The sequence below is a fragment of the Collinsella sp. CLA-JM-H32B genome (genome assembly GCF_040098065.1).
Taxonomy (GTDB): Bacteria; Actinomycetota; Coriobacteriia; order Coriobacteriales; family Coriobacteriaceae; genus Collinsella.
Genome location: NZ_JBBNNA010000013.1, coordinates 1 through 57,671, shown reverse-complemented (window position 1 = coordinate 57,671; position 57,671 = coordinate 1). Strand labels below are relative to the sequence as shown.

Below are 57,671 nucleotides of genomic sequence, written 5' to 3'. Positions count from 1 at the left end.
GTGAGTTTGCTGCTACTGAAATTCTAAAACTCAATCCCGATCGCGTCCTTGTTCTGGTCGGTTTTGGCAACAACGGTGGAGACGGCTGGGTCGCGGCTGATATCTTGAGTCATAAGGGCGTTGACGTGGATATCGTGTCTCCGGTTGAGCCGGATGAGATTCCCGCCGCTCTGGCTCGCCATGTTGCCCGCCGTACCGCCGGTCGTGACGTACATGTGTGCGTCGGTCCCTCACGAGATGAGCTTGAGGTTTTGATCGATAAGGCCGACGTTGTTGTTGACGCTATTTTTGGTACCGGTTTCCACGGTGACCTGCGTGCGCCGTTTTCCATCTGGATTCCGACGGTTAACGACTGCGCCGACCATGTGGTGTCCATCGATGTTCCTTCGGGTCTGAATGCCGAAACCGGTGTTGTCGACGACGACTGCATCCGTGCCGAGCGTACCGTCACGATGATCACGCCCAAGATTGGCCTCTACAGCGCTGATGGCCCCGAGTACGCCGGTGATCTGGTGTGCGGTAGCCTCTATGATCGCCTTGATGAGGTCATCGATGATGTCGATCATGCCGCCGAGATTGTCGAGCCCGGTGACCTGGTGGATTTCTTTGCTCCGCTGCCCACGAATATCGATAAGTATTCTCGCGGTTCCGTCCTTATTGTTGCCGGCTCGGCGCAGTATCCTGGCGCTGCCATCATGGCCGCCAAGTCTGCTGCCCGCGCGGGTGCCGGCTATGTGGCTGTCGCGACGCCCGATGCGTGCGCCAATCTTATTCGTATGGCACTTCCCTCGATTCCGGTTTTTGCTATTCCGTCCGATTCCCGCGGCTCTTTTGGTGCCGCTGCTCGTATGACCGTGTGCGAGATTGCAAAGAAGTACAGCTGCGTACTGTGCGGTCCCGGCATGACGACGTCTGCCGGTGCCATGCAGGTGGTTTCGGGCTTGTTAGAGCTTGATGTGCCGTTGATCCTCGATGCCGATGCGCTCAACTGCCTTTCTAAGATTGCTATCGACGGTATCGATAGCAACCCTGAGATGTACCGCCGTGAGCAGCCGCTCGTCATGACGCCGCACTATCGTGAGCTTTCGCGCTTGGTTGCCGGTGACGAGGTTAACGATCTGGGGACTGCAATTGCGGCCGCGCAGAAGGTTGTCTGGGCTGCTGGCTCCGACAATCTCGTAGTTATTGCCAAGGGGCCGACGACGGCTATCTGTGGCGTTGAGCGCGTGCTTTTGCCGCTCTCGGGTCCGGCGTCGTTGGCGACTGCCGGTTCGGGCGATGTTCTTGCGGGCATTTTGGCTGGCACACTGGCTACCATGCGTGATGAGATGGATCGCTGGGAGCTGCTGTATTCGTATGCCGTTGCGCTTCACAGCTACGCGGGTTTTGCCGCGGCGACGGAGTATGGTGAGAAGAGTGTTATTGCAACCGACCTGATCGACTTGATCGGTCCTGCCATGGAATTGGCGGCAAAGGATGCACTCGATGATCTGGGAATCATGGACGAAGGGTCGGATGACTAATCATGAATAAAGCCGATTTGACGCGCTGGTCCTGGGTTGAGATTGACCGAGGGGCGCTTCGCCGCAACACGAGGGCTTACAAGAATCTGCTCGATTCACGTCAGCGACTGTGCTGCGTGGTCAAGGCCGATGCCTATGGCCATGGTGCCGTCGAGTGCGCCAAAATCATGTATTCGGCCGGTGCCGACATGTTTGCCGTGGCGACGGTTAGTGAAGGCGTTGAGCTTCGACAGGGCGGGATCACAAAACCCATCCTGATCCTAAGCGAGCCGCCTATCGAGGCTATCCCCACACTGCTTGAGTTTGACATTATGCCTTCGGTCTATACGTCCGATTTCGCCCTTGCCTATGGCGAGTGCGCTGTCGCGGCAGGCAAGGTTGGCAAGTACCATCTAGCCATCGAGACGGGTATGAACCGCATCGGTGTTCACTACACGCAGGTGCTCGACTTTGTTCGTGGCATTAGCTTCCATCGCGGTATCCAGTGTGATGGCGTATTTACGCACTTCGCCACGGCCGATGAACCTTCGGGTTGGGACTACAAACTGCAGTGCCAACGCTTTACCGAAGCCGTTCAAGCCATTAAGGACGCGGGTTTTGAGTGCGGCATCGTGCACTGTGCCAACACGCCGTCCTCGATGCTCGATCCCTCGATGCGTTTTGATATGATTCGCGCCGGCGTTGGCTTGTACGGCATGCAGCCATGCGAGCTGAGCGGCCGCGTGATGAAGCTCGATCCTGTTATGAGCGTCCATGCGCGCGTGACGCGTGTGGCGCATCCTGCGATGGGTGAGGGCGTGGGCTACGGTTTTACCTACCGCGTACCGCGCACACGCGTTCAGATTTGCACGCTGCCGATCGGTTATGCCGATGGTCTTTCGCGTACGCTCTCCAATCGTATGGACGTGCTGTATCGCGGTGAACGCATTCGTCAGGTGGGTAACATCTGCATGGACCAGTTTATGGTCGCCATCCAGTCCAATCCGGCGTATGAGATTCCCGAGGCCGAGCATGGCGACGAGATGATCATCGTCGGCCGCGATGGTGATGCCGAGATTACCATGGACGAGATGGCTCGCCTGCGCGGCACGATTAACTACGAGGTTGCTTGCGGCTTTGGCATGCGTCTCGACAAGGTCTACGTGTAGGAGCCACTATGGGTGTCATGCACATCCCCGGACATAGTCACCAGGCGCCGCGCGAGGTTGCGCTCGAGGAGATTGAGGCTGTTTTAGGCGACTGTCATCTCTGCCAGCTCTATCAGTCGCGCCATAACATCGTGTTTGGCGTGGGAAACCCCCACGCCCGCGTAATGTTTATCGGCGAGGCGCCGGGGCGTAACGAGGATCTGCAAGGCGAACCGTTTGTGGGGGCGGCGGGCGAGGATCTCAACGGCATCCTGTCGCTGGCTGGCCTCAAGCGCGAAGACGTCTACATTGCCAACGTGCTTAAGTGTCGCCCACCGGGAAATCGCAATCCTCGGCCCGAGGAAGTGCTGGCCTGTTCACCGTTTTTGCGTGAGCAGATTCGAAGCATTTGGCCCGATATCATCGTGACGCTCGGTAACCCCGCGACGCACTTTGTGCTTAAGACCGAGATTGGCATCACCAAGCTGCGCGGCAGGTTCCATCAGATGGGGCATTTTGTGGTGATGCCCACGTTCCATCCGGCGGCGGCGCTGCGTAATCCGGCGTGGCAGGAGCTGCTGGAGGAAGACTTTAAGATGCTGGGCGACTATCTGGAGCGGCATCCCGCGCCAGAGGGTGCCTCGGAATAATAAGGAGCATATATGTCCCTGGAGCGCCTGGGGGTAGGTATTTATAAAACGGCTTGCTCTGCAGATACGGAGTATTTTGGCGAGTTGGTTGCGCCGTGCCTGGAAGATGGTGATGTGCTGATCTTGACCGGCGGCCTCGGGGTGGGCAAAACCCACTTTACCAAGGGCGTTTCGCGTGGTCTGGGCGACGGCCATATGGTCACGAGCCCCACATTCGCACTCATGGCTGTTCATGACCAGGGGCGTATTCCGCTGTTCCACTTTGACCTGTACCGTCTGGAGCATGCTTACGAGCTCGAGGATACGGGCATTTTCGATGTACTGGGCTATGAGGGTGCCTGTCTGTTGGAGTGGGGCGAACAGTTCCAGGACGAACTGACAGACGAGTATCTTTCGGTAACGCTTAAGCGTGATGAGAACGATAGCGACGTGCGAATGATAACGCTCGAGGCGCACGGCGAGCGCGCAGCGGAGCTTTCCGATTTGATTGATAAGGCTGTACAAGATGAGCTTGCATAACGATTACGCGCTGGTGGTGGCGCTCGATACTTCGACTGATATGCTTGCCTGCGCGGCAAGCTGGATTGATGGACGGACGGGCGAGGCGAAGCTGGTGAGCGGTGACCATATGTGCCGTCGCCATGCCAATGTGGAGCTCGTGAATACCGTCGATAGCGTGCTTGCTCAGGCTGGCATGGACCGTGCCGACGTGGGCAGTTACGTTGTCGGCCGCGGTCCGGGTTCGTTTACCGGCGTGCGTATCGGCATTTCCACCGCCAAGGGCTTGGCGTGCGGTGCCAACGTGCCGCTGTTGGGCGTGTCGACGCTCGATGCCTGCGCATGGACCGCGTGGAAGGCCGGCGTGCGTGGCAAGCTCGGCATTCTGGCCGATGCCATGCGCGGCGAGGTGTATCCGGCTTTGTATGTGCTGAGCGATGAGGGCCTCGAGCGTCAGTTTGAGCGCGAGCACGTGGTCAAGGCTGCCGTGGCGCTTGATGAGTGGCGCCAAGCCGCGGACTGGGACCAGGTTCAGCTGACTGGCGACGGTCTCGTGCGCTATGGCAAGCTGCTGGGCGAGGATGAGGCCGCTCGCTGCGTAGAGCGCGGCTTGTGGTGGCCTTCGGGCGAGGGCCTCCTCCTTGCGCATGCCGCGGGTGACGGCGATCCGGCCCGCGTCCTACCGATCTATACGCGCCTTTCTGATGCCGAGGAAAACGAGCGCAAACGCCTCGGTCTAGCCGAGAGCGCGCAGAGCGAAATTACGGGCGTCGCCGATGAGCTCGCCGGTCGCCATCTGCAATTTCGCCCCATGGGTGCGGCGGACGCCGAGGGCGCGAGTGCGCTGGAGGCCGCCTGCTTTGAAGACGCCGGGCACGAGGCGTGGACGCCGGGCATGTTCCTGTCCGAGCTGGGCGAGGATGTTGCGGCGCCGCGCAGCTGGTGGGTGGCGCACGACGACGGTCAGCTGCTGGGGCTTGCCGGTGGCATGGTCGTAGACGGTGACGTGCAGATTCTGGATGTTGCCGTCGACCCGAAGCATCGCCGCGAGGGTATTGCTCGCAAGCTGCTGTCGCACGTGAGCTACGATGCCCAGATGCTCGGCTGCACGACCGCCTCGCTCGAGGTTGAGGATGGCAACGAGGGCGCTATTGCGCTCTATGCTTCCCTGGGCTTTACCGAGGCGGGCCGCCGCCGTGGTTACTACGGTGTTGGCAAAGACGCCATCGTCATGACGGCGCCGCTGCCCTTGGTGCTCCCGGTTGACAACGCTTCGCCCGAGCCGACGGCGGCTGAGCAGCGCGTATGGCCGCTACCTGCACCCGAGCGCACCGTTGAGGAGCGCGCCGAAATTGAGCGCCGTCGCCTGGTGCTTGCCATCGAGAGTTCGTGCGATGAGACGGCTGTGGCGATTATCGATGCGGACGGTAATATGCTGGCCAATCAGGTTTCGACGCAGATTGATTTTCATGCCCGTTTTGGCGGCGTAGTGCCCGAGATCGCTTCGCGCAAGCACGTTGAGGTTATCGTGAGCGTCGTGGACGCGGCGCTCGAGGATGCCGCAGCATCGCTTGGTCTTGAGGGCGGGGCCATCGCGCCGAGCGAACTCGCCGCTGTTGGCGTGACACAGGGTCCGGGCCTGGTGGGTGCTCTGGTGGTGGGCGTCGCCTTCGCCAAGGGCTTTGCCTATGCCGCCGGTAAACCTCTCGTGTGCGTTAACCATCTGGAGGGCCACCTGTTTGCCAACCTGCTGGCGCAGCCCGATCTCAAGCCGCCGTTTATCTTCACGCTCGTCTCGGGCGGTCATACCATGCTTGTTCACGTCAAGGCATGGGGCGACTACGAGGTGCTCGGCGAGACGCTCGACGACGCTGTGGGCGAGGCCTTCGACAAGGTGGCCAAGGCGCTGGGTCTGGGCTATCCCGGTGGCCCCATCATTTCCAAACTGGCCGAGACGGGCAATCCCCGCGCGATTGACTTCCCCCGTGCGCTCAATAGTAGGGGAGACTATCGGTTCTCGCTTTCGGGCCTTAAGACGGCCGTGACGCTTTACATTGAGCAGGAGACCAAAGCCGGGCGTACGATTCATCTGCCCGACCTGGCGGCTTCGTTTGAGGCCGCGGTCTTTGACGTACAGTACAAGAAGGCCAAGAACGCGCTGCATGCCACCGGATGCAAGGAATACTGCATCGGCGGCGGCGTCTCGGCTAATCCGCATCTGCGCGAGATGATGATCAAGAAGCTCGGGCGCCAGGGCATCCGCGTGACGGTGCCGCCTCTCTCGGCATGCACCGACAACGCCGCCATGATCGCGGAGGTCGCCCGCCGTAAATTCGATCGAGGAGAAATCTCGCCGTTCGACGTCGACGCCGATCCGAACATGACGCTGTAGTCGCAAAGGCGCGGTCCCCGGCCGGAGGGGCCGGATATAAGGTTTCCTGCTCTACAGTCCTGCGCAAGACGAAGGCCACATTAAGTGGCCTTCTTTGCGTGCGGAACTCGCGATAAACCTTATATCCGGCCCCTCCGGTCGGGGACCTTTCTGTATCGATATAGCTTCTGAGCTGGTTTGGCGTCGACAACGTCCGGCAAGGTTAACAAACCAGCGTCGAATTTCCGGCGTTCTTTAGCAGAAAGAAAAGATGGCATGCGGAGCTTTGCTCCGCATTTGGGATGGGGGCCCCGAGAGCGGCGGGAGCCGGGCGGCGCATATGAACTTTATCGCGAGTTCCGCACGCAAAGGAAAGCACTTAATGTGCTTTCCGTCTTGCGCAGGACTGTAGAGCAGGAAAGTTCATATGCGCCGCCCGGCTCCCGCCGCTCTCGGGGGCATCTCTCAAGCAAAAACTGTCGTTGGGTAAAGTCCGAGGTCAGTGGCGTTTTATACCGAGAAATTCAAAAAAGTTGAAAATTCATTACATATTTGCGTTGACTTTAGGTAACTAAAGTTTCATACTCCTTTTCAACCACTGGGGGATGTGAACACGCACGGATCGTTCACATCATGATTGAAGAGGATTTCTCAGACATGTTCACGCATCAGCTAGACATTATCAGCGTAGTAATTATCTGATGCGGGTTAGCACATACAGCTAGCCCGTACGATAACGGGCGGCTGATGAAGATGAGGGCCGTCGAGCGCAACCGACGGCCCTCATTTTTTATGTCTGAGTAGTTCTTTTTAGAGGAGGAAATGTAATGAACGGAGTTTTGCTCATGGTTGTGGCCGCGGCGGTGCTCGCCTGCGGCTATCTGGGCTATGGCCGATGGCTGGCCAACAAGTGGGGCGTTGACAAAGAGGCCCTCACGCCGGCCAAGCGCATGAAGGACGGCAAGAGCTTCTCGCCTGTCTCCGCCTTCACCGCGTTCTCGCACCAGTTCAGCTCGATCTGCGGTGCCGGTCCTGTCACGGGTACGATCGTCGCCATGGCCTTTGGCTGGCTGCCCGTCGTGCTCTGGGTCCTCGTCGGCGGCATCTTCTTTGGCGCCGTCCACGACTTTGGTGCCCTGTACGCCTCGATGAAGAACAACGGCAAGTCGCTCGCTCAGCTCATCGAGAAGTACATCGGCAAGACCGGCCGTCGCCTGTTCCTGCTGTTCTGCTGGCTGTTCTGCATCATCGTCATCGCCGCCTTCACCGACATGGTCTGCAAGACGTTCATGTTTACCCCGGCCGTTGACGCTTCTGGCGCTGCTACCGGTGCCGTCGACTTCACCAAGTCCTATGCCGCCGGCTGCGCTGGTACCATCTCCATCCTGTTCACTTTCGTCGCTATCGCCTTTGGTTGGGCCCAGAAGAAGTTCAACCTCACCGGCGCTGCCGAGTTCGTCACCGGCGTGGTCCTCATGGTTCTCATGTTCGCCGTCGGTATGCAGTTCCCGGTCTACCTGGATAAGTTCCAGTGGTTCGCCGTCGTCATGGTCTACCTGGTCTTCGCTGGCGCTATGCCCATCCAGATGCTCAAGACCCCGCGTGACTACCTCACTTCCATCATGATGATCGTCATGATCGCCTGCGCTGTCCTCGGCATCGTCGTCCTGGGTGTTCACGGCCAGGCTACGATGACCGCTCCGGTCTTCACTGGCTTCTCTGGTGCCTCCGGCATGATGTTCCCGGTCCTGTTCGTTTCCGTTGCTTGCGGCGCTCTCTCCGGTTTCCACAGCCTCGTTTCTTCCGGTACTTCCTCTAAGCAGGTCGAGAAGGAGCAGGACGCCGTCAAGGTCGGTTACGGCGCTATGGTCGTCGAGTCCTTCGTTGGCATCCTTGCCATCATCGTTGCCGGCATCATGTTCTCCGATATGAACACCGCCGGTACCGGCGCCCTCAACGCCGGTGTCGCTTCCACCCCGTTCCAGATCTTTGCCGCTGGCATCTCCCGCGGTATGCAGGCCTTCGGTGTTGACGGCACGCTTGCTACCGTCTTCATGACCATGAACGTCTCCGCACTGGCCCTGACCTCGCTCGACGCCGTCGCCCGCATCGCCCGCACCTCGTTCTCTGAGTTCTTTGCCCAGACCAACGACGCTCTGGCCGTCGACTCCAAGGCCGGCTACATGAAGGTCCTCGGCAACCCCTGGTTCGCCACGGTCGTCACCCTGCTTCCCGGTCTCGCCCTCGCCTTTGGCGGTTATACCAACATCTGGCCGCTCTTTGGTGCTTCCAACCAGCTGCTCGGCGGTATGACCATGATCACCCTCGCCGTGTTCTGCAAGTGCACCGGCCGCAAGGGTTGGATGCTCTACGTGCCCGTCGTCTTCCTGCTCTGCTGCACCTTCACCTCGCTGGTCCAGAGCGCCATGGGCTGCATGACCGCTGTCCAGCAGTTTGGCTTCTTCGGTACTATCCCGGCTACCGCCACCACGGCTGCCGTCTCCGTCGCCGCTACCAAGGGCCTGCAGCTCGTCTTTGCCGTCCTGCTGATGGTCCTGGGCCTCATCGTTGCCGTCAACTGCCTCAAGGAGTTCTTCGGCAAGGAGGCCGGTTCCATGCCCGACGAGGAGCCCGAGTGGTCCGAGATGGGCAAGGCTGAGTATGGTCGCGCCGCTGCCGCCGAGGCTCCTGCCGACGCCGAGGCCGCCAAGGCTTAGCCGATCGGACGGATTGAATCCTCCATCTCTATGACTCGGAAAGACCGGGTCCGCAACGATGCGGACTCGGTCTTTTTTTCTTGCGAGAACGGGTGATGCAAGGGCGTCCTCGCAGATGTTTTGCGTGTATAGGCTCACGCGTTGTACCATATAGACGTATATGTGTGCATATGAAAGGGGCCCCGTGGCCAAGACGGTATATTCCGATAACCAACAAAATGTCGATGCTCTGGCTGAGCGTCTGAGCGGACAAACGTCGCTTTCTGCCGAGCGGGCAAAGCTGGTTGCCTACGACCTGCTCTGCCGCAAGACGCTCAAGATCAAGTCGAGCGCGCTGGCGCAAATCTTCCGCTCCGTGGATAAGGAGTGCGATACCAAGGCGATGCGCGACGAGCTTATCGCGGCAAAGATTGTGACCAAGATCGAGGGCAGCGGCATTAATGGTCGCCCGGCGTTCTATACCATCAATGCCGAGATTCATGATGCCCAGGAGCAGCCTGTCGAGGATTCCGTTGAGGTGCCTGCTGCGGAAGAAGTTGCCCCGCGCGAGCATATCGATACCGATGAGCTGCTCGATGAAAACGTCGTTCGCGCTTTTACCGCCAAGGCGGGTCGCGGCGGCTTTGGCGGGGGCGGCAAGCGCGATGCGCAACGCCGCGCTCAGCAGGAGCGCTTCCGTCGCGCCGTTGCTCAAAAGGATGGGCTTGATACCGAGGCTGTTGAGACTGAGGTTGCTGCCGAGTCGCAGAAGCCCGCGAAGGAGCAAAAGCCCGTGGAGGCCCAAGAGCCCAAGCGTCGCCGCGGTGCTCACTTTAAGGCTGCGCAGCAGGACGTTGTGCGCGATGCCGAAGAGGCTGCCGAGGTTGCGGACGATTCCGAGAAGCCGGCCAAGAAGGCCTCAGACTCGTGTCGTCCCGGTCGCGGCTTCGCAGGTCGCGCGTACCCTGTAAAGCGTCAGGAGAAGGTCAATCAGGTTCCGGAGGCGCGGGCCGAGAAGGCCGTGAAGCCAGCCGAGTCGGGAGTCCGTGAACAGAAGCCTGTTGATGAGCAGACTGCGTCCGATACGGAGACTCAGGGCCAGCAACCTGCGGTTGAACAGACGGGGGAGGGTACTTCGAGCAAGCCTCGCCGCCGCCGTCATCGTGGCGGTCGCGGCTCTAACGCTCAGGATGCCGCCGAGAATGTAGCGCCGCGCGACGAAGATGCGAAGGTAGATGCTCCAATGGAGCAGCCCAAGCGTCAGCCGGCGAAGGATGGCAAGCCCGAACGTTCGCAGAAGCAGACGTCTACTTCGAAACGTGAGCGCAGTGTCCAAGGCGATTCTAAGCGCAAGTCTCAGAAGAAGCCCGATTCTGCTGCAGCAGATACGGCTGCCCAGCAGACTGAGTCGACTACCCATGGCGAGGTTTCGGCGTTTGCCCTGGCCCGCGTTCTGGGCAGGCAGCTGCTCAAGGTCGTCCCCACGCCCACGGCGCTCTCCAAAATTAAGGAACAGCAGACCCAGATCGTTAAGGTCGAGGGCAAGGACGGCAAGAAAGCTCCACAGCGCGCCCAGCACAACGAGATGTCCAATCGCAAGATTGCCGAGGAAATCGCGATTATCCAGGCTTGGATCGAGCAAAACCGCGGTGCCGATACTCCGGTTGCCTCACGCCGCCAGCGTGCCTACCAGATCTTCAATGACGAAAAAGCTTTTGACGGCAAGCATGGTGAGCGCCTGATCAGGCGCATGACCGAAAAGGGCATCAGCATGCAGGCGATCAAGGTCGCCCCCAACCGTCCGGTGCACTTTACGGGCTTCTTTGCGCTGGGCGCCGACAAGCCGTTCATTATGGTCGAGAACCTGGATACCTATGACGAGATCGTCAAGCTCCTGCGCGGACGTAAACATGCCAAGCTCTTTGGTACCAAGGTGGGCGGCGTAATCTTTGGCGGCGGCTGCAAGGCGAGCGTCTCGCACGCACTGGATGATTACCTGGCCGAGATCGGCTATCGCTTTACCTATATCTACTACGTGGGCGACATCGATCGCGAGGGTGCGCGCATCGTCGAGCAGGCTCGCAACGCCAACGTCGTTGAGATTCGCCTGCATGCCGGAATGTATCGCGCCATGCTTGCCGAGCATAAGCGCCGCGTGAGGGCGGGCGGCGCGTGCGAGCCCGCGGCTGCCAACCAGGGCGTGCCGCAGAACCTGGCGGCGACGATTAAGGATTTGCCCATGGTTACGCGCGTGCAGTTCCGCAACGTGCTGCGTGAGGGCGGACGAATTCCGCAGGAGATTCTGATGACCGCCGACTATCGGGATGGCGACTCGGGAAGCTTCGACCGCATGCTGAATAATTAGGGACGCGTGGCCCCGGCGGGCCGGGCATTAAGTTTGCTGCTCTACAGTCCTGCGCAAGACGAAGGCCACATTAAGTGGCCTTCTTTGCGTGCGGAACTCGCGACAAACTTAATGCCCGGCCCGCCGGGGCCACACGGCACTTGGTTGTCGCAAGCGGCTCGCTTTTCGGAACTGGGCTGATATTTTCTAGATGTAAGGCGCTCTTGGTCCTTTTGGGCTTGGGGCGCCTTCGCGTTTCCTCAGCTCCGCACCCTTGCGGGTTCGAATCCCTCCGCTTGGCGGCGTTGGCTCGATTTTCTTAACGCGAGGCGCTCTCGGCTGATATGGGACGGAGGGATTCCGCGTCCGCCTTTTCGGCGGCCGCGTGCCGCTGCGTCGCTTCGCTCCTTGTGTGCTGCGCTGGAAAACGCTTCGCGTTTCCTCAGCTCCGCACCCTGGCGGGTTCGAATCCCTTCGCTTGCCCACAAGAAAGCGCCCCGGGCTGATGAAAGCCCGGGGCGCTCAGTTACTTTGGCTGGGACGGAGGGATTCGAACCCCCAACAGCCGGCACCAAAAACCGGAGTTCTACCGTTGAACTACGTCCCAGTATGGGTGTTGCCAAAAGCAACTCGTCTAGTTTACCTAATCTGCGAGGGCATCGCAAACGCCATCGAGCAGGCGTACCGCGAGCGTCTGGGCGTCGCTGGCAGTGAAGGTGCCGTTGTAGCGCGTCATGCCGGTGAGCTCAATGCGGATGCGTGCCGGCTTTTGCTGTGCGGCGACATTGGCGGTGCGGATGCGCTGGGCTAGGTTGTGGCACTCGGCGAGGGCAATCGTGGCGCGCGGTGAGGCGTCGGCGGGCAGCTCGTCGCTTGCGATCTCGAGCACCAGATCCACGTCGGTCGGAACTTCGGAGTCGCAAAGCATCATGCCGCTGTTGTCGGTCGTCGCCGTGGCGATGTTCCACATGCGCGATGCTACGCTGCGCGCGATAGGGTCCTCACCAATGACGGCAATCTGGAAACGCTCGAGTACGTTGGCCGCGCGGGCAAAGCCGATGCGCGATTCGGCCTCGGTCACCGAAGGCTTACCCTCCCACACGTGGTGCAGGCGGTTGATATAGGCGTAGGTATCCTGGAAAGCCATACCGTCGGCAAACAGACCGACGTTTTCCTGGAACTGCTGAAGGGCCGCCTCGGTGTGAGGGCCAAAGTAGCCATCGTCCTCGCCGCAGGCAAAACCCAAAACGTTGAGCGCCTTCTGCAGGGCCTGCACGTCGGCGCCATGGAAATTGGGCATACGCAGGTAGAGGGTGCGATCGCCCAGCTTATACGAGGCGTCGACCAGGGCGCTCCAGCAGGGGATATCGACGGCACAGCCAGCGGCAAGGCCGCTATCGAGCCTAAAGGTGCCAACAGCCTGTTCAGTGGTGGTGCCAAAACGCTTGTCGGCAACCTCGGTGTCATCGATTGTATAGCCGAGCTGCAGAAGGCGGGACTGGACGTCCTCGACGGCTGCTCCCTGCATGCCCGTTGTAATAGGTTCCATGAACGAACCCCTTTCGGCGTACCATTCGTACTATTTTGAGCGCGTGTCGGATAGACAGCGCAAGACAATGCATAAACATGCACTCAACAGTGTAGCAAGTTGTACCCAAATACGCTGCTGACAGGTTTTATAACCCCCGCTAGTTAAGGCGCTCCACAAAGAAATCTGCCATGGAGAGGAACAGCTCGCGTGCATGCGGGTCGAGCGAAACGTCCTCGATGGCGGCCTTAGCTTTGGCGGTCAGGTCCAGTGCGTAGGCGTGGGCGTAATCGATAGAGCCAGTCTCCTGGAAGATTTCCACGGCGCGCGCGAGCTGCGCGGGGTCCTCGGTGCCCGAGGAGAGGATCGCTTCAATCTCGTCGTGATAGCGCTCATCAGACAGGGCGTGCACGGCAACCAGGGTGCGCTTACCCTCGGTGATGTCGGTGCGGAAGTCCTTGTTGGCGGCCTCCTTGGTACCGATTAAGTTGAGTAGATCATCTTGGATCTGGAAGGCAAGGCCGGTGTGCAGGCCAAAGGCGCGCAGCGCCTCAATTTGCTCCTCGCTGCCGCCGCCGATGATGGCTCCGGTGGCAAGCGGCGTGGCTCCGCTGTAGTACGCGGTCTTGTGCGTCGCCATGTCCAGGTAATCGTCGACCGAGATGTCGAAGCGCCCGTCGCGTACCCAACCCAGGTCGAGCGCCTGGCCCTCGATGGTACGAACGATCATCTCGGTGAGCTCGTGGAGCACGCGGAGTTTTACGTTGGACTCCAGCGTGGGGTCGTCGAGAACCGTCTTGGTGACCATGGTGAGCGCCAGGTCGCCGCAGTTGATGGCAAGCCCCGTGCCCTCGGTGAGGTGCATGCAAGGCTTGCCGCGACGCAGCTGGCCGTTGTCGGCAATGTCGTCGTGGATGAGCGCGCCCGACTGGAAATGCTCGATAGCTGCCGCGGCGCTGCGGGCGCTCTCAAAGCTACCGCCCACTGCGGTTGCGGCGAGCATGCAGATAAGCGGACGGTGGCGCTTGCCGGCGTTGGCCGTAAAAGCCGAGAGCGGCGCGTACAGGTAGCGCTCGATATCGGCAGAGGTCGCCTGTCCGTCAAAGAACGTGGCCAGATAGTCGTTAATCTGGTCAAAGTGCTGGGCTAAAAAGCTGGTAAACGGACTGGACACGGGTTCTCGCATTCTTTCTTAGGTTGCATCGTTGCATTATGCAGACAACATATTGCCACATTAGGGCGTCGAGCGCGGCGGTTGAAGAAGATTGAGTCTTGCGGTTGCAAACGCGGCAAGGGGCTCGGCTAGATAAGCCCAAAGTGTTCGAGCGCGGTGACGACGCCGTCGTGATCGATAGAATCGGTTACGTAGTCCGCCTTCTCCTTAAGGAAGTCTGGTGCGTTGCCCATGGCGATGCCAACATCGACTGCCTCCATGAGGGCGATGTCGTTGCTCGCGTCGCCAATGCCGTACACGGTGCCGTGATCTGGCCCCAGGGCGTCAAGCACGGCACTGATTCCGGCTCGTTTGGTGCACTCACGCGGCGAGATTTCTGTGACCTCGAGCTCGAGCTCGTTGAGACAGAGCAGAGGTCCAAGCTCTTCATCTTGGGCGATGCGGTTGGCAAGTGGTGTGGACATAAGAATTTTATAGGCGTTGTAGTGCTCAAGTTGCGTGACGGCGTCGCCCACGGTGCGTGCGTATCCGTACGTCTCGGGGGCATCTGCACTCATGCGCACCACGCGATCGATGCCCTCAAAGCGAATGACCTCACCCGATTGCTCGAGATAGGGGGCAAGGCGCTGTAGCAGACCAGGGTTTATGGCTGCATTTCGCACAATGCGCCCCTCGAGTTCGGCGTAACCGCCCGCGAGACACACGACGCCCGTCCACGGCAGCTCGAGCAGCTTAGGATGGATGCAGCTCAGGGTGCGTCCCGTGCAGATAAAGGCCATGTTGCCGTTGGCGACAAACTCGCGGATTGCCTGCGAAACCGCCTCGTTGGGATAGGGGGAGAGGTCCCGCTCGTCTTCGGGAAGGTCTTGGGCGAGCCTGGGGTCTTGCCACGCGAGCGTGCCGTCAACGTCGAAGAAGCAGATATCGCCGTGCTTGTGGGTTGGGCTGGCGGCAGGGGAGGCCGAGGTGGTGGGCACAAATCCCGGCTCGAGGCCCATGATCTGGTCAAAATGCTCTTTGACGCGGGGAACGGAGATGCCGATGATCACCTGGGCGGTCTTGCCCGTAATGATGAGGCCCTTGGCGCCCACCGCGACAAACGACGCGTTATCTGCAACGATGGAAGGGTCCACGACTTCGACGCGCAGCCGCGTAGCGCAGTTGGTTGCGCCCACAATGTTGGAGACGCCGCCCAGAAGCATCACAACCTGCTCGGCGAGCAGATGGTCTTGTGATGCCTGGCCGCCGGAAGCGCTGTTTTCGGATGAGCACTCTTCGTCAACGTCGTCTCCCGTCAAGCGCGAGAGCGCCGTGTTGCTGGCGATGTGGTCCTCGCGTCCTGGGGTTTTAAGGTCAAAGGTCAGAATAAGACCTCGAAAACTCAGAAAGAAGATGACGCTAAAGATGAGTCCGATTTCGAGCGCCAAAAGATAGGAGCCGGCATGCGTTCGCATGAGCGGGATAAAGTTGAAAGCGGCCATTTCCATAAAGCCACCCGAGAAGATGCCGACGACGCCAAAGAAGTTCATAGCCATGGCGAGGCAAGACGAGAGGACGGCGTAGAGCAAAAAGAGCCCGGGGTGGGTGAACATAAAGAGAAACTCGAGCGGTTCGGTGACGCCGCAGACCACTGAGGCAACAATGGCGGGAACCAGGATGACCTTGAGACCGGCGCGGCGCTCGGGCTTTGCGGTGGAGTAGAACGCAGCCGCGATGGCAGGAAGGCCAAAGAGCTTGACCCAGCCGGTGGCGGTGAAACCGGCCCACGGCGCAAGCTCATTGAGGGGGCGCGTGCTGTGGGAGAGGATGGGGAGCAAATTGGTCCACGTGGCGTAGATGCCGTCGTTAATGACCAGGTTGTCGTAGTAGATCGGCATGTAGAGCAGGTGGTGCAGCCCCATGGGCTCGAGTGCTCGTTCTAAAAAGACAAAGATGCCTACGCCGAAGGGGCCGACGCCCGCAAGCGCGTGGCGCAGCGTCTCAGTCACTGCGTATACGGAAGGCACGATGGCGGCCGAGACGATAGCAAGGGCGAGCACGGCAAAGAAGCTGATGAGGTAGACCAGCGAGGATCCCGAGAAGGTGCCGAGCCAATCGGGAACCTTGGCATCGTAGAAGTGGTCATGAATGGCGACGACGGTTGCCGACACCACAAGCGGGCCGATAATGCCGGTGTCGAGCGTCTTGATGCCGTCGATGACGGTGATGCCGCTAGCGGGGGTTAAAGATGATGGGTACTTAAGTCCAAGGTTGTCTCCGCTCAGCTTAATGATCTCGCTTAAAAAGAAGCAGTAGGCAAAATAGGCGACGAGTGCCTCGAGGCAGCAACGCGCCGGCTGCTTTTGGGCAAGGCCGATGGGCAGCGCGATGGCAAACAGGAGCGGAAGACGTTTAAAGACTGTCCACGATCCACGCTGGACGATACTCCAGAAAATGTACCAGGGGGTTCCATATGTGGCCATATCGCCGACAATGTCTACGGTCGTGGCGAGGGATGAGATGCCGACCATAAGGCCCGATATGGAAAAGAGCATGGCGGGCGCGAACATGGCTCCGCCAAAACGTTGGATTTTCTGCAGCATAATATGCCTTCCGGATGCAACATGCTGTGCGAGCAAGAACGTTTAAACAATGAACTCATTGTAGAGGACTGGCTGCTTGCCGCATTGACGGTTTTGATTCGGTCCGATTTGGGTGTCGGGGGAACCGTCGACGGTAAATAATCCGTGCTTTGCCGATAGACGGTTTAAACAACCCCAAGAAATGCTATCGTGCCTAGCCATACATATTCATTAGAGGTGAAGCCATGCCAAAAGCGATTTACGAAGGAATCTACCGCGAGATCCGTTCGCGCATCATTAACGGGACCTATGCGTTTCAGGAGATGCTGCCAACCGAAGCCGAGCTGACCGCAGAGTTCGACTGTACGCGCAATACCGTCCGCCGCGCCTTGAGCATGCTGGCCGACGAGATGTTTGTGCAGCCCATACACGGCAAGGGCGTACGCGTTATTTGGCTCAAGGGCGAAACCGATATGCTGGGCGCGCTCGAGGAAGTCGAGTCGTTTGGCGAATTTGCAAAGCGCAACAATGCCGTTGCATCGACGGACGTTAAGTCCTTTGAACATCTGGTCTGCACCGAGCAGCTCTCTCGTCGCCTGGGCTTTAAGGTGGGCGAGGAGTTGATTCGTGTGGTGCGCGTCCGTAGCCTTAACGGTAGCGCTCGCCAGGTGGACCACGGCTATTTTCTGAAGTCGATCGCCAAAGGCCTGACCCCCGAGGTCGCGTCGGATTCTATCTACGGCTATCTGGAGCACAAGTGCGGCGTCAAGGTGATGGCGAGCCGTCGTACGGTGAGTGTCGAGCTCGCCAACGATGAGGACTGCAGCTATCTTGACCTTGGCAAATACAACTGCGTTGCCGTCATGGAGAGCCAGTCGTACACCTCGGATGGCATCTTGTTTGAGGTGACGCACACCCGTACGCACCCCGAGATCTTCCATTACCGCGTCAATTCCAAGCGATAGCCGGCTAGCTCGCAGCCTGACGAGACTCATGCCCTCAAAGAGAAAGCGCCCGGTCAAGCCGACGATATATCGGCTTGACCGGGCGCTTTCTCTGCATTCGATAACAAATAATTGTTTATACAAAACTTGTCAAGTATCAAGTTGAAATTACCGTTTACCGAAGTTTTTCTACCGCTCTAGTAATACTTGTTCAAACAACTATCCAAATAGCGTATTGTACAAATCAGCAAAAGGGGCAAAGTCCCCGAGCCAATCTCCGAAGGCGGCGGCAAAGGGTGCCGCCACGGTGTGAAAGGGTGGATTGTAATGAAGAACGAAATGAGCAGAAGGCAGTTCCTGGGCTTCGCTGGTTCCGCGGCTGCGGTTCTGGGTCTGGGTCTTGTGGGCTGCGGTGGCTCCGCCGGCTCCGGCTCCTCTGCTTCTGGTGACGCCGCCGAGGTCTACTTCCTCCAATTCAAGCCCGAGGTCGACAAGGAGTGGAAGGAGATCGCCAAGGCGTACAAGGAGGAGAAGGGCGTCGAGGTCAAGATCGTGACCGCCGCCTCCAACACCTACGAGGAGAAGCTCAAGTCCGAGATGTCCAAGAGCTCCGCTCCGACCCTGTTCCAGGTCAACGGCCCCACCGGTCTTAAGAACTGGAAGGATTACTGCGCCGACCTGTCCGATACCAAGCTCCGCGGTGAGCTCATTGACGACTCCCTGGCTCTGCAGTCCGATGGCAAGGATCTGGGTATCGACTGGGTCCAGGAGAGCTACGGCATCATCTACAACAAGCAGCTGCTCGAGAAGGCTGGCTACAAGGCCGAGGACATCAACTCCTTCGATAAGCTGAAGGCTTGTGCCGACGACATCCAGGCCCGCAAGGACGAGCTTGGTGTTGAGGGTGCCTTCACTTCTGCCGGCATGGACGACTCCTCCAGCTGGCGCTACACCACCCACCTCGCCAACCTCCCGCTCTACTACGAGTTCGAGAAGGAGCACAACCAGGACGACGACGAGATCAAGGGCGAGTTCCTCGACAACTACAAGCAGATCTTCGACCTGTACATCACCGACTCCACCTGCGATCCTTCGCAGCTTGCTTCCAAGACCGGCGACGACGCCACCAACGAGTTCGCAACCGGCAAGGCCGTCTTCTACCAGAACGGCTCTTGGGCCTACTCCGACCTCATCAAGGCCGGCATGACCGACGATCAGATTGGCATGATGCCCATCTACATCGGCGTTGACGGCGAGGAGAACCAGGGCCTGTGCTCCGGCGGCGAGAACTACTGGTGCGTCAGCTCCCAGGCTTCCGAGGATGCCCAGAAGGCCACCGAGGACTTCATGTATTGGTGCGTCACCTCTGACACCGCCACCAGCATCATCGCTGACAAGATGGGTCTGACCGCCCCGTTCAAGAGCGCTAAGGAAACCACCAACGTCTTCTCGCAGCAGGCCGTTGCCATGGCCAAGGACGGTAAGAAGACCGTCGCTTGGGACTTCGTCTACATCCCCTCTGAGGAGTGGAAGAAGAACCTCAAGCAGGCTCTGATCGCCTATGCTGCCGACAACAGCAAGTGGGACGGCGTCAAGAACGCCTTCGTGGATGGCTGGAAGACCGAGAAGGCTGCTTCCGAGTAAGCAATTGCTGCCCAAGCTATCTGATTAGCGACAGGGGGCGGGCAGACGTTGGTTTGCCCGCCCCCTGCATATTGAAAGGACCCTTCTATGGGCAAAGCACTCAAGCGCTGGTGGCCGCTCTTTATGCTGCCCACGTGCCTGGCGTTTATGATCGGGTTCGTGATTCCCTTTATCCAGGGCTTCTATCTCTCGTTCTGCCAGTTTATTACCATTAACAACACGCACTTTGTCGGTATCGAGAACTACGTGCGCGCGCTGTCCGATCCGCAGTTTGCCACGTCGTTCTTCTTTACGGTGGCGTTTGCCTTCCTGTCGACGGTGCTCATCAACGTGATTGCCCTCGCCATTGCGCAGGCGCTCACCCGCAAGGCGCTCAAGGGCACTAACATCTTCCGTACGATCTTCTTTATGCCTAACCTGATCGGCGGCATCGTGCTGGGCTACATTTGGCAGATTCTGATCAACTGCCTGCTCTCCAACATCGGCGCCGACCTTATCGCCCTTAACTCTGCTGCTGGCTTCTGGGGCCTTATCATCCTGACCCTGTGGCAGCAGGTCGGCTACATGATGATCATCTACATCGCTGGTCTGCAGTCCATTCCGTCCGACTACATCGAGGCCGCCAAGGTCGACGGCGCCACGGCATGGCAGACGTTTTGGAAGGTTAAGATCCCCAATCTGATGCCGACGATTACCATCTGCCTGTTCCTGTCCATCACCAACGGATTTAAGCTGTTCGACCAGAACCTCGCCCTTACCGGCGGCGCTCCCGCACACTCCACCGAGATGCTCGCCCTGAACATCTACAACACGTTCTACTCGCGTGCCGGCATCGCATGGCAGGGCATTGGCCAGGCCAAGGCAGTCATCTTCTGTATCCTGGTCGTTGCTATTTCCATGATCCAGCTTAAGGCCACGAGGTCCAAGGAGGTGCAGCAGTAATGAAACGCGATAAGGCTATTAACCGCGCGCTCTCGATTTTCTTTACGATCCTGTCGCTCGCGTGGATCTACCCCGTGTTCATGATTGCGCTCAATTCCTTTAAAAAGGGAACTGCAATCAGCACCACCACGGCATTCGATTTGCTCACGCCCGAGACGTTCAACGGTCTCGCAAACTACGTGCACGCTCTTAACGAGCAGGGCTTTGCCTCGGCGTTTATGTACTCGCTCATCATCACGGTCACGTCGGTCGTTCTGATTTTGGTGTGCTGCTCCATGTGCGCTTGGTACGTAGTGCGCGTCAACAGCAAGATTTCGAACTTCTTCTATTACCTGTTCGTCTTCTCGATGGTCGTGCCCTTCCAGATGCTCATGTTCACGCTGTCCAATTTGGCGGACCGCATCGGCTTCAACACGCCATTCAACATCTGCTTTATCTACCTTGGCTTTGGCGCGGGCCTGGCGGTCTTTATGTTCGCCGGCTTTGTAAAGAACATCCCGCTCGAGATCGAAGAGGCGGCCATGATTGATGGCTGCAACCCGGTCCAGGTGTTCTTTAAGATTGTTCTCCCCATCATGAAGCCCACCTATCTTTCGGTCGGCATTCTCGAGACCATGTGGGTCTGGAACGACTACCTGCTGCCCTACCTTACGCTCGACTCCACCAAGTACAAGACCATTCCTATCTTGATCCAGTACTTCCGCGGCGGCTACGGCCACGTCGAGCTCGGCCCCATGATGGCCTGCATCATGATGGTCGTTGTCCCCATCGTCATCATGTACATCCTCTGCCAGAAGTACATCATTGACGGTGTGGTGGCAGGTGCCGTCAAGGGCTGATGCCGTAACTGTTTTGCAAGTTTCTGCGGCGCCCCTCAGCGCGGCGCCGCGTATCGAAAGGTAAAGACATGGCCGAGATCGTTCTCAAACATGTTCAGAAGGTGTATCCCAACACCGAGTCCAAAAAGAAGGGCTTCTTTGGCAAAAAGAAGAAGACCGAGGAGAAGAAGCACAACCTCAAGGTTACCGAGGATGGCGTGCTCGCTGTTGAGGACTTTAACCTCACCGTTCACGACCAGGAGTTCGTCGTCCTCGTTGGCCCGTCTGGCTGCGGTAAGTCCACGACGATGCGCATGGTTGCTGGCCTGGAGGACATCACCTCGGGTGACGTGTTCATCGACGGCAAGCGCGTCAACGACGTGGCGCCCAAGGACCGCGACATCGCCATGGTGTTCCAGAGCTATGCTCTGTACCCCAACATGACGGTGTACGAGAACATGGCGTTTACGCTTGAGCTCAAGAAGGTCCCCAAGGACGAGATCGACCGCAAGGTTCGCTCCGCTGCCGAGATCCTGGGTATTACCGAGTATCTCGACCGTAAGCCCAAGGCGCTCTCCGGCGGTCAGCGTCAGCGCGTCGCCATCGGCCGCGCCATCGTGCGTGACCCCAAGGTCTTCCTGATGGACGAGCCGCTGTCCAACCTGGACGCCAAGCTCCGTAACCAGATGCGCGCCGAGCTCATCAAGCTGCGCCACGAGATCAAGGGCACGTTCATCTACGTCACCCACGACCAGACCGAGGCCATGACCCTCGGCGATCGTATCGTGGTCATGAAGGACGGCGTCGTCCAGCAGATTGCCACGCCGCAGGAGGTCTTCAACCATCCCGCGAACATCTTCGTTGCCGGCTTTATCGGCGTGCCGCAGATGAACTTCTTCGATGCCCAGCTGGTGCGCTCGGGCAACGGCTTCACCGTCAAGACCGAGGATATGAACGTGACGCTCGCCCCCGAGACCTGCGCTCAGCTTGCTCTCAACTGGGACGACGGCGACGTGAAGGAGATTACGGCCGGCGTGCGCCCCGAGCAGATTCTGCTTGCCGACAAGGGCGAGGAGGGTGCGCTCCAGGGCACCGTCGAGGTGACCGAGCTCATGGGTTCGACCGAGCACGTTCACGTGACCGCTCCCGATGGCCAGTTCGTCCTGATCATTCCCGTTGTCGACCTTGAGGCCAAGGGTGCGCTCAAGGCGGGCGACTCCATCTGGTTCAAGTTCGAGAAGAACGCGACCCATCTCTTCGATAAGGTGTCTGGCAAGAACCTTATCTAGGCCCGGTGCATCCAGGCCCTCCCTTTGGGCGACTGCGGTATTGCCATCCTTTTGCCGCGGTCACATATAAGACTCCCCTCCCGTCCACTGGGCGAGAGGGGAGCCTTTCTTTATGACGGGGTTGTCTGGTCGGTCGTTTGTCTCGATTTGTAACAAGTAGAGGATCGAATTGGCTTTAGATGTTACAGAACGAGATTGAGTTGAGCCGCCTGTCCTTCCGTCTCGATCTGTAACACGAAGGACTGATTTCGGTAGTTACCTGTTACAGAACGAGATTGTTTTAGCCGGCTTATCCATTTGTCTCGATTTGTAACAGTAAGGGCGGATTTCGGACGTTAGATGTTACAGATTGAGATAAACCCTAGGGAAAGAACCGGTTTGTCTTGATCTGTAGCAGGTAGGACCGTTTTGGCCGAATAGGTGTTACAGATTGAGACGATTTAGTCGAGGCGGTTCACAGGGGCAACGCACGGGCACAAAAAACGGAGCCGTGTTGCCACGACTCCGTTCCTCAAGAGGATGGTAAGGGGAATGGGTTAGTCCAGGTGCCAAATCTCGTCGTTGTACTGGGAGATCGTACGGTCGGACGAGAAGGTGCCGGCGTTGGCGATGTTGATCAGCGCCTTGCGCATCCAGGCATCCTGGTCCTCGTAGTCGGCCAGCACGCGCTCCTTGGTCTGGATGTACTCTTCAATATCGAGCAGGGCCATAAACCAGTCCTTGCCCTTGATGTCATCGCGCAGACGCTGCAGGCGCTCGGCGTTGCCGGTCGCCATAAAGGCCGGGTTGGTGATGAAGTCCACCAGCAGTTTAATGCCGGGCTTGCGGTAGAGCGCGCCGGCGTTGTAGGTGCCGTCGGCGTAGAGCTGCTCGACCTGTTTGGACGAGGCGCCAAAGGTATAGATGTTCTCGTCGCCCACGAGCTCAGCAATCTCCACGTTGGCACCGTCGAGCGTGCACAGGGTCAAAGCGCCGTTGAGCATGAACTTCATGTTGGAAGTGCCGCTCGCCTCCTTGGAGGCCAGACTGATCTGCTCGGAGATGTCGGCGGCGGGGATTACGCGCTCGGCGGCGGTGACGTTGTAGTTCTCGATCATGACGACCTGCAGGTAGGGGGCCACGTCGGGGTCGTTGGCTATCCACTGGGACAGCGTCAGGATTAGGTGGATGATGTCCTGAGCGATGGTATAGGCAGGCGCTGCCTTGCCGCCAAAGATGATGGTGACGGGGTGCTTAGGCTTATTGCCGTTTTTGATGTCGAGATACTTCCAGATGATGTAGAGCGCGAGCATCTGCTGGCGCTTGTACTCGTGGATACGCTTGACCTGAACATCGATGATGGCGTTGGAGGGAATGGTCACACCCTGCTCGAGCGCCATGAACTGGCGCATGATGGCCTTGGCCTCGGTCTTGGTGGCAGCCAGGCGCTCAAGAACATCTTTGTCGTCGGCGAACTTGGCGAGTTTGCTCAGATCGCCGGTGCTGCGCCAGTCGGTGCCGATCACATCGTCGAGCAGGTTGGCGAGCGCGGGGTTGGCTCCCTGGATCCAGCGGCGGAAGGTGATGCCGTTGGTCTTGTTGGAGAACTTCTCGGGATAGATTTCGTAGAACGGGTGAAGCTCGGTGTCCTCCAGGATCTTGGTGTGGAGTGCGGCGACGCCGTTGATGGAGAAGCCAAAGTGGATGTCCATGTGGGCCATGTGTACGGTGTCGTGCTCGTCGATGATGGCGACGCGCGGGTCGTCGTGCTCGGCCTTCGCGATCTCATCGAGCTTGACGATAATGTCGGCGATGGCGGGCGAGACCTTCTGCAGACTGGTGAGCGGCCACTTCTCGAGCGCCTCGGCAAGAATCGTGTGGTTGGTGTAGGCGACCATGGAGCGCACGATGGCAACGGCCTCGTCAAACTCGATGTCGTGCTCGGTGGTGAGCAGGCGGATGAGCTCGGGAATGACCATGGTGGGGTGCGTATCGTTGATCTGGACCACGGCGTAGTCGGCCAGGTCGTGCAAGTTGCTGCCGCGCTCGACGGCCTCGTCAATCAGGAGCTGGGCGGCGTTGCTCACCATGAAGTACTCCTGGTAGATGCGAAGAAGACGGCCCTGCTCATCGGAATCATCCGGATAGAGGAACAAGGTGAGGTTCTTGGCGATCTCGGTCTTGTCGAAGTCGATGGAGCTGCCGGGGACCAGGCCGTCATCGACGCTTGCCAAATCGAACAGACGCAGGCGGTTCTTGGTGGGCTGGCCGTAACCGGGCACATCGATGTTGACGAGCTTGGAGGTAACGGCAAAGTCGCCGAACTCGACGGTGTAGGAGCGGTCGTCATCGATCAGGATGTCCTGCTCGCTGAGCCACTCGTCGGGGACGGCCTTCTGCTGATTGTCGACAAAGCGTTGGCGGAACAGGCCGTAATGGTAGTTGAGGCCCACGCCGTCGCCGGTAAGGCCCAACGTTGCGATGGAATCCAAGAAGCATGCGGCCAGACGGCCCAGGCCACCGTTGCCGAGCGAAGGCTCGACTTCAAACTCCTCGACCTTATTGAGGTCGTGGCCGGCGGCGGTGAGCTGGTCCTTAACCTCGTCATAGATGCCGAGGTCGATCATGTTGTTGATGAGCAGCTTGCCGATCAAAAACTCGGCAGAGATGTAGTAGAGCTTTTTCTTGCCGTTGTTGAGCGGACAGGCGGCGGAGCGCTCCTGCACGAGCTTGACCAGCAGTTTGTAAATGCGGCGGTCATCGAGTTGCTCGGGCGAAGTTCCAAAAGACTGCTCGGCAAGATCAGCAAGATTGATACGGGGCATGCTTCCTCCTGTGGTGAGTTGACGACATGTCAGAAATTCAAAAGAAGCCCGCGCGAGGGGATTGGGGTGGCCTCGCGCGGGAAAAGCGGTCACGTCCGCACGGTGGGGTGGGGTCGGGCGCGGTGGCTTCTATTGGGGAAGCTCGATTTCGGCTTCCGACGGGATGCGGAAGTAGGTTTCGGTCCAGTCGGTAAGCTTGTGCTCGAGCTCGCGGGTGATGGCACCATCGAGCATGCGCCAAGTCCAGTTGCCGCCCAGGGTAGCGGGGGTGTTTATGCGTGCCTCGTTGCCCAGGTTGAGCAGGTCTTGCATGGTGTAGATGCAGGTATCGCTCACGCTGGCGGCGATGGTGCGGTTGAGTGCATCGGCCATGGGCTCGCCTGTCTGCTGGTGGGTGTACAGGGCCGCCTGCTCGCGCTGACGCGGGGTGGCCGTTCCCTCAAACCAACCGCGCGCCGTCTCGTTGTCGTGCGTGCCCACATAGGCGACGGTGTTGGCAATGTAGTTGTGCGGCAGGTAGTACGAGTTGGTGCCCTCAAAGGCGAATTGCAAGATCTTCATGCCGGGGAAGCCCGAGGTGTCGCGCATGTCGATGACGCCGGGGGTGAGGAAGCCCAGGTCTTCGGCGATGATGGGCAGCGTGCCGAGCTTTTCCTCGAGCGTCTTGAAGAACTTGAGGCCGGGGCCCTGTGTCCACGAGCCGTAGGACGAATCGGGTGAGGAGAACGGTACCTCCCAATAGGCCTCGAAGCCGCGGAAGTGATCCAGGCGGATGACATCGTACATGTCGAGGGCGGCGCGGATGCGGCCCTCCCACCAGGAGAAACCGTCGGCCTCCATGGCGTCCCAGTCATAGATGGGATTGCCCCAGTACTGGCCGGTGGCAGAGAACCGGTCGGGCGGCGTGCCAGCGACACTCACAGGATTACCGGCGGCGTCGATCTTAAAGAGCTCGGGCGTGGCCCACATCTCAACGGAGTCGCGCGAGACATAGATAGGCAGGTCGCCGATGATGAGGATGTCGCGCTCGTTGGCATAGGCCTTGAGGCGGCTCCACTGACGATCGAAGAAGTACTGCGTCATCTGGTGGTAGAGCATGCGCGCGGGATGGGCGGCGCAGACCTTGGCAGAAGCCTCACCGCGGGTACGGAGCTCTGCGGGCCACTCCCAAAATGCCTTGAGACCGCACTCCTCCTTGACGGTCATGAACTCGCAGTAGGGGATGAGCCAGTCTTCGTTGGTTTGGATAAAGCCGTCGAAGTCGGCCGGCTTGTCGGCGGCAAAGCGCTCGGCGGCGCGGTCGAGAATCTGACGACGGCCACCAAAGATGGCACCATAGTCGACATTGCTGGGGTCGGAGCCCAGGTACACGCCGTCGATATCGCGCTGCTCCAGATAGCCGGCCTCGATGAGTTCGGCAAAGTCAATGAAGTTGGGATTGCCCGCACGGGCCGAGAACGACTGATAGGGCGAGTCGCCATAGCTCGTCGTCGTAAGGGGCAGAATCTGCCAGTAATGTTGTTTGCACGAGGCAAGAAAATCGACAAAGTCGTAGGCATTCCAGCCAAAGCCGCCGATTCCGTACGGTCCGGGCAGAGACGAGATGGGCATGAGGACGCCGCTTGCACGCTCCATGAATGCGCTCACCAACCTTCTTGTTGTGGGGTCAGCCTGCCGATGGAAGAGCAGTCCGCCCCCGGTGTTCTGATTCGATACATCTATTGTAGAACATGTTGTTTAAACATGTACGGGCAAGATAAAAAAGTTGGCCCATTTTCGGTAAATGGTTACGCGCCATGAAAAAAGCCCCGGTCTCACATCGTGAGATCGGGGCAAGAACGGTATGTAGGTTTTTGCTACTCGGCGTCGGCGAAGCCGTTGGGGTTGTGGCTCTGCCAATTCCAGCTGTCACGGCACATATCCGCGATGTCGTACTGGGCCTTCCAACCCATCATGCGTTCGGCCTTGGAGGCATCGCACCAGTTGGCGGCGATGTCGCCGGCACGGCGCTCGCGGATCACATAGGGCAGCTCCTTGCCGCAAGCTTTGGAGAAGGCGGCGACGACCTCGAGTACCGAGGTGCCGGTGCCGGTGCCCAGGTTAAAGATCTCGACGCCGGTTTTGCCGTTCATCCAGTTAAGGGCGGCAACGTGACCAGATGCCAGGTCGCACACGTGGATGTAGTCGCGAACACCGGTGCCGTCGGGGGTGGGGTAATCGTTGCCAAAGACCTGAACGGCCTCGAGCTTACCGACGGCGACCTGGGCGACGTAAGGCACCAGGTTGTTGGGGATACCCTTGGGATCCTCGCCGATCAGGCCCGACGGATGGGCGCCGATGGGATTGAAGTAACGGAGCAGCACGACGTCCCACTCGGGGTCGGCGGTGTGGACGTCCATGAGGATCTGCTCAATCATCCACTTGGTCCAACCATAGGGGTTGGTCGCGGGCTTCTTGGGGTCCTCTTCGGTGACGGGCGGATTGTCCGGATCGCCGTAGACGGTCGAAGAGCTCGAGAAGATGATGGACTTACAACCGTGGTTGCGCATGACATCGATGAGCACCAGGGTGTTCTCGATATTGTTGTGGTAGTACTCGACGGGCTTGCTCACCGACTCGCCAACGGCCTTAAAGCCGGCGAAGTGGATGACGCGGTCAATCTGGTGGGTATCGAAGATCTTGTTCATCGCATCGCGGTCGAGCACGTTGGCCTCGTAGAAGGTGAGGTTCTTGGCGGCCTCGTCGCCCACGATGGTCTTGACGCGGTCGATGGCAACGGCGCTGGAGTTGGAGAGGTCATCGACGACGACAACCTGGTAGCCACCCTCGAGCAGCTGAACGACGGTGTGCGAGCCGATAAAGCCGGCGCCGCCGGTAACGAGGACGCAGGTGTCTTTGGGGTCGAGTGCTTTGGACATGTAGTCTCCTATCGAATCAGGAACACTTCTTGAGGGGAGTATAGCGCAGCTGGGGGCGCCCAAAACACGCGGGGCAGGAAAACCAGAGGATTGATGTTAACGTACTCATAGGGTGTTATTTGCATAATCCTTACCTTTGGTGTGGGACGTATTTGCGAGCCGCTGACCATGCTTTTCCAGCCGTTCGTGGAAATAGTTGGGACAAGCGCGATGTGCGTTAATATGTTTGAGTTGAGCGACATATAAATAAGCATGTAACGGAGTACATATGTCACCAAACAACGATTCCATCTTTACGCAGGAGCTTTCGCGCCGCACTGCCCTTAAGGCTCTTTTCGGTGCTGCTTCCGCGGCTGTTCTTTTTGGCCTGCCCGCCCGCGCCCATGCGGCTGAGGCCAGCCAAGAAACCACCGACAAACTGAATGCCGCCCAGGCCCAGCTCGACGAGGTCCAGGCCCAGCTCGACAGCATCGCTAATGAGTACGCGACGCTCGCCAACAAGAATGCCCAGACCCTCAGCGATATCGAGGGCGTACAGGGCCAGATTGACGAGACGCAGGCTCAGATCGACACCAAGAAGGCCGAGCTCAAAGAGAAGCGCAGCGATCTTTCCGATCGCGTTGCCGCCAGCTATAAGTCGGGCGGCACCAACATCTTGTCGTTGCTGCTCGCTTCTGGTTCGTTTGAGGAGCTCGTCGCCAACGCGCATTACGTCGAGAAGATCAACAAGAGCGACCGTGACGCCATCGAGGATATCCAGACCATCCAGAAAGAGCTCGATACGCAGAAGTCCGAGCTCGAGTCGCAGAAGGCCGACCTGGAGAAGCTCAAGGACCAGCAGACTGCTCAGATGCAGGACATGCAGGCCAAGCAGCAGGAGGTCCAGACGGTTCTGAACGGCCTTTCCGATGATGTTAAGGAGCTCATGGCCCAGCGCGATTCCGAGATTCTCGCTGCCGCTCAGGCCGAGGAAGCTGCCAAGAAGGCTGCCGCTGCCGCGGCTGCCGCAAACAAGAACAATTCCTATTCGGGTGGTTCAAGCTCGGGTGGCGGCTCGTATGCCGGCGGCACCCCGCAGCAGAATGCCGGCTCGGGCAAGCAGCAGGCCGTCGTCAATGCATGCTACTCCACGCCTTCGCCTGGCCTGAACTGGTGCGCCGCCTGGGTTACCAACGTGTTCCGCAACGCCGGCGTGGGCTACTTTGGCGGCAACGCGTGCGACATGTTTAACGCCTGGTGCTACAGCTCCGATCGTTCGGCGCTGCAGGTGGGCATGATCGTGGCCGACTCGTCGCACAGTGGCACCGGTACGCCGGGTCTGCTGTACGGACACGTGGGCATCTATGTTGGCGGCGGCATCGTTATGAGCAACGAGGGCGCCATCACGTCTAAGTCGCTTGACTCGTTCATTGGGTTCTACGGCACTGGCTCTGGCGTGCGCTGGGGCTGGCTCGGCGGTATTGCGCTGTCGTAAAGCCGACTGGGCCGCGTGCCCGCCCGCAATATATTTGATTGCCTGCTCGGGCAGTCCTGCGCAAGAAGAAGGCCACATTAAGTGGCCTTCTTTGCGTGCGGAACTCGCGATCAATCAAATATATTGCGGGCGGGCACGCGGCCCTCTCGGGTTCGGGGCGCTGCACACCGGACTGGTTGTCTGAATATAGGAAAGCGACGGCCCCTTGGGCTAAATACCAAGTTTTACTTTGCGCTGCGCTTTTTCTTTCCGCCGTAAACGGTTGTTAGGATTGCTGTACCGCCGCTGACGAACAACAGGGCGATCCACAAAGCAAGGCTGTTTCTATCGCCAGCCTTCGGAAGCTCATCGGTTGTTCCCGGTTTAGTGCTGGCAGGTTTTTCTCTTTGGTGCTGGCGGGTTTTTTCTCAAGAGCAGCAATCGCATCTTCGATAGCCTTTGCCATTGCATCAACTTCGCTCTGTTCAGTGATGTTCTTGTCACGGACAACAGCTTTGACGGCAGCTTCTACCGCAGTGAAGTCTTTGTATTCATCTTTGTTCAGGGTATTTGCTTTGGCAATGGCTGCATCGACTTTGGTGTAGTCGGCAGGCAAATAAGTCATTGCAATGGTTTGCGTATGAGTTGCTGTATCAGCCGTAATCGTAATATTGGAATTGAAAACCTCGCAATTATCTGTGCTGACTTCGGCTTGATAAGTACCTGCCTCCAAATTGGCGGGGTTTGTTACTACCTGACCGTTCACTTTGATGGTTACATTTGTCAGTTCAGCAGGTGTTACAACAAAAGAAACTGCATATTTCGGTGCTGGCAGAATAGGTGTGCCATTTGGGTTAAATCGATAATTGCCACCAGCAGCAGTGATTTCATTAAAGAAATCTTCCGTTTTCATGGAGTCAAGGGTCTTTTCTGTTCCAGCATTCTGGTACTTAAAGCAAGCCGGGACATTCTCAGTTCCCACGAAATAATTGTTTTCAAAAGCAGGTGTATCAGAAGAAACACCGCCTGCAATGCCGCCCAAACGCTTATAAGGCGTAGTGGCAGTATATTGAGATAGATTCATTTCACCAGCGAAATAACAATGTTTGATTTCTGTACCTGCACCAACTGTCCCTGCGATGCCGCCGAAATCTGTGGTTCCGTTGCCAAGAGGAACCATTTTCCCTGTGGAATAACAATTGATAATCTTTGAAGCTTGATACAGCTGCCCAACGATTCCGCCGGTACAGGGCGTCCAAGAGGTCATCTCGCCCACATTAGCACAATACTGTACGGTACTGTTTTGAGCAACGCCTACGATACCGCCCATCTGGAAAGAGCTGACATCCTTCGTTATTGAAAAATTCCCCATGTTTTGGCAGTACTCAATCGTGCTATTTATTGCATATCCGCACATAGCCGCAGTACCGTTAATATATTTGTCTGTATCCGTGAACGACACATCTGAAACGCAGTCAGAAATTTTGCTGTCTGCTGCAACACCCGCTATCGTTCCAAAATAGACATACCCCGAATTGGATACATCCAGCTTGCCTTGAATTGTCAAACCGGAAATTTCAGCGCCGTAAACCTCACTGAATAATCCGAAGGACGGATATTCTGTCTTTCCATAGTTTTCGGAAAAATCTAAATTAGAAATCGTATGCCCGTTTCCGTAAAATTTGCCGCTGAAGTAATGCAACAGATTTCCATCAGCATCAAATGTGCTACCAATTGGTGTCCACGCAATACCGGTTAAATCCAAATCTGCATCAAGAGATACAACCGCATCTGTTTTATCGTCGTATTCGCCATTGTCCACAGCTTTTGCAAATTGCAAAAGCTCATCTACTGTTGTGATTGATGTTTTACTGCTTTGAGCGTTCTCTTCTGCAAAAGCTGTCATCGGAACAAGTGCCATCGCGAGACACAACGCAAGCAGAACGCCTAGAAGCTTCTTCTTCATTTTCATTCCTCCAAAATAATTCAATCCGCTACTTACTTCCTCCTACAGCGGACATGCCGGAGAAGATAGAAGGCTTGACCGGAAAAGATTGATTTGCCGGTCGTAGTTAGGACTTCAATATCAAACCACCATCCTTCCGGAAAACGCAAAAAGCCGAAGCCAAGGCATAATGCGCCCTGTCTTCGGCAACTGGATCGTTATTAATTGTATGAAATAAGACTTGAAACGCTGAAAAAGCGGCGCTATGCTCCCGCCGAGCCGAGCCGAGCCGAGCCGAGCCGAGCCGAGCCGAGCCGAGCCGAGCCGAGAATAGGCGCTGCATTTCCATTCGCCATAGCCAAGCCCTCCTTCCCTCTTGTGATTCTCCACTTATGATTTTACCTACCAATTCAATCATAAGTGGAGAATCACAAAAGCCGAAAGGGAGAGGACTTCTTTACGAAGCCTCTCCCTTTCGGGGCCTTCTTTTTAGAGGAATTCTCCGATTCGGTGGACTTCGGGTTGTAGGTCTACTCCGAATTGGTCTTTGACGGTTGCTTGGATGTGGCGGATGAGTTCGTCGACGTCGGCGGCGGTGGCGTGGTTGGCGTTGACGATGAAGCCGCAGTGCTTCTCGCTCACTTGGGCGCCGCCGATAGCGTGGCCGCGCAGGCCGGCGTCCATGATGAGCTTGCCAGCAAAGTGGCCCTCGGGGCGCTTGAAGGTGGAGCCGGCGCTCGGCATGTCGAGCGGCTGCTTGTCCTCACGGCGTTGGCGGTAGTCGTCCATGTCGGCCTTGATCATCGCGGCGTTGCCCGGGGCGAGGTTAAAGGTGGCAGAGAGCACGATAAAGCCGTCGTCGGCGATGCGGCTCTTGCGATAGCCCAGGTTAAGCTCGTCGGCATCGAACTCAATGATATTGCCGCTGCCGCGGGTGCCGTCGTCGAGCGCGCGGGCGGGCTTATAGACGCGCACGGACTCCAAAACATCGGCCATGCAGGCACCGTAGGCGCCGGCGTTCATGTAGCAGGCGCCGCCGACCGATCCGGGGATGCCCGAGAGGGGCTCCATGCCGGTGAGGTGGGCTTCGGCGGCAGCCGCGGCGACATCGGAAAGCAGGGCGCCGGCTGCTGCCGTAACATGCGTGCCGTCGACGGTGATGTTAGAGAGGCCTTCGCCCAGTGCCACGACGACACCGCGGATGCCCTTGTCACCGACGAGTAAGTCGGAGCCGTTGCCCACGATGGTGAGCGGCAGATCGCAGCGGTAGCAGGTGTCAAGCGTGGCGACGAGGCCCTGCTCGGTATCGGGCGTGACAAAGACATCGGCCGGGCCGCCGATCTTAAACGTGGTGTGCTCGCGCATGGGCTCGCTCATGAGCACGTTGTCCTCGCCGGCAACTCCGGCGAGCGCGCAGAGCAGGTCCTCGTTGAAAAAGTCATTCTCGTGCATACGAATATCCGCCTTATGGTGGTCGTTTTCATTAATCGAATGCAATATACCCCACCCGGATGGATTTGGTGCAAAGCAACCTGACCCCAATGCATCGCATGGCGCAAAGGGGTCAGGTTGCTTTGCGCCAATCGCGGCGATAAAACAGCCGTCTACCGGATTGGTAAAGTGTTTATCATCAAGGTAGAGGGACGGTCGCTATACTTTCAAGAGATTGCGCGAATACTCGGAAGGAGCGAGATGGGCAACAAAGTTACTCTCAAGCAGATTGCCCAGGAGGTGGGGCTTTCCCCCTCGTCGGTCTCGCTTGTCCTTAACAACCGGCCCTGTCGAATCTCGGAAGAAAACCGCAAGCTCATCAAAGAGGTCGCGGCGCGCAACCATTATGTTCCTAACCAGATTGCGCGTAGCCTGGTCATGCGCGAGTCGCGCACACTGGGCCTTATCGTCCCTAACATCGAGAGCCGCTTTTTTGCCTCGCTCGCCGGCAGCTTGGAAAAGCGCTGCCGCGAGGACGGCTACGCGCTCTTTATTACCAGCTCGGGCGGAAGCGCCGAGGACGATCTGGAGCTGCTGCGCCAGCTGGTGACGCGCGGCGTCGACGGTGTGTTCTTGGTCGTGGGCGACGAGTTCTCGGACGACCGCGCCCTGCGCGAAGAAGTCAGTCATCTCCCCATTCCGGCCGTGATGGTTGACCGTGCCATTGAGGGACTCGAGTGCGACAAGGTGATGTTCGATCACGAGATGGGTGGCTACATGGCAACCCGCTATCTAATCGAGCAGGGCCACCGTCGCATTGCCTGCTTGGTTAATGCGCGCCGTTCCAATACGGGTCGTAAACGTCTTGCCGGCTACGAGCGTGCGCTGCGCGAGGTTGGCCTGCCTATTGACGCGCGTTTGGAGTTTGAGAGCGAGTACTACATTCCGAGCGCATACGAGGCCTCGGAGGCGGTGCTCGCAACTGACGCCACCGCCGTGTTCGCAAGCTCGGACAACATTGCCCTCGGTCTGCTCAAGCGCTTGCACGAGATGGGGAAGAGCATTCCGAGCGATATCTCGGTCGTAAGCTATGACAACTCGGCGGCCGACGTTCTCTTTGAGCCGGCGCTGACCGCGATTGAGCAGGATCCTGGTGTCCTTGCGGAGCATGCTTTTGGCTGCATGTCCAAGCGTCTTGCCGGTAGGGGCGGTAGACGTGCCGAAGAGGTCGTTCTGGAGCCGGCGCTTATCGTGAAGGGCAGCGTGCTCGAGCTTACTAAACACAACTAAACACGTTTATCAATTTGCAGAGACTGAATGTGGAACACCTGTGACAGGCAATGCCGCAGGTGAATGTCTGCTTTTGCCTTTCCAGATGGCAAATCAGGATGCTAAAACGTTTTTTCAACATGATAAAACGTTTTAGCAAATATACTAGTCCCAACGAATGGTTGCCGTATTGGAAGGCGACCGCACAGCGAAGGGACATAAACAATGGCTAAAACACTGGGGACGCCGTGGCAAAAGCTGGGCCACGAGGTACCGGCTTCCGAGCTCGAGGGCGTCGACCTGTATTGGCGCGCATCGAACTATCTGTCCGTCGGTCAGATCTACCTTCGCTCTAACCCGCTCATGCGCCCTGACTTTGTCGACGAGAAAACCGGTGAGGTGCGCGACTTTGGTCGCCCGGACGTTAAGCACCGCCTGGTCGGTCACTGGGGCACCACGCCCGGCATCAACTTCCTGTTCGGCCACGTCAACCGCCTTATTGCCGACCACAACCAGAACGCCATTTTCTTGATGGGCCCGGGCCATGGTGGCCCCGCCGGCACCGCCCAGTCGCTGCTCGATGGCACCTACCGTGAGATTCGCCCCGACATCACCAATGATGAGGCCGGCCTGCAGAAGTTCTTCCGCCAGTTCTCCTACCCCGGCGGCATCCCGAGCCACTTTGCGCCCGAGACGCCCGGCTCCATCCATGAGGGCGGCGAGCTCGGCTACACGCTCAGCCATGCCTACGGCGCCGTCATGGACAACCCGAGCCTGCTGGCCGTGGCCGTGGTGGGCGACGGCGAGTCCGAGACCGGTCCGCTCGCGACCTCTTGGCAGTCCAACAAGCTCGTGAACCCGGCAACCGACGGTATCGTCCTGCCGATCCTGCACCTCAACGGCTACAAGATCGCCAACCCCACCATCCTTGCCCGCGTGTCCGACGAAGAGCTCACCAAGTTCTTTGAGGGAATGGGCTATAAGCCGCACTTCTTTGTCGCCGGCTTTGACGACGAGAGCCACGCAAGCATTCACGCGCGTTTTGCCGCGCTGTTCGAGCAGGTCTTCGATGAGATCTGCGACATCAAGGCCACCGCGCAGGCCCAGGCCGCCGCGGGTGAGACCGTGGTCCGTCCGGCCTACCCCATGATTGTGTTTCGTACGCCCAAGGGTTGGACCTGCCCCAAGCAGATCGATGGCAAGAAGACCGAGGGCTCCTGGCGCGCCCATCAGGTGCCGCTGGCGAGTGCCAAGGACACCCACGAGCACTTCCGCGTGCTGCGCGAGTGGCTGCGCTCCTACAAGCCCGAGGAACTCTTTACGCCCGAGGGCCAGGTGCGCCCCGAGGTAACGGCCTTTATGCCGACCGGCGAGCTGCGCATCGGCGCCAACCCCAATGCGAACGGCGGCAAGGTGCGCCGCGAGCTCGAACTCCCCGATATTCATGCCCACGAGATTCCCGTCGCAAGTAAGGGTCACGGCTGGGGCTCCACCGAGGCCGCCCGCGTCTTTGGTGAGTACACCGCCGACGTTCTGGCCAAGAACATGGACGATTTCCGTATCTTCGGTCCCGATGAGACCGCGTCCAACCGCCTGCAGGCTGCCTACAAGGTGACCAAGAAGCAGTGGGATGCTGGCTTCTACGAGGACGATGCCAACGACGAGCTGCTGGCCGGTTCCGGTAAGGTCGTCGAGCAGCTGTCTGAGCACCAGTGCGAGGGCTTCCTCGAGGCCTACGTGCTCACCGGCCGCTCGGGTGTGTGGAGTTCCTACGAGAGCTTTGTCCACGTGGTCGATTCTATGGTCAACCAGCACTGCAAATGGCTCGAGGCCACCAAGCGCGAGATTCCGTGGCGTGCCCCCATTAGTGGTCTCAACATTTTGCTGTCGAGCCATGTCTGGCGCCAGGACCACAACGGCTTCTCGCACCAGGACCCCGGCTTTATCGACCTGCTGCTCAACAAGGCCAACGACACGCATATCGTGAATGCCTACTATCCGGCCGACGCCAACATGGCGCTTGCCGTTGCCGAGCGCGTCTACCAGTCCACCGACTGCGTCAACGCCATCTTCTGTGGCAAGCAACCCGCCCCCACCTTCCAGACGGTCGACGAGGCCAAGTCCGAGCTCGCCGAGGGCGTCGCGACCTGGGAGTGGGCATCGACAGCCGACTCGCTCGCCGAGGCCGACGTCGTGGTCGCCACGTGCGGCGACGTGCCGACGCTCGAGGCTCTGGCTGCAACCGACATGCTGCGCGAGCTGGGCATTAAGGTGTGGTTCGTCAACGTGGTCGACTTGCTCAAGATCCAGAACGTCTGCGAGAACGACCAAGCCATCAGCGATGAGCGCTGGGCTGAGCTGTTCGGCTGCGGCAAGAAGCCCGTGCTCTTTGCATTCCACGCCTATGCCGGCACGATTCGCCGCCTGATTTGGAACCGCCCCGGCCACGACGCCTTCCGCGTCCACGGCTACGAGGAGAAGGGCTCCACGACCACGCCGTTCGACATGCTGCGCCTGAATAACATGGACCGCTGGGCCCTGGCCGCCGACGTGCTGCGCATGGTCGACGCCGATAAGTTTGCCGAGCAGATTGATGAGTGGGAAGCCTTCCGCACCGAGGCCTTTGAGTTCGCGTGCGACGAGGGCTTCGATCACCCGGCCTTTACCGACTGGGTCTGGCCCGACGCCGCAGCCGCAACTACTGCCGACGGCGCACTCTCCGCAACGCAAATGACCGCAGGCGACAACGAATAGCATCCGGGACGGTCTCGCGCTGGGGCCTGCTCCGGGCGGGTTGCCTTGTTCCGGGAAGTGGGCTTCGCGAACTTCCCGGAACAAGGCAACCCGCCCGGAGCAGGCCCTCTCGACCGTTTCGATATGCGGGGGCTGATTATTTTTTATGTAATGGGGACCTTGCTTACGCTGCCTTAGAAGCCGTGCATCTAACTATGGTCAGCCAAGATTACATTGCCGGGGCCGGGGAGGCATGCTTTGTTTTGAGAAGTTCGCGGAGCCCACTTCTCAAAACAAAGCATGCCTCCCCGGCCCTCGTCTGTAAACTCTTCCGATGGGCGAGCGGGGCCGCGAGCGATCCGCTCCTATGTTTCCAAATGAATACGGTGTGAGCGGCTGCGACGGATTTGCCCCGCAAACACTCTAGTATGCTAAAGTACCCAGAAGACCGGCGGAGCTATGCCGGTCTTTCGTTCTATATGAAACACAGCATGAGGAGGCTCACCAGATGACGGCCACACCGTGGGGATTCCGGGACATATTGCCCGAGGAGGCTCAGGCGCGCGAGGAGATTGCGCTGACGGTGAAGGGCTGCTTCAGGGAGCATCGTTACCTTCCGGTCGAGACGCCGCTGCTCGAGGACAAGAGTTCGCTTGAGGAAGGCGGACGCATTGCGGACACGCCGTTTAAGCTCTTTGATGATGACGGTCGCCTGCTGGTGGTCCGTCCCGACAATACGTTGCCCATCGTGCGCCTGGTTTCGACCCGCATGCGCGCGGCCGATCTGCCCCTGCGCCTTCGCTACGAGGCGCCGGTGGTTCGTGAGTGCCAGCGCAACGCCGGCGGCTCGCGCCAGTTTACACAGCTGGGCTTTGAGCTTATCGGTGCGGGTGATGCCGCGGGCGATGTCGAGATTGTCTTGCTCGTTGCCGAGGCCGTACGCGAGCTGGCACTTCCCGATGCGCGAATTATCGCAGGTAGTGTGCGTCCGTTTAAGGAATTGCTCGCGGTATGCGAGGATCGTGAGCTGGCTGCCGAGGCCCTGCGCTGCGTGCATGCCAACGACTTTGTGGGCCTCGATGCCCGCGTGGCGGAAAGCGCCGAGTCCGAGGCCGTTAAGGTCGCCATTAGCGAGCTGCCGCGCCTGCACGGTGGTGCCGAGGTGCTCGACCGCGTCGACGCGCTGCTGGCGGCGGCGGGCATTGTTGCGCCGCTCACGCGCGAGCTGCGTGCCCTGGTCGAGGGCCTGGCTCCCGAGGACGCTCAGGTGCTGTCCTTCGACTTCTCCATCATGAACTCGTTTGATTACTACACGGGCCTGGTCTTTAAGGCCTATGCCGGTGGCCTGCCCGATCCGGTGGGCTCGGGCGGTCGCTACGACTCCATCTTTACCGGTGCATTTGGCGACGGCATCGAGGTGCCGGCGGCGGGCTTTGCCTTTTCGCTCGAGCGTCTGGAGGCCGCGCGCACCTCGGCCGAGGACGCTGCTTCCGATGGTGACCATGCCGTGGGGCGCGGCACCGAGGGTCCGCTGCGCATCGCCGTGCCCAAGGGCTCGCTCAAGGCCGACACGCTCGACGTGCTCGAGGCTGCAGGCTTAGACGTCTCTGAGCTGCGCGATCCCGGCCGTCACCTGATCGTGCGCGGCCGCGACACGCGTGCCGGCGCGGTCGCGGTCGGCGATATCGAGTTTGTCATCGTGCGCCCCAGCGATGCGCCCGCCTTTGTGGGCTGCGGTGGTGCCGATTGCGGCATCTGCGGCTGGGACTCGCTCATCGAGGCAGACCTCAACCTGCTGCAGCTGGTCGACCTGGGCTATGGCCTGTGCACCTTTATCGAGGCGGAGCCCGCACGGCGCGCCGGTCAGGCCGAGCGCAACTATGCCCGTCGCGGGTCGCTTCGCGTGGCCACCAAGTACCCGCGCATCGCGAGTGCCTGGTATGCCGAGCGCGGCGTGAACGCCGACATCGTTTCGCTGCACGGTAACATCGAGCTGGGTCCCATTGTCGGTATGACCGACCGTATCGTGGACATTACCGCCACGGGTGCCACGCTGCGCGACAACGACCTGGTTATTACTGGTCGCATTATGGACTGCACGGCCCGCTTCTTTGTCAACCCGGGTGCCGCTCGCCTGGATCCGCGCGTGCGCAACCTGGCAGATCGCCTGGCCGCGGCCGTGAAGGACAAGCATTTTGAGCCCGTCGCGGGCTCGGCACAATAGCGCGAGCACGCACGGGCGTCCCAACGTCTGGGCTGCGGGCCGATTGGCGCCGCCGCCCGGCCTCTCGTTTTTTCAAACGCAACCTCGACCGATAGGGGATACCGATATGAAGACCATCAAGCTTGCTCCCGGTGAGTGCCTCGTTACCAACCAGCTCAACCGCAAGGGCGTGCTGCCGCAAAACATCGTCGACGCCGCCCGCGATATCGTGGCCAACGTGCGCGCCAACGGCGATGCCGCAGTGCGCGATTACTGTCAGCGCTTTGACGGTGTTGAGCTGCAGAGCTTCCGCCTGCCGCAGGAGCAGATCGATGCCGCGCTCGAAGACCTCGACCCCGCGTTTGTCGCGGCGCTCGAGAAGGCCGCGCGCCAGATTCGCGAGTTCCACCAGCGCGAGGTCGAGCAGAGCTGGTTTACCACGCGCGCAGATGGCACGATGCTCGGCGTTAAGGTGACCCCGCTCGCGGCGGCCGGCATCTACGTGCCGGGCGGTCGCGCGCAATATCCCTCCACGGTGCTCATGAATGCCATTCCCGCCAAGGTTGCCGGCGTCAAGCGCGTGGTCATGGTGACTCCTCCGCAAAAAGATGGCCTGATCAGCCCCTATACACTCGCCGCGGCAAAGCTCGGCGGCGTGGATGAGATCTATATGGTGGGCGGCGCCCAGGCCGTGGCCGCGCTGGCATATGGCACCGAGACCATTCCGCGCGTCGACAAAATTACCGGTCCGGGCAACGCTTTTGTCGCCGCTGCCAAGCAGATTGTCTCGGGCGACGTGGGCATCGACATGGTCGCCGGCCCGTCCGAGGTCTGCGTGCTGGCTGATGCTACGGCCAAGCCCACGGTGGTCGCGGCAGACCTGATGGCTCAGGCCGAGCACGACCCGCTGGCAGCCTGCTATCTGGTGACCTGCGACGAGCAGTTTGCGCGCGAGGTCGAGGCGGGCATCGACATCCTGGTGGCGCGGTCCCCGCGTGCCGAGATCACACGTGCCTCGCTCGATAACGAGGGCACCATCGTGGTGGCCGCCGACATGGCCGCTGCCGTCGAGGCGGTGAACACCGTGGCGCCCGAGCACCTTGAGCTGCACTGCAAGGACGCGATGGGCCTGCTCGGCGGCATTCGCAACGCCGGCGCCATCTTTGTGGGCGCCTGGAGCTCCGAGCCGCTCGGCGATTACGTCGCCGGCCCCAACCACACGCTTCCGACCGGTGGCACGGCCATGTTCTCCAACCCGCTTTCGGTCGAAGAGTTCGTTAAGCGCTCGAGTGTCATTTGCTATACGCCCGAAGGCCTGCTCTCCGATGCACCCGCCACACAGCGTCTGGCCGAGGCCGAGGGCCTGTGGGCGCACGCGCTCTCTGCCGCTCTGCGTCGTCGCGTGCTGGAGCAGGGCGAGGATGCCGTGAGTGCCGAGTCGCTGGCTGCGGCCGACCTGACCAAGGTCGCCTGGCCGGGCGACGCTGTGGCGACGGTCGCCGAGGGTGTGGACCTCGCGGCTGCAGGCTCGGATGGCGCTGGCGCGACCGGCGGGGAGGCCTAATATGGCCGAGCTGACGCCCCGTATGAAGGAGCTCGTCCAGCCTTACCTGGCCGGTATTGAGCCCTACGATCCCAACTTTACGCCCACGCGCATCAATCTTTCGGCCAACGAGAACACCTATCCCGTGCCCGCTGGCGTGCGCAAGGCGGTTGATGCGGCCTTGGCTGCTACGCCGCTCAACCGCTACCCCGATCCCATGTCCAACGACCTGCGCGACGAGCTTGCCGCTTGGCATGGCGTGGCTCGCGAGAATATCTGCGTGGGCAACGGCGGTGACGAGCTGCTCTATAACTACTTGCTGGCGTTTGGCGGCGCGGGGCGGACCCTGCTCAACTGCCCGCCGTGCTTTAGCGAGTATGCGTTCTTTGCGTCGCTGTGCCAGACCGAGGTGCGCGACGTGTGGCGCGACCCGGCGACCTTTGAGCTCGACCAGGCGGCGGTGCTTGCGGCGGCTCCCGAGTGCAATCTGGCGATCGTGACCTCGCCCAACAATCCCACGGGTGACGTGGCGCCGCTCGACTTTGTTGCGGCTCTGTGCGATGCCTGCCCCGGCATGGTCATGGTCGACGAGGCCTACGTTGAGTTTGCCGACGATTCGTTTGGTGCGGCCACCACGGCGCAGGGGCTTATCGCCGAGCATCCCAACCTGGTGATTCTGCATACGTTGTCCAAGGCGTTTGGCGCTGCCGGTACGCGTCTGGGTTACGTGATCGCGGCACCCGAGGTCATCGACGTGTTCGCGGCGATTCGCCAGATCTATTCGGTCAACGTGTTGAGCCAGGCGGCGGCGCTTGCCTGCGTGCGTGCCCGCGATGCGTACGCGCCCGTGGTGGCACAGGTCGCATCCGAGCGCGAGCGCGAGTTGTGTGCCCTGCGCGCGATGGCTGCCGAGGGTCTGCCCGTGGAGGCGTGGCCGAGCGCGGCGAACTTTGTGCTTGTGCGCACGCCGCATGCCACGCGCGTGCGCGAGCGTCTGCGCGACGAGTATTCGATTTTGGTGCGCGACTTTAGTTACGCGCCGGGGCTCGCGGACTGTCTGCGCATTACCGTAGGCACCCCGCAGGAAAACGACGAGGTGCTGGCCGCGTTTGCCGTGCTGGTGAAGGAGGAGATGTAGATGGACCGCTATGCCGAGGTGACCCGCAAGACGGGGGAGACCGACATTGTCGTAAAGCTCGACCTGGACGGATGCGGCGTGTGTGATATCTCGACCGGCGTACCGTTTTTCGACCACATGCTCAACGCTTTTGGCCGCCATGGCCTGTTCGATTTGACGGTGCACGCGGTGGGCGACGTGGAGGTCGATGCGCACCACACCGTCGAGGACACGGGCATTGTGCTGGGCGAGGCGTTTTGCCAGGCGCTGGGTGACAAGGCGGGCATTACGCGCTTTGCCGACGCGGCGATTGCCATGGACGAGACGCTCGTGATGGCCTCCGTGGATATTTCGGGCCGCGGCCAGGCCTACTGCGAGCTGCCCGTGCCGACCGAGCGTGTGGGCAGCTTCGATACCGAGCTGGCCGTCGAGTTCTTCTATGCCTTTGCGCGCGACGCCAAGCTCACGCTGCACGTGCGCGAGCTGGCGGGCGGCAACTCGCATCACATTATCGAGGCCGCCTTTAAGGCTGTGGGCCGCACGATGCGCCACGCCTGTGAGCTGGATCCCCGCGTGCAGGGCATCCCCAGCACCAAGGGCTCGCTGTAACCTGCCAAAAAAGGACAGGTTTTGAATGAGATAAGGGAGGGTCGCGTGGGCGAACCGAAGATCGTGGTGGTCGATTACCACAAGGGCAACTTGTCGAGCGTTACGCGCGGGCTTGCGCGCGCCGGTGCCGCCGCCTGCACGTCGGACGATCCGGAGCAGATCCGCAACGCCGACGGCCTGGTCATCCCGGGCGTGGGCGCGTTCTATGACGCGATCGCCTTTATGCGCCAGAGCGGCGAGGCAGACGCGGTGCTCGATGCCGTCGCCGCCGGAACTCCGCTGCTCGGCATCTGCCTGGGCCTTCAGCTATTTTTTGAGCGCGGCAACGAGGGCGTGCCTGCGGACGAGGGCGCGGTCGCCGACGGCAACGCCTCCGAGCAGGCTGGCGCTCCCTGGGTCGATGGCCTGGGTATTATGCGCGGCTCGTGCACGCGCTTGAAATCGAGTCGCCTGAAGGTGCCGCACGTGGGCTGGGACCAGGTGCACATGACGCCCGCCGGTGCGGCCGATCCGCTGCTTACTGGTTTTGCCGAGGGTGCCAACATGTACTTCACCCACAGCTACGCGGTGGCCGACGATGCCGATGCCGCCGATGTGCTGGCGCGCACGCACTATACGCGGAGCTTCCCGTGCATCGTGCGCCACGGCAACGTGTGGGGCTGCCAGTTCCATCCCGAGAAATCCTCCGCGCTGGGTCAGCGCATCCTTAAGAACTTCGTGAGCATCGTCGAGGGGGCCGGCCGATGATTCTGTTTCCCGCAATCGATTTGATCGGCGGCAAGGTTGTGCGCCTGGAGCGCGGCGACCGGAGCCGCTGCAAGGTATATTCCGACGACCCCGTGGCCGTTGCCCGCTCCTTTGCCGAGCAGGGCGCGAGCTGGGTGCACGTCGTCGACCTGTCCGCCGCCTTTGGCGAGGACGAGGACGCATGCGCTGCCAATTCGGCGGCGATCGAGGCCATCTGCGGCGTCGACGGTCTGTTCGTGGACGTGGGCGGCGGCGTTCGCTCGCTTGCGCGCATCGACGAGCTGGCCGGTTACGGTGCTCGCCGCATCGCACTGGGTACCGTGCTGGTGACCGAGCCGGGTTTTGCCGAGGTGGCGGCCCAAGGCTTTGGCGAGCTGCTCGTGGCCGACATCGCCGCTCGCGACGGCCAGGTCAAGGTGAACGGCTGGCGCGACGGCGCGGGCGTGGCACTCGACGATGCCGTGGCACAGCTCACCGAGCTGGGCTTTAAGCATCTGGTGTATACCGACATCGCGCGCGATGGCATGCAGACGGGCATCGATGTGGCGGCGTATCGCCATGTTGCCAAGGTCGCGGGCTTTCCTGTCGTGGCTTCGGGCGGCATCTCTACGCTCGACGACATTCGCGCGCTGGCTGCGGTGGGTGAGGATGCTATTGAGGGCGCCATTACCGGCCGTGCGCTCTACGAAGGCAACTTTACGCTGGCCCAGGCGCTGGCCGCCGCCCGAGGGGAGGAGTAGCCCATGCTTACCAAACGCGTGATTCCCTGTCTGGACGTCAAGGACGGCCGTGTGGTTAAGGGCGTCAACTTTGTGAGCTTGCGCGATGCGGGCGATCCGGTGGAGCTGGCGCGCGCCTATGACCGCGAGGGTGCGGACGAGGTCGTATTTTTGGACATTACCGCGACGAGTGACAACCGTGCGACGACCATCGAGATGGCGGCGCACGCGGCCGAGGAGCTCGCTATTCCCTATACCGTGGGCGGCGGCTTTCGCGACCTGGCGGGCATGCGGACCATGGTTGCCGCCGGTGCCGACAAGGTGTCGCTCAACTCGGCGGCCGTGCGCGACCCGTCGCTGATTAGCCAGGCTGCCGCGGCTTTTGGCAGTCAGGCCGTGGTCGTGGCGATCGATGCCAAGCGCGTCGGTTTGCCCGGAGAGCCGGGTGCCGACAAGTGGGAAGTCTTTACCGCAGGAGGCCGCAACGCCACGGGCATAGACGCGGTGGCGTGGGCCGAGGAAGCGGCTCGTCGCGGCGCCGGCGAGATCTTGCTGACCAGTATGGATCGCGACGGCACCAAGGCCGGCTTTGACCTGGCACTCACCCGTGCCGTGGCGCGCGCGGTGCCGATTCCCGTTATTGCGAGCGGCGGCGTGGGTACGCTCGAGCATTTTGCCGAGGGCGTGATCGAGGGCGAGGCCGATGCCGTGCTGGCGGCGAGCGTCTTTCACTTTGGAACCTTCAGCATTCGCCAGGTGAAGGAGTATATGGCCTCTCAAGGTATTCCTGTGAGGCTGGACTTCTAATGCTGCGGCTTGCCCAGGCACCCGACCTTCCGGCTCCAACCCTCCTCGCGTACTTAAGTACGCGTCGTCGGGCTTGTCGCTCGGAATCTCGGGCACCTGGACAACCCTCGCCGACCTGCGAAGTTTGAATTTGGGGAGAGAAATGGAAGAGATAACCGATCCTTCAAAGCTTACATACGACGCCAAGGGGCTGATTCCTTGTGTGGTTCAGCAGTATGACACCGGTGAGGTGCTTATGGTTGCTTGGATGAACGAGGAATCGGTGGGGCTGACGCTTAAGACCGGGACCACGTGGTTTTGGAGTCGCAGCCGCCAGGAGCTCTGGAACAAGGGCGCGACGAGCGGCAACATGCAGGAGGTCAAGGAACTCTGGGCCGACTGCGATAGCGATACGCTGTTGGTCAAGGTTGACTCTCCGGGCCCGGCTTGCCACACCGGCAACCGTACCTGCTTCTTTAAGAAACTCGCCTAAGGCGGGCGCCCTGTTGGGCGCTCGGTAAAACGGAAAGGATTGAACTATGGGTGTGCGCACCGCAAATGTTCAGGATGGAAATATCGGCGAGACGTTGACGGGTCTGGCCGAGGTGATTCACGGTCGTCGCGATGCGTCGCCACAGGAGAGCTATACCGCTCGTCTGTTGACCGACGTCGAGGACGAGCTGCTCAAGAAGCTTGCCGAGGAGGCGAGCGAGGTCATCATGGCCTGCAAGGATAACGATCACGACCACATCCGCTACGAGGTCGGCGACCTGGTCTACCACCTGCTCGTAACGCTCGAGCGCTACGGTATCACCCTTGACGAACTGGCCGGTGAGCTCAACGCTCGCCGCCACTAGTCAAGCTTTTGGTAGTCATTGGGGACGTTCTTAAACGACTAGTCGTTTGGGACAGTCTTTGCCGGCGCTGCCAAATAACATGCCCAATTACTACGATGAAGTTGAACCTACTGACTAATCGGCGGTTTTGAGCAAATCGTCAACGCTTCTACCTGCGGTTTTATTTTCCACATTGAGCCGATGGTCGGAGGTTTGCGGTCCATCGTAGTAATTGGGCGTTCTTTTTGGCGAGCGGTGTTGCACGGGCGTCGGTGGCGAGCGAAACGATCTGTTTTCCTCCGTCCCCAAGGGGTCATTTGTGAAGAGTGTCCCCAATGACTAGTCGTTTAAGAACGTCCCCAATGACTAGTCTTAGGCGAGGGGCGTGGGTTCCCATTCGCCGGTGGGGTGGGGGATATCGAAGGTTCGATAGCCGCAGTCGTAGGCGTGGGCCTGAGCCTCGCGGATGTTCCAGCAAATATCGCAGGCGCGGTGCGCGTCCGAGCCAAAGGTGATGGGTACCTCGGCGTGGGCGAAGCAACGCAACAGCCCCGTCGAGGGGTAATAGTCGTCGAGGCCCTTGCGCGGCGCGGCGGTCGAGACCTCAACGCGGCGACCCATATCGTGGGCGCATTCGGCCATCTGCTCCCAAAACGGCGCGGGGTCAAAATCGGGCGCGAAGCCTTCCTTCGAAAAGCGCATGACCAGGTCGGGGTGGGCCATTACATCAAAGTTGAGTGAGCTTTCGCAGGCACGGCACCAGTCGTCGACGTAGCGCTCCCACACGCCGCGCACGCCTAAGTTTTCCCAAACGTGCAGGTTGGTGTCGTCGTCGATCCAACCGCAAAGGGAATCGGGTGTATCGGGGCGAGCGACGTTTTCCGTTCCCTCCGTGCCCGCAGCGCCTGCCGCAATATCGCCGGGGTTGCCAATCCAATGCACACTGCCCAGACGTACGACGGCGCCCTGGGACCAGCGCTCAACCAAAGGCTCGCAGCCCTCGTACCAATCGCATTCAAAGCCATAGATAAGCTCGAGCTCCGGCGCAATCTGCGCGGCAAGCTTGCGGGCGTCCTCAAATGCCAGACGATGCGTCGTCAGGTCGCCCTCGACAACCTGTACTTCGCAGTTGGCGTCCATGCTGGCGGGCAGGGTGAGGTGGTCAGTCGAGACCATAACGCGGCAGCCGGCCGCAGCAGCGGCGCGAACGTTGTCCTCAAATGAGGCATGGCCGTCCGAAAACGAGGTGTGGGTATGGCAATCGACCAGCGGGCACATAGGCATAGCGGCTCCTTTGCATTTGGCGAATCCGCTCCATTGTAATGGCGCAGCCTCGGCGCGTCGTACGCGCGGGGTGCCGAAATCGATCGGAAAGGCTGCGCGGCGCGGCCTCGCTTGCTCTCAAAACATGTACGTCAGCCTCCAAAACCGACATAAAATGACATGTTTGGAGGCTGATGTACATGTTTGGATAGGGGCGAGGGCGGCGACGGACGAAAGTCACGCCTGTGCCACGTCCGATGTGCTAGCGTTTGGGTGAATAAAACGAGCCCGTGCGGAAAGGATCCGGACCGTATGCAACGTGGAAGTACATCTCCGCTGTCCCGCGAGACCGATGCGCCCGAGACCATCGTCAAGCTAGAGTGCGACATCGACGATGCGTCGCCCGAGGTACTCGCCTATGCCGCCGACCGCTTGCGCGAGGCGGGCGCCCGCGAAGTGCACTGGCTGCCTCTCTACTGCAAAAAAGGTCGTCCCGGCTGGCAGCTGCAGGTAATCTGCGTCCGCGAGGACATTGACCGTCTGCAGACGATCATCTTTTTGGAAACCACGACCAACGGTATCCGGCGCCAGATTATGGAGCGCGTCTGCCTGCCGCGCCGCTTTGAGCAGGTGGCGACGCCTTGGGGCGAGGTGGCCGTCAAAGTGGCCACTCTGCCCGACGGCAGTGAGCGTGCGGCGCCCGAGTACGAGGACTGCTCCCGCCTCGCTCGCGAGCACAACGTACCGCTCCAACGCGTGATGCAGGCGGCCCAGAGCGCGGCACTGCGATTTGAATAGCGCGGCCGGCGACATCCCGCGCCCAGTCATATCAACCCCACCCGAAAGGACCACCATGAAATACCTCATCGCCTCCGACATCCACGGCTCGGCATACTGGACCGAGCGCCTCTGCGCCGCCATCGAGTCCGAGCAACCCGACCGCATCGTTCTGCTGGGCGACCTGCTCTACCACGGCCCGCGCAACGACCTTCCGCGCGACTACGCCCCCAAGCGTGTGATTCCGCTGCTCAACGCCCTGGCCGACCGCATCATCGCGGTGCGCGGCAACTGTGACGCCGAGGTCGACCAGATGGTGCTCGACTTCCCCGTTATGGCCGACTACGCCACGCTGTTCGACGAGACCGGCCGCGAGCTGTTCCTGACACACGGCCACGTCTTTGGCGCCGGCATGCACAACAGCGTCGACCACGCGCCCGCGCTGCCCGAGGGCTCCGCGCTCGTCTACGGCCACACGCACATCAAGGTTAACGAGGCAAGCGAGGCGCACCCGGGCCTGCGGCTCTTCAATCCCGGCAGCGTGAGCATTCCCAAGGACGGTACGCACAGCTACGGCATCTACGAGGGCGGTGCGTTCCGTCACGTGATCATGGAGGAGGACTAACCATGGCTCAGCAAAATGCCGAGGGCTCGCGCGACCTGTCCACGCTGGTCGACGCGTCGGCCGAGCTGCAGCATCTGGTGCAGACCATCTGGCGCCTGCGTCAGCCCGACGGCTGCCCGTGGGACCGCGAGCAGACGCACCAGAGCATCGGTAAGAACATGATCGAGGAAGCCTACGAGGCGCTCGATTGCATCGAGGCGGACGACGCGGCGCATCTGCGCGAGGAGCTCGGCGACGTGCTCATGCAGGTGGTACTGCATGCGCAGATTGCGGCGGACGCCGGTGAGTTTACGCTGGCCGATGTGGCACGCGATATCGACGCCAAGCTCATCCGCCGCCACCCACACGTGTTTGGCGATGCGGATGCCGATAACTCCGACGAGGTGCTCAAGATCTGGGACGAGGTTAAGCTTGCCGAGAAGGCTGCCAAGGACAAGGCCGTGGCGGCAGGCGAGGCTGCGCCCGGGGGCCTGCTCGACGGCGTTCCCACGCATTTGCCGGCGCTGATGCAGGCGCAGAAGGTGTCGCGCAAGGCAGCGGCCGTTGGCTTTGAGTGGGAGACGGTCCAGGACGTGTGGGACGAGGTCGCCGAGGAGCGTGCCGAGTTTGAGGCCGAGGCTCCCGGCTCGCCCGAGCGCGAGATGGAGTTTGGCGACCTACTCTTTGCCCTGGTCAACGTTGCGCGCAAGGAGGGCATCGACGCCGAGAGCGCCCTGCGCGCGAGCACGGCCAAGTTCCGCCGTCGCTGGGCCGCGATGGAGCAGATGGCGGCCAACGCTCATGTAGATCTGACTGAGCTTTCGACCCACGACCTCAATGACCTCTGGGATGCCGCAAAGGCAGAGGAGTAAGACTGCGGGAACGACGGGCTGACATGCCTCATCGTTCCCGCTAAATTTTTCGAAAAACAAGTGTATCCCTCGGCTAACTTAGGGCATAATGCAAAAAGTGCGACATGGCTAACTTACGGAGGCGCACCGACGGTGCACGGTCGGCCGGTCGCTTGCATCAACTACGTTTCCAAGTGAGAGGGAGACAGCATGAGTGACATTTTGGACGTCTACGGCCGCGAGGTACTCGACAGCCGCGGCAACCCCACCGTCGAGGTCGAGGTCGTGCTTGAGGACGGTAGCTTCGGTCGCGCGATGGTGCCTTCGGGCGCTTCGACCGGCGCCTTTGAGGCATGTGAGCTGCGCGACGGCGACAAGGGTCGCTACCTGGGCAAGGGCGTTTCGCAGGCCGTCGAGCATGTCAACAACGAGTGCGCCAACGCCGTCGTGGGCCTCGATGCCTTCGATCAGCGTGCCATTGACGCCGCACTGATTGCCGCCGACGGTACGCCCAACAAAACCAAGCTCGGCGCCAACGCCATTCTGGGCGTATCGCTGGCCGTTGCCCGCGCTGCGGCAGAGTCGGCGGGCCTGTCGCTGTACCAGTACCTGGGCGGCGTTAACGCCCACCTGCTGCCCACGCCCATGATGAACATCCTCAACGGTGGCGTGCATGCCGACAACAACGTTGACTTCCAGGAGTTCATGATCATGCCGGTGGGTGCTCCGAGCTTTGCCGAGGGCCTGCGCTGGTGCGCCGAGGTCTATCACACCCTCAAGGGCGTGCTGCACGAGGCTGGCCTTGGCGGCGGCGTGGGCGACGAGGGCGGCTTCGCGCCCAACCTCAAGACCAACGCCGAGCCGTTCGAGTACATCACCAAGGCCGTCGAGAAGGCTGGCTTTAAGCCCGGCGTCGACTTCATGTACGCCATGGACCCGGCATCGACCGAGTTCTACAACGCCGAGACCGGTATGTACGAGCTCAAGGGCGAGGGCGTGGAGTACACGAGCGCTCAGATGGTCGATTACTGGGAGAAGCTCGTCGACACCTATCCCATCATCTCCATCGAGGACGGCATGGCAGAGGAGGACTGGGACGGCTGGGTCGAGCTCACCCGCCGCATTGGCAACAAGGTGCAGCTGGTGGGCGACGACCTGTTCGTCACCAACACCGAGCGCCTCAAGAAGGGCATCGAGCTGGGCGCCGCCAACGCGATTCTGGTCAAGGTCAACCAGATCGGCACGCTCACCGAGTCGCTCGAGGCCATCGAAACCGCCAAGGAGGCCGGCTACGCTTGCATCGTGAGCCACCGTTCCGGCGAGACCGAGGACTCCACGATCGCCGATCTGGTCGTGGGTGTTAACGCCGGCCAGATCAAGTCGGGTGCCCCGTGCCGCAGCGACCGTATTGCCAAGTACAACCAGCTCATCCGCATCGAGGACGAGCTCGAGGGCAGCGCGCGCTACGCCGGCAAGGCCGCGTTCTACAACATCCGCTAGACAGATGAGCCTGGCGGGGAGGGGGTGGACTCGGTTCCGCCCCGCCTTGGCCGGATGCCGCAAAGCACTATTGGCGCTGGGCCGTGTGGCTCAGCGCCTTTTTTATGTCGAGCAAAGGCTGGCGAAGGCGGTGCGGGCGCTCGTGCTATAACTAAAGGACTTAGCGCAAACAAACCTCAACCGCACAAGGCGCACATGGATCAGATTTACGACAACAGGTACTATTCCGCCGGTTCGCGTGAGCCGTCGTCTCGTCGTGCGCATTCGGTGCAGCTTGGCGGGCCCGATTATACGGGCGCTGCCCGTCCCACGCATCGCACGGCAGGCAATTCGGACTCCCATGCTCAAATGAATATGTCGACGGACCGCCCGTCACGTTCGGCGCGCCCGACGCATGCTTCGCGTACGCAGCGCCCCTCGGCTCAAACGCACGAAAAGTCGACCAGGCCCTCAAGCCGTCTTTCCGGCTCGGACTTTATGCACTACGCCAACGACAACGCAGTGGTCAAGGCAATTTACGACTTTACCCACGGTCCTCAGCGAGGGCTATTCATCGGCATTGTCGTTGCCCTGGTGCTCGTGAGCCTGTATTTCCCCGTGCGCGATCTGTACGTGGCAAAGCGTTCGAGCGATATCTTGGCCAAGCAGGTCGAGATTCGTCAGCAATACAATGATGAGCTGCAAAAAAGCGTCGACAAACTGCTCTCGGAGGAGGGCATTAAGGACGCGGCGTCCGAGGACCTGGGCCTGGTGATGCCCGGCGAGACCAAGATTGACGTGCTGGGTCTGGATGACGATTCAGATTCGTCTTCGAGCAAGAAGTCGTCGAACGCCAAGAAGGCCAGCGAAGTTGCCAAGGAAATCGAAGAAGTCGGTAAGGACGCGCCGTGGTACATCCAGGCGCTCGACATGCTGTTTGGGTTTAACGGTGTCGAGGGCCAGGCGGTCGTGTCCAACGGCAAATAGCGCCCGGAGGGGGGCCGCAATGACAAATTGCAAACGCTATAAGGTGGCGGCGATCGACCTGGGAACGGTGTCGTCGCGACTGGTGTTGGCCCAGGTCGAGGGCGGGGCGATCGTGGAATCGTCCAAGCACACCGAGATTACCGATCTGGGCGAGGGCGTCGACGCGACGGGCCGCTTTTGCGAGGCGGCGGTCGAGCGCGTGCTCGCTGCATGCCGCATGTTTGTGGACGAGGCGCGTGCCTTTGGGGCCGCGTGCATTTGCACCACATGCACGAGCGCCGCGCGCGATGCATCCAATGCCGCACTGCTGCTGGACGGCCTGCGTAAGCTGGGGCTCGAACCGCAGGTGATTCCGGGCGAGGTCGAGGCGCGCCTGACGTTTTTTGGCGTGGCGCACGACTTTGCCGGCGAGCGCATCATTGTTGCCGATTCGGGCGGGGGATCCACGGAACTCGCGACGGGTGTGTACGCACCGGAGCGTGGGGTCTTCGCGCTGGAGGGTACGCGTTCGCTGGACATCGGTTGTCGCCGCGTGACGGAGCGGTTTTTCTCGGCACTGCCGCCTGCGGACGGCGAGCTTGCTGCCGCTGCCAACTGGGCGGGCGAGCAGTTCGCCGCCTATTTTGAGGGCCTGCCGAGCAATTTTGAGCGTGCAGAGCGCCTGGTCGCGGTGGGTGGCACCGTCACCACTCTCGTGGCGCTGGTTCACGAGCTGGAGCCGTATGATTCGAGCTTTGTGCACCTGCGCGAGCTTTCGATGGAACAGATTTCGGCTGCTATCGAGCACATGTCTGTGTTGGACGCGGACGGCATCGCCGCGCTACCGGGTGTGCAGCCCAAACGCGCGGGCGTGATCTTGGCTGGCGCCGTGGTGATTCGCGAGCTCATGCGTGCCGGCGGCTACAAGACGCTCACCGTAAGCGAGAATAGCCTACTCGCCGGTATGGCCGCCACCATCAACGAGACTCTTGACGGTGCAACCCCCACCATCGCCTGGACCCCGAGTCTGAGCGCCCTTTAACCGTCTCCCTCTGAGTTGCGGTGAAATAGTTCCTAAATGGGCCGGTAAACGGCCAAAAGGAACTATTCCACCGCAACTTAAAGCCCCATCGGCGTCCAAAAGAAACGGGCCCGCATCCCTGGGGGACACGGGCTCGTAAACAATACATGGTAGGGGCGGTGGGACTCGAACCCACAATCCTTGCGGCGAGAGATTTTAAGTCTCCTGCGTATGCCAATTCCGCCACGCCCCCGTGAAACTAGAAGTCTAGCACAAGCCGTCCGTTACGCGTTGACGGCCATCGAGTGTTGGCCCGACTTCTCCAGGAACTCCTGGAACTTGGCTTCGTCGCCCTTGTTCTGGTACTGCAGGGCCAGCAGGTACTCCAAGCGGCAGCGCTTGACCTTGTCGTCACCGGCATCCTTGAGCATGCGCTCCAGCTCGGGAATGTCGTTGTGGCGCTTGAGGATCATCGTGTCGTACATCAGCTGACACTCGTGCGCGACTGCCTCGGCCTGACCGCCCTCAAAGCCCTTGATCTCGTGCAGCAGCTCTTTGGACTTTTTACGGTCCTCCTGGCCAACGTAGTAGTTAAAGGCCTTGATCACCAGGTCGACGCGCTGCATCTTGGGGAGGTTGAGCCCCAGCAGCAGGTCGAACATCTCGCTGGCACGCTCGTGGTCCTCGCGCAGCAGATAGGAGTTCAGACGCAGGTAGTCGCGGTTGTAGCGCGGGTACAGCATGCTGGTGAGTTTGCCGTCGAGCAAACGATCGAACTCGTCCCACTGCTTGGCGGCCATAAGCTGCTGCAGGCGCTTGAACGTTGTGCGTTTTTTGACGCTAAAGAACACCGACACGGCGATGCAGATGATAACGACGGCGGTCCAGAGTGTGCGGGAATCGGGCATATTAGGGTCCTTAGTCGCTCATAAAGCGAGCGGTATGACAACACGTACTAGATGTATTATACGCAGCGCGCAAGCAAACTGGCATAAAAGCTCATCGAGGCCGAGTGCCATCGCTCGCTGCGGTACACTTACCTAAAGTAAACCATGAAGGGAGACATTACCTATGAAGAAAATCGTTTTGGCTTGCGGTGCTGGCGCTGCTACTTCCACGCTCGTTGCCCAGAAGGTCGCTACCCTGCTCGACGCCAACGGTTATGCCGACAAGTACGAGATCGTGCAGTGCGCCATCTCCGAGGCCAAGGATTACTGCGACGAGGGCGCTGACCTGCTGATCGCCACCACCGTTGCCCCCGAGGGCCTCACCTGCCCGTACGTGAGTGGCGTGCCCTTCATGACCGGCATGAACCGCGTTGCCGCCGAGAAGGCCGTTCTCGACGTCATGGCTCAGTAGGCGCTGACTGCATGAGTGAGCAGAACGCCAACCCGGTAGAGCTCTTTGGTATGCGCGTTGCCCATGTGGGCATTAACGCCACCGACCCGGCAGACGCCCTGGAGATCGCGGAGCTGTTCTCGACGATGATGGGCCTGCCCGTCATCGAGACCCCGGTTTCGTACTTCAACGATTCGCTGGTCGAGATCATGAAGCAGAACGGTCGTGGCACCAAGGGCCACATCGGCTTTGCCGTTAACGACATCGATGCGGCCGAGAAGTGGTTTGCCGAGCGCGGGCTCGAGGTCAACGAAGAGTCGCGCGCACTGCTGCCCGACGGTGGTACCAAGCTCGTGTACTTTAAGCGCGAGTTCGCCGGTTTCGCCGTGCACCTGTGCCGCGAGTAGCGCACAAGCTGCCATAGCTGGCAAAAAGGGATAGGGCCGCGTGGCCCTATCCCTTTATTTATGTCGAGGGGCTTCCTACCGCGGCAGGCGAATCGTAAAGCGGCTGCCGACGCCTTCGACTGAGGTCACGCCGATGACGCCGCCGTGGCTATCGACGATCCACTTGGCGATGGCAAGCCCCAGGCCCGAGCCCTGCGCGCCGGCATCGCGTGCGTTGTCGGCGCGATAGAACCGTTCAAACGCGTGAGCTGCGGATTCCTGGTTCATGCCGATGCCCTCGTCCTCAACACTTATGTCGATCGTGCCCGAGCCCACATCGGGCGTTATGCCAAATGTGACGGTCGTTCCCGCATCCGAGTACTTGGTGGCGTTTTGCACGATCACGCGCAGAGCTTGCTTCACGAGTGCGACATCGACGGACGCGTCGCAGCGCGGGTCGCTGGCAAATGCGGCGTCAAAAGCCAGCCGATACGTGTGCCCGGCATCGATCATCTGCGATTCTTCGCATACCTCTCCGACGAGCGCTGCCAGATTGGTATCCACACGATGCAGCGCGGTGCGGCCGGCATCGCCGCGTGCCAAAAACAGCAGTTGTTCTACGAGCTCCTGCATGTGCTCGCTTTCGGCCTTGAGCGAGGCGATGGACTCCGCCAGCACAGCTGGGTCGTCCTTGCCCCAGCGGTCGAGCATGTTTACGTAGCCCTGAATCACCGCGATGGGCGTGCGCAGTTCGTGACTCGCGTCGTTGACAAAGCGCATCTGCTGCAGCTTGGCCTCTTGCATCTGGCGCAGCAGGCGGTTGAGCGCGACCTCGATGCTCGCCAGGTCGGCGTCGCCGGTGGTGACGCTCGGCGAGTCGACGCTTGCGCGCTCGATGGCCTGCTCCAGCGTTTCCATCTTGCCGCCGGAGAGCTGCATACGGCCGAGCTCGTCCACGCGTAAGGCCAGGTCGTTGAGTGGTGCCATGGTACGGCGCACGCGGCGGGCGCCGCCGAGCATGTTGAGCACGCTGATGACCTGCCAACCCACAACGACAAGGTAGAGAGGCCATAGCGCGACGAGGTCCTGCGCGAGCGGGAAGGTCTTGCTGGTGTGCGCAAGCTCGACGGTATAGGCGAGCGTTGCCAGGTCCCAGCCGCGCGCGGGCGTCAGCGACATGCCGTGAACGGTGGCGCCGGGAATCCAGCCTGCGGTAAACGCGCCTTCGGGCAGCGTTTGGTTGTAGCCATAGACGAGGATCGCCGCCGCAATCACCACCAGTAGCAGGTCGAGCCAGACATAGCTCAACAGGCGGCGCCACATATAGCTCCAGTTGATGGCGCGGGCGATGGAGGTGACGCGCTTGGCCTCGGCGTTACGCACGGCAGACATAGCCCACCCCGCGCACGGTCTGGATGATGCGGGCACCGCCGGCGTCCTCGATTTTGGCACGCAGGTGCGCGATGTGTACGTCGACGTTGTTGGTGTCGCCCACGTATTCGTAGCCCAGCGCTTCGTGCGCGATGCGCTCGCGCGTGAGCACAGTCTCGGCATGCGCCATAAGCAGGGCGAGGACGTCGAACTCGCGGGCCGTGAGTGCGATGGGCGAGCCGCCGACCGTGACTTCGCGGCGGTCGAGATCGAGCGCGACCGAGCCCACGGCGAGCGTGGCGGGGGAGGGAGAGGCAGAAGCCTGGGTCGAGTCGCTGACCGGGGGTATCGCAGCGGCGCTCCCGGTCGCGCCGCCCGCCATGCCCGTCCCGGCACCGACGCCGCCAATGCCCGAAGCCGCCCGCACGGCCTCCGAGCGCTTCAGCGCCACGCGGATCCGTGCGAACAGCTCCTCAATCGCAAACGGCTTGGTCAGGTAATCGTCAGCACCGGCGTCGAGCCCGGCCACCTTGTCCATCACGGCATCGCGCGCGGTGACCATAATCACCGGCACATCCTTGTGCTTGCGGACGCGTCGCAGCACCTCCATGCCGTTGAGTTGCGGCAACAGTACATCGAGCAGAATCAGATCGTAGTCGCGCTCCATCGCCAGGTCAACGGCGGTGCGGCCATCGGCGGCGTGCTCCACCTGGTAGCCCTCGTGCTCAAGCTCGAGCGTCACAAAGCGGGCGATTTTCTCCTCGTCCTCTACGATCAGGATCCGTGCCATGCGTGCCCCCGTCTGCGATTACTTGTCGTCGTTCAGATTTTGCTTGATGCCGTCCGCGGCGTCGGCGGCGTGATCCATCAGGTTGTTGATGCTGCCGGGCACGTCGCCGTCGCTATCGATGCGATAGCGCATGCCAAAGAACAGGCCAAGCAGCATCAGCCATATCGTGGCGCCCCAGGCAAACAGGGCGACGATGGGGATCAGGATGGGGATGTTGAGGATGATGGCGTCGCGGCGTGTGGCAATAAACTTGGTGTCCAGGCTCAGACGGAAGAGCTTTTTAAGGTACTCCCACACGCTGTCCATCTTCTTGGAGAAGTCAGTTTTTTCGCTCGACTTCTCGTAGGCGGCCTGCGCGGCGACCATCTCGGCCGAGGGTTCGTCGACCGGCGCGGACTCGGTGGCGGCGTGCGCCGACGTGGTCTGGGTCTTGCCCTGCGACTCGAGCCAAATGATGGCATCCAGAACGTTGCCGTCGGCGGCGTCGAGCGCTGCCTTGGCATCGGTGTAGCTCACGTTGCACTTGGTGCGGATGGTTTCAACTTTTTCGAGGTCGTCCATGACCTGTCCTTTCGTTCGATGGGCGCGACGCCAGGCGATCTGCCCGGGCGCGAGCGTTGCGTTCGGCGGCCTGCGTTGCGCGGCGCCGCCCCGCCCTTGGTCGAACTCTATAGTGCAGGTTATAGATTAAGTGATTCTTGAGCCAAGATTAATGGTGGATGAGTTTTTGGGTGGCGAAGCGCGTGACGCGGGGCGCGCAGGCAAGGGGAAGGCCGGTTTTGCGTGGCGTGGGGAAGGGAAGGACAGGTCTTTGGGGCGGCCGACAGCGAGGTCTAATACTTTTCCGAGAAGTGAACGAGTGAAAGCGGACACCCGAAGCATCGACACTTGAGAGGTGCCGTTTCCTGCGGTTTTGCTGCCGGAATCCTGCGATTTTGCCGTTGAAAAATGCGGATGCTCCAGGGGTCCAAAAACAGCCGTTCACTTCGCGGAAAAGTATTAGACCTCGATAACGGGGATGGGGCGCCGGTGCAAAACGGCGTCAAGGGTTGGTCGAGCAGGCGGTTTCTCCATTGATGTCCGCACGACATGTGACACTTTCCCTGCCGCCCTGCTCTGCCGCGGCGGCATGCATCTGAACGACGACCCTCTAAGGAGTTCGATATTGATGAGTGACAACACCAAGCATCTCGCAAAGAAGTGCGTCAGGGACGCAGGGCCGTGCCTCGCGCTGTGCCTTGTCGGCGCAGCGGTTGCGCTGCTGGCTGTTCTGGGGCCATTCGACGTGCTCCGAAGTGCCAGCTCTCTGCACGTTTGCATGGCCCTTGCCGGCGCCATGATGACCGGCGGCGTGCTCGATCTGGTTTTTTGGGTGCTTGACCCGTTTGGATGGAAGAACGAAGGGTAAGCCCTAAGGGGTGGAAGGGCTGGAACGGTTGGCTTAGTGATCGTGCAGAATGCGGTCTAGCGACTTACAGGGAAGTGGTAATCCGATGACGGTCTATGTGACGGGCGACGTCCATGGCGGCCTCGACATGCAAAAGCTGCGCGATTGGGACCTTGGGGCTAGCCTGACGAGCGACGACTATCTCATCGTCGCGGG

At 60.3% G+C, this 57,671-nt stretch carries 46 protein-coding genes and 2 tRNA genes (1 of these 48 running past the window's edge); 33 read left to right on the top strand and 15 right to left on the bottom strand.

Annotated features, from left to right (window positions below; all coding sequences use genetic code 11):
* The 7 genes from AAA138_RS07795 to AAA138_RS07765 all read left to right on the top strand — a co-directional run.
* A protein-coding gene (locus tag AAA138_RS07795; protein ID WP_349090315.1) for an NAD(P)H-hydrate dehydratase crosses the window boundary here: on the top strand, nucleotides 1-1,523 show its 3' portion. The gene continues 94 nt to the left of window position 1, outside the view; 1,523 of the gene's 1,617 nt are visible here — the last part of the coding sequence; its start codon lies off the left edge, out of view; its stop codon occupies nucleotides 1,521-1,523.
* 2 nt (nucleotides 1,524-1,525) lie between these two features.
* Entirely contained in the window at nucleotides 1,526-2,671 is a 1,146-nt protein-coding gene (gene alr / locus AAA138_RS07790; protein ID WP_349090314.1) for an alanine racemase, read from the top strand.
* Between the two features lie 8 nt (nucleotides 2,672-2,679).
* Nucleotides 2,680-3,300 carry a uracil-DNA glycosylase gene (locus AAA138_RS07785; RefSeq protein WP_117800997.1) on the top strand — a complete coding sequence of 207 codons (621 nt, stop codon included), beginning with the start codon at nucleotides 2,680-2,682 and terminating at the stop codon, nucleotides 3,298-3,300.
* 12 nt (nucleotides 3,301-3,312) lie between these two features.
* Nucleotides 3,313-3,819 (top strand): tRNA (adenosine(37)-N6)-threonylcarbamoyltransferase complex ATPase subunit type 1 TsaE, encoded by a 507-nt coding sequence (gene tsaE, locus AAA138_RS07780; RefSeq protein ID WP_349090313.1) that lies wholly within the window; start codon nucleotides 3,313-3,315, stop codon nucleotides 3,817-3,819.
* The gene (gene tsaD, locus AAA138_RS07775; protein ID WP_349090311.1) at nucleotides 3,806-6,190 is read left to right on the top strand and encodes a tRNA (adenosine(37)-N6)-threonylcarbamoyltransferase complex transferase subunit TsaD; all 2,385 of its coding nucleotides are present in this window, start codon (nucleotides 3,806-3,808) and stop codon (nucleotides 6,188-6,190) included. The genes tsaE and tsaD overlap by 14 nt, the downstream gene beginning before the upstream one ends.
* A gap of 806 nt (nucleotides 6,191-6,996) precedes the next feature.
* A complete protein-coding gene (locus AAA138_RS07770; RefSeq protein ID WP_349090310.1) occupies nucleotides 6,997-8,886 on the top strand; it encodes a carbon starvation CstA family protein in 1,890 nt (629 codons plus the stop codon).
* A gap of 184 nt (nucleotides 8,887-9,070) precedes the next feature.
* Nucleotides 9,071-11,230, top strand: coding sequence for a hypothetical protein (locus tag AAA138_RS07765; protein ID WP_349090309.1), 2,160 nt, complete (start codon nucleotides 9,071-9,073; stop codon nucleotides 11,228-11,230).
* A 511-nt stretch (nucleotides 11,231-11,741) separates the two neighbouring features.
* Here AAA138_RS07765 and AAA138_RS07760 read toward each other — a convergent pair.
* From AAA138_RS07760 to AAA138_RS07745, 4 genes are all read right to left on the bottom strand, one after another.
* Nucleotides 11,742-11,816 (bottom strand) — tRNA-Gln (locus tag AAA138_RS07760).
* Between the two features lie 36 nt (nucleotides 11,817-11,852).
* Nucleotides 11,853-12,758, bottom strand: a complete 906-nt coding sequence (locus AAA138_RS07755) for a peptidoglycan-binding protein (RefSeq protein WP_349090308.1) — start codon at nucleotides 12,756-12,758, stop codon at nucleotides 11,853-11,855.
* Nucleotides 12,759-12,897: 139 nt separating this feature from the next.
* Entirely contained in the window at nucleotides 12,898-13,911 is a 1,014-nt protein-coding gene (locus AAA138_RS07750; protein WP_349090307.1) for a polyprenyl synthetase family protein, read from the bottom strand.
* Between the two features lie 128 nt (nucleotides 13,912-14,039).
* A complete protein-coding gene (locus tag AAA138_RS07745; RefSeq protein ID WP_349090305.1) occupies nucleotides 14,040-16,493 on the bottom strand; it encodes a PTS transporter subunit EIIC in 2,454 nt (817 codons plus the stop codon).
* Between the two features lie 224 nt (nucleotides 16,494-16,717).
* On the opposite strand from AAA138_RS07745, the gene AAA138_RS07740 reads away from it, so the two are divergent.
* From AAA138_RS07740 to ugpC, 5 genes are all read left to right on the top strand, one after another.
* On the top strand, nucleotides 16,718-17,437 hold the full coding sequence (locus tag AAA138_RS07740; RefSeq protein WP_349090304.1) for a GntR family transcriptional regulator: 720 nt from the start codon (nucleotides 16,718-16,720) through the stop codon (nucleotides 17,435-17,437).
* Nucleotides 17,438-17,743: 306 nt separating this feature from the next.
* Nucleotides 17,744-19,060 (top strand): ABC transporter substrate-binding protein, encoded by a 1,317-nt coding sequence (locus tag AAA138_RS07735; RefSeq protein WP_349090303.1) that lies wholly within the window; start codon nucleotides 17,744-17,746, stop codon nucleotides 19,058-19,060.
* 87 nt (nucleotides 19,061-19,147) lie between these two features.
* Entirely contained in the window at nucleotides 19,148-20,002 is an 855-nt protein-coding gene (locus AAA138_RS07730) for a sugar ABC transporter permease (RefSeq protein ID WP_152073297.1), read from the top strand.
* A complete protein-coding gene (locus tag AAA138_RS07725; RefSeq protein WP_195622394.1) occupies nucleotides 20,002-20,841 on the top strand; it encodes a carbohydrate ABC transporter permease in 840 nt (279 codons plus the stop codon). Before AAA138_RS07730 ends, AAA138_RS07725 begins: the two co-directional genes overlap by 1 nt.
* A gap of 68 nt (nucleotides 20,842-20,909) precedes the next feature.
* Complete coding sequence (gene ugpC / locus AAA138_RS07720; RefSeq protein ID WP_349090301.1) at nucleotides 20,910-22,109, top strand: sn-glycerol-3-phosphate ABC transporter ATP-binding protein UgpC; 1,200 nt, start codon at nucleotides 20,910-20,912, stop codon at nucleotides 22,107-22,109.
* Between the two features lie 536 nt (nucleotides 22,110-22,645).
* Here the strand turns inward: ugpC and glgP are convergent.
* The 3 genes from glgP to galE all read right to left on the bottom strand — a co-directional run bounded on the left by glgP (nucleotide 22,646) and on the right by galE (nucleotide 27,831).
* Nucleotides 22,646-24,913 (bottom strand): glycogen/starch/alpha-glucan family phosphorylase, encoded by a 2,268-nt coding sequence (gene glgP / locus AAA138_RS07715; RefSeq protein WP_349090300.1) that lies wholly within the window; start codon nucleotides 24,911-24,913, stop codon nucleotides 22,646-22,648.
* A 129-nt stretch (nucleotides 24,914-25,042) separates the two neighbouring features.
* Nucleotides 25,043-26,560 carry a 4-alpha-glucanotransferase gene (gene malQ / locus AAA138_RS07710; RefSeq protein WP_349090298.1) on the bottom strand — a complete coding sequence of 506 codons (1,518 nt, stop codon included), beginning with the start codon at nucleotides 26,558-26,560 and terminating at the stop codon, nucleotides 25,043-25,045.
* A gap of 209 nt (nucleotides 26,561-26,769) precedes the next feature.
* Nucleotides 26,770-27,831: a UDP-glucose 4-epimerase GalE gene (gene galE, locus AAA138_RS07705; RefSeq protein ID WP_117564856.1), complete on the bottom strand. Its 1,062-nt coding sequence runs from the start codon at nucleotides 27,829-27,831 to the stop codon at nucleotides 26,770-26,772.
* Between the two features lie 268 nt (nucleotides 27,832-28,099).
* On the opposite strand from galE, the gene AAA138_RS07700 reads away from it, so the two are divergent.
* Nucleotides 28,100-29,305 carry a hypothetical protein gene (locus AAA138_RS07700; RefSeq protein WP_349090297.1) on the top strand — a complete coding sequence of 402 codons (1,206 nt, stop codon included), beginning with the start codon at nucleotides 28,100-28,102 and terminating at the stop codon, nucleotides 29,303-29,305.
* Nucleotides 29,306-29,570: 265 nt separating this feature from the next.
* Here AAA138_RS07700 and AAA138_RS07695 read toward each other — a convergent pair whose 3' ends face one another.
* Both AAA138_RS07695 and murB read right to left on the bottom strand, forming a co-directional pair.
* Nucleotides 29,571-31,250 carry a GLUG motif-containing protein gene (locus AAA138_RS07695; protein WP_349090296.1) on the bottom strand — a complete coding sequence of 560 codons (1,680 nt, stop codon included), beginning with the start codon at nucleotides 31,248-31,250 and terminating at the stop codon, nucleotides 29,571-29,573.
* A 468-nt stretch (nucleotides 31,251-31,718) separates the two neighbouring features.
* Nucleotides 31,719-32,681, bottom strand: coding sequence for a UDP-N-acetylmuramate dehydrogenase (gene murB, locus AAA138_RS07690; protein ID WP_349090295.1), 963 nt, complete (start codon nucleotides 32,679-32,681; stop codon nucleotides 31,719-31,721).
* A gap of 240 nt (nucleotides 32,682-32,921) precedes the next feature.
* On the opposite strand from murB, the gene AAA138_RS07685 reads away from it, so the two are divergent.
* The 11 genes from AAA138_RS07685 to hisE all read left to right on the top strand — a co-directional run bounded on the left by AAA138_RS07685 (nucleotide 32,922) and on the right by hisE (nucleotide 45,243).
* Entirely contained in the window at nucleotides 32,922-33,950 is a 1,029-nt protein-coding gene (locus tag AAA138_RS07685; RefSeq protein WP_349090293.1) for a LacI family DNA-binding transcriptional regulator, read from the top strand.
* Nucleotides 33,951-34,154: 204 nt separating this feature from the next.
* Entirely contained in the window at nucleotides 34,155-36,683 is a 2,529-nt protein-coding gene (locus tag AAA138_RS07680; protein WP_349090292.1) for a phosphoketolase family protein, read from the top strand.
* A 487-nt stretch (nucleotides 36,684-37,170) separates the two neighbouring features.
* Nucleotides 37,171-38,886, top strand: a complete 1,716-nt coding sequence (hisG, locus tag AAA138_RS07675) for an ATP phosphoribosyltransferase (RefSeq protein WP_349090290.1) — start codon at nucleotides 37,171-37,173, stop codon at nucleotides 38,884-38,886.
* Nucleotides 38,887-38,992: 106 nt separating this feature from the next.
* The gene (gene hisD / locus AAA138_RS07670; RefSeq protein ID WP_349090289.1) at nucleotides 38,993-40,429 is read left to right on the top strand and encodes a histidinol dehydrogenase; all 1,437 of its coding nucleotides are present in this window, start codon (nucleotides 38,993-38,995) and stop codon (nucleotides 40,427-40,429) included.
* Between the two features lies 1 nt (nucleotide 40,430).
* Nucleotides 40,431-41,546, top strand: a complete 1,116-nt coding sequence (gene hisC, locus AAA138_RS07665) for a histidinol-phosphate transaminase (protein ID WP_349090288.1) — start codon at nucleotides 40,431-40,433, stop codon at nucleotides 41,544-41,546.
* Nucleotides 41,547-42,134 (top strand): imidazoleglycerol-phosphate dehydratase HisB, encoded by a 588-nt coding sequence (hisB, locus tag AAA138_RS07660; RefSeq protein ID WP_349090287.1) that lies wholly within the window; start codon nucleotides 41,547-41,549, stop codon nucleotides 42,132-42,134. It begins immediately after the preceding gene.
* A gap of 21 nt (nucleotides 42,135-42,155) precedes the next feature.
* A complete protein-coding gene (gene hisH, locus AAA138_RS07655; protein ID WP_349090285.1) occupies nucleotides 42,156-42,881 on the top strand; it encodes an imidazole glycerol phosphate synthase subunit HisH in 726 nt (241 codons plus the stop codon).
* Nucleotides 42,878-43,621, top strand: coding sequence for a HisA/HisF-related TIM barrel protein (locus AAA138_RS07650; RefSeq protein WP_349090284.1), 744 nt, complete (start codon nucleotides 42,878-42,880; stop codon nucleotides 43,619-43,621). Before hisH ends, AAA138_RS07650 begins: the two co-directional genes overlap by 4 nt.
* Before the next feature lie 3 nt (nucleotides 43,622-43,624).
* The gene (hisF, locus tag AAA138_RS07645) at nucleotides 43,625-44,407 is read left to right on the top strand and encodes an imidazole glycerol phosphate synthase subunit HisF (protein ID WP_117654877.1); all 783 of its coding nucleotides are present in this window, start codon (nucleotides 43,625-43,627) and stop codon (nucleotides 44,405-44,407) included.
* Nucleotides 44,408-44,549: 142 nt separating this feature from the next.
* Nucleotides 44,550-44,879 carry a phosphoribosyl-AMP cyclohydrolase gene (hisI, locus tag AAA138_RS07640; protein WP_055285578.1) on the top strand — a complete coding sequence of 110 codons (330 nt, stop codon included), beginning with the start codon at nucleotides 44,550-44,552 and terminating at the stop codon, nucleotides 44,877-44,879.
* 46 nt (nucleotides 44,880-44,925) lie between these two features.
* Entirely contained in the window at nucleotides 44,926-45,243 is a 318-nt protein-coding gene (gene hisE / locus AAA138_RS07635) for a phosphoribosyl-ATP diphosphatase (RefSeq protein ID WP_349090283.1), read from the top strand.
* Between the two features lie 351 nt (nucleotides 45,244-45,594).
* Here the strand turns inward: hisE and AAA138_RS07630 are convergent, their stop codons facing one another.
* The gene (locus AAA138_RS07630; RefSeq protein ID WP_349090282.1) at nucleotides 45,595-46,506 is read right to left on the bottom strand and encodes a PHP domain-containing protein; all 912 of its coding nucleotides are present in this window, start codon (nucleotides 46,504-46,506) and stop codon (nucleotides 45,595-45,597) included.
* A 291-nt stretch (nucleotides 46,507-46,797) separates the two neighbouring features.
* Between AAA138_RS07630 and larC the strand changes: the two genes are divergently transcribed.
* The 6 genes from larC to AAA138_RS07600 all read left to right on the top strand — a co-directional run bounded on the left by larC (nucleotide 46,798) and on the right by AAA138_RS07600 (nucleotide 52,204).
* Nucleotides 46,798-47,283 carry a nickel insertion protein gene (gene larC / locus AAA138_RS07625; protein ID WP_349090281.1) on the top strand — a complete coding sequence of 162 codons (486 nt, stop codon included), beginning with the start codon at nucleotides 46,798-46,800 and terminating at the stop codon, nucleotides 47,281-47,283.
* 55 nt (nucleotides 47,284-47,338) lie between these two features.
* On the top strand, nucleotides 47,339-47,887 hold the full coding sequence (gene yfcE / locus AAA138_RS07620; protein ID WP_349090280.1) for a phosphodiesterase: 549 nt from the start codon (nucleotides 47,339-47,341) through the stop codon (nucleotides 47,885-47,887).
* 2 nt (nucleotides 47,888-47,889) lie between these two features.
* Nucleotides 47,890-48,738 carry a nucleoside triphosphate pyrophosphohydrolase gene (gene mazG / locus AAA138_RS07615; RefSeq protein WP_349090279.1) on the top strand — a complete coding sequence of 283 codons (849 nt, stop codon included), beginning with the start codon at nucleotides 47,890-47,892 and terminating at the stop codon, nucleotides 48,736-48,738.
* Nucleotides 48,739-48,927: 189 nt separating this feature from the next.
* Nucleotides 48,928-50,217 (top strand): phosphopyruvate hydratase, encoded by a 1,290-nt coding sequence (gene eno, locus AAA138_RS07610; RefSeq protein WP_349090278.1) that lies wholly within the window; start codon nucleotides 48,928-48,930, stop codon nucleotides 50,215-50,217.
* Nucleotides 50,218-50,412: 195 nt separating this feature from the next.
* A complete protein-coding gene (locus AAA138_RS07605; protein WP_232049580.1) occupies nucleotides 50,413-51,183 on the top strand; it encodes a hypothetical protein in 771 nt (256 codons plus the stop codon).
* 19 nt (nucleotides 51,184-51,202) lie between these two features.
* Nucleotides 51,203-52,204, top strand: coding sequence for a hypothetical protein (locus AAA138_RS07600; protein WP_099432259.1), 1,002 nt, complete (start codon nucleotides 51,203-51,205; stop codon nucleotides 52,202-52,204).
* 147 nt (nucleotides 52,205-52,351) lie between these two features.
* Here the strand turns inward: AAA138_RS07600 and AAA138_RS07595 are convergent.
* Both AAA138_RS07595 and AAA138_RS07590 read right to left on the bottom strand, forming a co-directional pair.
* Nucleotides 52,352-52,436 (bottom strand) — tRNA-Leu (locus tag AAA138_RS07595).
* A 31-nt stretch (nucleotides 52,437-52,467) separates the two neighbouring features.
* Complete coding sequence (locus tag AAA138_RS07590; RefSeq protein ID WP_195363798.1) at nucleotides 52,468-53,091, bottom strand: hypothetical protein; 624 nt, start codon at nucleotides 53,089-53,091, stop codon at nucleotides 52,468-52,470.
* Between the two features lie 163 nt (nucleotides 53,092-53,254).
* Between AAA138_RS07590 and AAA138_RS07585 the strand changes: the two genes are divergently transcribed.
* Nucleotides 53,255-53,542, top strand: coding sequence for a PTS sugar transporter subunit IIB (locus AAA138_RS07585; RefSeq protein WP_006235903.1), 288 nt, complete (start codon nucleotides 53,255-53,257; stop codon nucleotides 53,540-53,542).
* 11 nt (nucleotides 53,543-53,553) lie between these two features.
* A complete protein-coding gene (locus tag AAA138_RS07580; RefSeq protein ID WP_055310391.1) occupies nucleotides 53,554-53,928 on the top strand; it encodes a VOC family protein in 375 nt (124 codons plus the stop codon).
* A 75-nt stretch (nucleotides 53,929-54,003) separates the two neighbouring features.
* On the opposite strand, the gene AAA138_RS07575 is transcribed toward AAA138_RS07580, so the two are convergent.
* From AAA138_RS07575 to AAA138_RS07565, 3 genes are read right to left on the bottom strand one after another with little or no spacing between them, the layout of a single operon-like run.
* Entirely contained in the window at nucleotides 54,004-55,299 is a 1,296-nt protein-coding gene (locus AAA138_RS07575) for a HAMP domain-containing sensor histidine kinase (protein WP_349090276.1), read from the bottom strand.
* Nucleotides 55,283-56,068 carry a response regulator transcription factor gene (locus AAA138_RS07570; RefSeq protein ID WP_349074373.1) on the bottom strand — a complete coding sequence of 262 codons (786 nt, stop codon included), beginning with the start codon at nucleotides 56,066-56,068 and terminating at the stop codon, nucleotides 55,283-55,285. The genes AAA138_RS07575 and AAA138_RS07570 overlap by 17 nt, the downstream gene beginning before the upstream one ends.
* A gap of 18 nt (nucleotides 56,069-56,086) precedes the next feature.
* Nucleotides 56,087-56,629: a DUF4342 domain-containing protein gene (locus tag AAA138_RS07565; protein WP_349074372.1), complete on the bottom strand. Its 543-nt coding sequence runs from the start codon at nucleotides 56,627-56,629 to the stop codon at nucleotides 56,087-56,089.
* A 607-nt stretch (nucleotides 56,630-57,236) separates the two neighbouring features.
* On the opposite strand from AAA138_RS07565, the gene AAA138_RS07560 reads away from it, so the two are divergent.
* Nucleotides 57,237-57,476, top strand: coding sequence for a hypothetical protein (locus tag AAA138_RS07560; protein ID WP_349074370.1), 240 nt, complete (start codon nucleotides 57,237-57,239; stop codon nucleotides 57,474-57,476).
* The last annotated feature ends 195 nt before the right edge of the window (nucleotides 57,477-57,671 follow it).

What these genes read in the sequence shown, in the direction of transcription:
- murB (WP_349090295.1), bottom strand. Translation starts at nt 32,681, where the DNA reads ATGCACGAGAATGACTTTTTCAACGAGGACCTGCTCTGCGCGCTCGCC.
- AAA138_RS07730 (WP_152073297.1), top strand. Translation starts at nt 19,148, where the DNA reads ATGGGCAAAGCACTCAAGCGCTGGTGGCCGCTCTTTATGCTGCCCACG.
- hisI (WP_055285578.1), top strand. Translation starts at nt 44,550, where the DNA reads ATGGAAGAGATAACCGATCCTTCAAAGCTTACATACGACGCCAAGGGG.
- AAA138_RS07630 (WP_349090282.1), bottom strand. Translation starts at nt 46,506, where the DNA reads ATGCCTATGTGCCCGCTGGTCGATTGCCATACCCACACCTCGTTTTCG.
- AAA138_RS07770 (WP_349090310.1), top strand. Translation starts at nt 6,997, where the DNA reads ATGAACGGAGTTTTGCTCATGGTTGTGGCCGCGGCGGTGCTCGCCTGC.
- AAA138_RS07755 (WP_349090308.1), bottom strand. Translation starts at nt 12,758, where the DNA reads ATGGAACCTATTACAACGGGCATGCAGGGAGCAGCCGTCGAGGACGTC.
- hisF (WP_117654877.1), top strand. Translation starts at nt 43,625, where the DNA reads ATGCTTACCAAACGCGTGATTCCCTGTCTGGACGTCAAGGACGGCCGT.
- hisC (WP_349090288.1), top strand. Translation starts at nt 40,431, where the DNA reads ATGGCCGAGCTGACGCCCCGTATGAAGGAGCTCGTCCAGCCTTACCTG.
- tsaE (WP_349090313.1), top strand. Translation starts at nt 3,313, where the DNA reads ATGTCCCTGGAGCGCCTGGGGGTAGGTATTTATAAAACGGCTTGCTCT.
- eno (WP_349090278.1), top strand. Translation starts at nt 48,928, where the DNA reads ATGAGTGACATTTTGGACGTCTACGGCCGCGAGGTACTCGACAGCCGC.
- AAA138_RS07650 (WP_349090284.1), top strand. Translation starts at nt 42,878, where the DNA reads ATGATTCTGTTTCCCGCAATCGATTTGATCGGCGGCAAGGTTGTGCGC.
- AAA138_RS07785 (WP_117800997.1), top strand. Translation starts at nt 2,680, where the DNA reads ATGGGTGTCATGCACATCCCCGGACATAGTCACCAGGCGCCGCGCGAG.
- hisD (WP_349090289.1), top strand. Translation starts at nt 38,993, where the DNA reads ATGAAGACCATCAAGCTTGCTCCCGGTGAGTGCCTCGTTACCAACCAG.
- AAA138_RS07575 (WP_349090276.1), bottom strand. Translation starts at nt 55,299, where the DNA reads ATGTCTGCCGTGCGTAACGCCGAGGCCAAGCGCGTCACCTCCATCGCC.
- AAA138_RS07740 (WP_349090304.1), top strand. Translation starts at nt 16,718, where the DNA reads ATGCCAAAAGCGATTTACGAAGGAATCTACCGCGAGATCCGTTCGCGC.
- AAA138_RS07565 (WP_349074372.1), bottom strand. Translation starts at nt 56,629, where the DNA reads ATGGACGACCTCGAAAAAGTTGAAACCATCCGCACCAAGTGCAACGTG.
- AAA138_RS07700 (WP_349090297.1), top strand. Translation starts at nt 28,100, where the DNA reads ATGTCACCAAACAACGATTCCATCTTTACGCAGGAGCTTTCGCGCCGC.
- hisE (WP_349090283.1), top strand. Translation starts at nt 44,926, where the DNA reads ATGGGTGTGCGCACCGCAAATGTTCAGGATGGAAATATCGGCGAGACG.
- larC (WP_349090281.1), top strand. Translation starts at nt 46,798, where the DNA reads ATGCAACGTGGAAGTACATCTCCGCTGTCCCGCGAGACCGATGCGCCC.
- AAA138_RS07600 (WP_099432259.1), top strand. Translation starts at nt 51,203, where the DNA reads ATGACAAATTGCAAACGCTATAAGGTGGCGGCGATCGACCTGGGAACG.
- AAA138_RS07735 (WP_349090303.1), top strand. Translation starts at nt 17,744, where the DNA reads ATGAAGAACGAAATGAGCAGAAGGCAGTTCCTGGGCTTCGCTGGTTCC.
- AAA138_RS07605 (WP_232049580.1), top strand. Translation starts at nt 50,413, where the DNA reads ATGGATCAGATTTACGACAACAGGTACTATTCCGCCGGTTCGCGTGAG.
- AAA138_RS07560 (WP_349074370.1), top strand. Translation starts at nt 57,237, where the DNA reads ATGAGTGACAACACCAAGCATCTCGCAAAGAAGTGCGTCAGGGACGCA.
- AAA138_RS07725 (WP_195622394.1), top strand. Translation starts at nt 20,002, where the DNA reads ATGAAACGCGATAAGGCTATTAACCGCGCGCTCTCGATTTTCTTTACG.
- AAA138_RS07685 (WP_349090293.1), top strand. Translation starts at nt 32,922, where the DNA reads ATGGGCAACAAAGTTACTCTCAAGCAGATTGCCCAGGAGGTGGGGCTT.
- AAA138_RS07590 (WP_195363798.1), bottom strand. Translation starts at nt 53,091, where the DNA reads ATGCCCGATTCCCGCACACTCTGGACCGCCGTCGTTATCATCTGCATC.
- alr (WP_349090314.1), top strand. Translation starts at nt 1,526, where the DNA reads ATGAATAAAGCCGATTTGACGCGCTGGTCCTGGGTTGAGATTGACCGA.
- glgP (WP_349090300.1), bottom strand. Translation starts at nt 24,913, where the DNA reads ATGCCCCGTATCAATCTTGCTGATCTTGCCGAGCAGTCTTTTGGAACT.
- AAA138_RS07585 (WP_006235903.1), top strand. Translation starts at nt 53,255, where the DNA reads ATGAAGAAAATCGTTTTGGCTTGCGGTGCTGGCGCTGCTACTTCCACG.
- tsaD (WP_349090311.1), top strand. Translation starts at nt 3,806, where the DNA reads ATGAGCTTGCATAACGATTACGCGCTGGTGGTGGCGCTCGATACTTCG.
- AAA138_RS07580 (WP_055310391.1), top strand. Translation starts at nt 53,554, where the DNA reads ATGAGTGAGCAGAACGCCAACCCGGTAGAGCTCTTTGGTATGCGCGTT.
- galE (WP_117564856.1), bottom strand. Translation starts at nt 27,831, where the DNA reads ATGTCCAAAGCACTCGACCCCAAAGACACCTGCGTCCTCGTTACCGGC.
- AAA138_RS07680 (WP_349090292.1), top strand. Translation starts at nt 34,155, where the DNA reads ATGGCTAAAACACTGGGGACGCCGTGGCAAAAGCTGGGCCACGAGGTA.
- yfcE (WP_349090280.1), top strand. Translation starts at nt 47,339, where the DNA reads ATGAAATACCTCATCGCCTCCGACATCCACGGCTCGGCATACTGGACC.
- AAA138_RS07570 (WP_349074373.1), bottom strand. Translation starts at nt 56,068, where the DNA reads ATGGCACGGATCCTGATCGTAGAGGACGAGGAGAAAATCGCCCGCTTT.
- mazG (WP_349090279.1), top strand. Translation starts at nt 47,890, where the DNA reads ATGGCTCAGCAAAATGCCGAGGGCTCGCGCGACCTGTCCACGCTGGTC.
- hisB (WP_349090287.1), top strand. Translation starts at nt 41,547, where the DNA reads ATGGACCGCTATGCCGAGGTGACCCGCAAGACGGGGGAGACCGACATT.
- AAA138_RS07745 (WP_349090305.1), bottom strand. Translation starts at nt 16,493, where the DNA reads ATGCTGCAGAAAATCCAACGTTTTGGCGGAGCCATGTTCGCGCCCGCC.
- ugpC (WP_349090301.1), top strand. Translation starts at nt 20,910, where the DNA reads ATGGCCGAGATCGTTCTCAAACATGTTCAGAAGGTGTATCCCAACACC.
- AAA138_RS07695 (WP_349090296.1), bottom strand. Translation starts at nt 31,250, where the DNA reads ATGAAGAAGAAGCTTCTAGGCGTTCTGCTTGCGTTGTGTCTCGCGATG.
- hisG (WP_349090290.1), top strand. Translation starts at nt 37,171, where the DNA reads ATGACGGCCACACCGTGGGGATTCCGGGACATATTGCCCGAGGAGGCT.